This window comes from Lelliottia sp. AC1 (assembly GCF_023278595.1).
Lineage (GTDB): Bacteria > Pseudomonadota > Gammaproteobacteria > Enterobacterales > Enterobacteriaceae > Enterobacter > Enterobacter nimipressuralis.
In genome coordinates this window covers 3,882,741-3,940,411 of sequence record NZ_CP025699.1, presented here as the reverse complement: position 1 = coordinate 3,940,411, position 57,671 = coordinate 3,882,741, and the positions used below count along the sequence as shown (strand labels likewise).

General features: G+C 55.1%; 49 protein-coding genes (1 of these 49 only partly in view). 32 read left to right on the top strand and 17 right to left on the bottom strand.

Annotated features, from left to right (window positions below; all coding sequences use genetic code 11):
* Positions 1 to 38: 38 nt before the first annotated feature.
* The gene (locus C0560_RS18665) at positions 39 to 1,013 is read right to left on the bottom strand and encodes an MDR family oxidoreductase (RefSeq protein ID WP_123428210.1); all 975 of its coding nucleotides are present in this window, start codon (positions 1,011 to 1,013) and stop codon (positions 39 to 41) included.
* 194 nt (positions 1,014 to 1,207) lie between these two features.
* Here C0560_RS18665 and csrD point away from each other — a divergent pair, with 194 nt between their 5' ends.
* From csrD to tldD, 8 genes are all read left to right on the top strand, one after another.
* Positions 1,208 to 3,148, top strand: a complete 1,941-nt coding sequence (gene csrD, locus C0560_RS18660; RefSeq protein ID WP_102105519.1) for an RNase E specificity factor CsrD — start codon at positions 1,208 to 1,210, stop codon at positions 3,146 to 3,148.
* Between the two features lie 283 nt (positions 3,149 to 3,431).
* Complete coding sequence (mreB, locus tag C0560_RS18655) at positions 3,432 to 4,475, top strand: rod shape-determining protein MreB (protein ID WP_000913396.1); 1,044 nt, start codon at positions 3,432 to 3,434, stop codon at positions 4,473 to 4,475.
* 60 nt (positions 4,476 to 4,535) lie between these two features.
* Positions 4,536 to 5,552, top strand: a complete 1,017-nt coding sequence (mreC, locus tag C0560_RS18650; protein WP_100778686.1) for a rod shape-determining protein MreC — start codon at positions 4,536 to 4,538, stop codon at positions 5,550 to 5,552.
* Positions 5,552 to 6,040 carry a rod shape-determining protein MreD gene (gene mreD, locus C0560_RS18645; RefSeq protein WP_095283628.1) on the top strand — a complete coding sequence of 163 codons (489 nt, stop codon included), beginning with the start codon at positions 5,552 to 5,554 and terminating at the stop codon, positions 6,038 to 6,040. The genes mreC and mreD overlap by 1 nt, the downstream gene beginning before the upstream one ends.
* A gap of 9 nt (positions 6,041 to 6,049) precedes the next feature.
* Entirely contained in the window at positions 6,050 to 6,643 is a 594-nt protein-coding gene (locus C0560_RS18640; protein ID WP_102105518.1) for a nucleoside triphosphate pyrophosphatase, read from the top strand.
* Entirely contained in the window at positions 6,633 to 8,102 is a 1,470-nt protein-coding gene (gene rng, locus C0560_RS18635; protein WP_107702748.1) for a ribonuclease G, read from the top strand. The genes C0560_RS18640 and rng overlap by 11 nt, the downstream gene beginning before the upstream one ends.
* Positions 8,103 to 8,145: 43 nt before the next feature.
* Positions 8,146 to 11,943: an AsmA2 domain-containing protein YhdP gene (gene yhdP, locus C0560_RS18630; protein WP_248859237.1), complete on the top strand. Its 3,798-nt coding sequence runs from the start codon at positions 8,146 to 8,148 to the stop codon at positions 11,941 to 11,943.
* A gap of 86 nt (positions 11,944 to 12,029) precedes the next feature.
* On the top strand, positions 12,030 to 13,475 hold the full coding sequence (gene tldD, locus C0560_RS18625) for a metalloprotease TldD (RefSeq protein ID WP_100778690.1): 1,446 nt from the start codon (positions 12,030 to 12,032) through the stop codon (positions 13,473 to 13,475).
* 60 nt (positions 13,476 to 13,535) lie between these two features.
* Here tldD and C0560_RS18620 read toward each other — a convergent pair whose 3' ends face one another.
* Entirely contained in the window at positions 13,536 to 14,150 is a 615-nt protein-coding gene (locus C0560_RS18620; RefSeq protein WP_102105516.1) for a YagU family protein, read from the bottom strand.
* A gap of 273 nt (positions 14,151 to 14,423) precedes the next feature.
* A complete protein-coding gene (gene aaeR, locus C0560_RS18615; protein ID WP_095283622.1) occupies positions 14,424 to 15,350 on the bottom strand; it encodes an HTH-type transcriptional activator AaeR in 927 nt (308 codons plus the stop codon).
* A 180-nt stretch (positions 15,351 to 15,530) separates the two neighbouring features.
* Here aaeR and aaeX point away from each other — a divergent pair, with 180 nt between their 5' ends.
* The 5 genes from aaeX to C0560_RS18590 all read left to right on the top strand — a co-directional run bounded on the left by aaeX (position 15,531) and on the right by C0560_RS18590 (position 20,533).
* Complete coding sequence (gene aaeX / locus C0560_RS18610; protein WP_102105515.1) at positions 15,531 to 15,734, top strand: p-hydroxybenzoic acid efflux pump operon protein AaeX; 204 nt, start codon at positions 15,531 to 15,533, stop codon at positions 15,732 to 15,734.
* 7 nt (positions 15,735 to 15,741) lie between these two features.
* On the top strand, positions 15,742 to 16,674 hold the full coding sequence (gene aaeA / locus C0560_RS18605) for a p-hydroxybenzoic acid efflux pump subunit AaeA (RefSeq protein WP_102105514.1): 933 nt from the start codon (positions 15,742 to 15,744) through the stop codon (positions 16,672 to 16,674).
* 5 nt (positions 16,675 to 16,679) lie between these two features.
* Entirely contained in the window at positions 16,680 to 18,647 is a 1,968-nt protein-coding gene (gene aaeB, locus C0560_RS18600; protein ID WP_123428867.1) for a p-hydroxybenzoic acid efflux pump subunit AaeB, read from the top strand.
* A gap of 110 nt (positions 18,648 to 18,757) precedes the next feature.
* On the top strand, positions 18,758 to 20,212 hold the full coding sequence (locus C0560_RS18595) for an NAD-dependent succinate-semialdehyde dehydrogenase (RefSeq protein ID WP_100778695.1): 1,455 nt from the start codon (positions 18,758 to 18,760) through the stop codon (positions 20,210 to 20,212).
* Between the two features lie 48 nt (positions 20,213 to 20,260).
* Positions 20,261 to 20,533 (top strand): barstar family protein, encoded by a 273-nt coding sequence (locus C0560_RS18590; protein ID WP_100778696.1) that lies wholly within the window; start codon positions 20,261 to 20,263, stop codon positions 20,531 to 20,533.
* A 67-nt stretch (positions 20,534 to 20,600) separates the two neighbouring features.
* Here C0560_RS18590 and yhcN (C0560_RS18585) read toward each other — a convergent pair whose 3' ends face one another.
* The 3 genes from yhcN (C0560_RS18585) to argR all read right to left on the bottom strand — a co-directional run bounded on the left by yhcN (C0560_RS18585) (position 20,601) and on the right by argR (position 22,086).
* Complete coding sequence (yhcN, locus tag C0560_RS18585; RefSeq protein WP_100778697.1) at positions 20,601 to 20,867, bottom strand: peroxide/acid stress response protein YhcN; 267 nt, start codon at positions 20,865 to 20,867, stop codon at positions 20,601 to 20,603.
* 109 nt (positions 20,868 to 20,976) lie between these two features.
* The gene (gene yhcN, locus C0560_RS18580) at positions 20,977 to 21,240 is read right to left on the bottom strand and encodes a peroxide/acid stress response protein YhcN (RefSeq protein ID WP_047347671.1); all 264 of its coding nucleotides are present in this window, start codon (positions 21,238 to 21,240) and stop codon (positions 20,977 to 20,979) included.
* Positions 21,241 to 21,615: 375 nt separating this feature from the next.
* Complete coding sequence (argR, locus tag C0560_RS18575; protein ID WP_100778698.1) at positions 21,616 to 22,086, bottom strand: transcriptional regulator ArgR; 471 nt, start codon at positions 22,084 to 22,086, stop codon at positions 21,616 to 21,618.
* Positions 22,087 to 22,491: 405 nt separating this feature from the next.
* On the opposite strand from argR, the gene mdh reads away from it, so the two are divergent.
* Positions 22,492 to 23,430 carry a malate dehydrogenase gene (gene mdh / locus C0560_RS18570; protein WP_123428216.1) on the top strand — a complete coding sequence of 313 codons (939 nt, stop codon included), beginning with the start codon at positions 22,492 to 22,494 and terminating at the stop codon, positions 23,428 to 23,430.
* Between the two features lie 54 nt (positions 23,431 to 23,484).
* Here the strand turns inward: mdh and degS are convergent, their stop codons facing one another.
* From degS to zapG, 3 genes are all read right to left on the bottom strand, one after another.
* Positions 23,485 to 24,552, bottom strand: coding sequence for an outer membrane-stress sensor serine endopeptidase DegS (degS, locus tag C0560_RS18565; protein ID WP_100780807.1), 1,068 nt, complete (start codon positions 24,550 to 24,552; stop codon positions 23,485 to 23,487).
* Positions 24,553 to 24,640: 88 nt separating this feature from the next.
* Positions 24,641 to 26,008, bottom strand: a complete 1,368-nt coding sequence (gene degQ / locus C0560_RS18560) for a serine endoprotease DegQ (RefSeq protein ID WP_107702752.1) — start codon at positions 26,006 to 26,008, stop codon at positions 24,641 to 24,643.
* Between the two features lie 170 nt (positions 26,009 to 26,178).
* A complete protein-coding gene (gene zapG, locus C0560_RS18555; protein WP_100778701.1) occupies positions 26,179 to 26,577 on the bottom strand; it encodes a Z-ring associated protein ZapG in 399 nt (132 codons plus the stop codon).
* A gap of 189 nt (positions 26,578 to 26,766) precedes the next feature.
* On the opposite strand from zapG, the gene zapE reads away from it, so the two are divergent.
* The 10 genes from zapE to nanQ all read left to right on the top strand — a co-directional run bounded on the left by zapE (position 26,767) and on the right by nanQ (position 35,295).
* A complete protein-coding gene (gene zapE, locus C0560_RS18550; RefSeq protein ID WP_248859235.1) occupies positions 26,767 to 27,891 on the top strand; it encodes a cell division protein ZapE in 1,125 nt (374 codons plus the stop codon).
* Between the two features lie 280 nt (positions 27,892 to 28,171).
* Positions 28,172 to 28,600, top strand: coding sequence for a 50S ribosomal protein L13 (gene rplM / locus C0560_RS18545; RefSeq protein WP_004868222.1), 429 nt, complete (start codon positions 28,172 to 28,174; stop codon positions 28,598 to 28,600).
* 15 nt (positions 28,601 to 28,615) lie between these two features.
* Positions 28,616 to 29,008: a 30S ribosomal protein S9 gene (gene rpsI, locus C0560_RS18540; protein WP_064543072.1), complete on the top strand. Its 393-nt coding sequence runs from the start codon at positions 28,616 to 28,618 to the stop codon at positions 29,006 to 29,008.
* A 309-nt stretch (positions 29,009 to 29,317) separates the two neighbouring features.
* The gene (gene sspA / locus C0560_RS18535) at positions 29,318 to 29,956 is read left to right on the top strand and encodes a stringent starvation protein SspA (RefSeq protein ID WP_100778703.1); all 639 of its coding nucleotides are present in this window, start codon (positions 29,318 to 29,320) and stop codon (positions 29,954 to 29,956) included.
* A gap of 5 nt (positions 29,957 to 29,961) precedes the next feature.
* Positions 29,962 to 30,459, top strand: a complete 498-nt coding sequence (gene sspB / locus C0560_RS18530) for a ClpXP protease specificity-enhancing factor (protein WP_100778704.1) — start codon at positions 29,962 to 29,964, stop codon at positions 30,457 to 30,459.
* 112 nt (positions 30,460 to 30,571) lie between these two features.
* Positions 30,572 to 31,354 carry a transcriptional regulator NanR gene (nanR, locus tag C0560_RS18525; RefSeq protein ID WP_102105534.1) on the top strand — a complete coding sequence of 261 codons (783 nt, stop codon included), beginning with the start codon at positions 30,572 to 30,574 and terminating at the stop codon, positions 31,352 to 31,354.
* Positions 31,355 to 31,474: 120 nt separating this feature from the next.
* Positions 31,475 to 32,368, top strand: a complete 894-nt coding sequence (gene nanA, locus C0560_RS18520) for an N-acetylneuraminate lyase (RefSeq protein ID WP_248859234.1) — start codon at positions 31,475 to 31,477, stop codon at positions 32,366 to 32,368.
* Between the two features lie 109 nt (positions 32,369 to 32,477).
* Positions 32,478 to 33,965 carry an MFS transporter gene (locus C0560_RS18515; protein ID WP_100778706.1) on the top strand — a complete coding sequence of 496 codons (1,488 nt, stop codon included), beginning with the start codon at positions 32,478 to 32,480 and terminating at the stop codon, positions 33,963 to 33,965.
* On the top strand, positions 33,962 to 34,837 hold the full coding sequence (locus tag C0560_RS18510) for an N-acetylmannosamine kinase (RefSeq protein WP_248859233.1): 876 nt from the start codon (positions 33,962 to 33,964) through the stop codon (positions 34,835 to 34,837). The genes C0560_RS18515 and C0560_RS18510 overlap by 4 nt, the downstream gene beginning before the upstream one ends.
* Positions 34,834 to 35,295, top strand: a complete 462-nt coding sequence (gene nanQ / locus C0560_RS18505; RefSeq protein ID WP_181826921.1) for an N-acetylneuraminate anomerase — start codon at positions 34,834 to 34,836, stop codon at positions 35,293 to 35,295. Before C0560_RS18510 ends, nanQ begins: the two co-directional genes overlap by 4 nt.
* A 34-nt stretch (positions 35,296 to 35,329) precedes the next feature.
* On the opposite strand, the gene C0560_RS18500 is transcribed toward nanQ, so the two are convergent.
* Positions 35,330 to 36,748, bottom strand: coding sequence for a glutamate synthase small subunit (locus C0560_RS18500; RefSeq protein ID WP_102105504.1), 1,419 nt, complete (start codon positions 36,746 to 36,748; stop codon positions 35,330 to 35,332).
* A gap of 9 nt (positions 36,749 to 36,757) precedes the next feature.
* Complete coding sequence (gltB, locus tag C0560_RS18495; RefSeq protein WP_123428224.1) at positions 36,758 to 41,218, bottom strand: glutamate synthase large subunit; 4,461 nt, start codon at positions 41,216 to 41,218, stop codon at positions 36,758 to 36,760.
* A gap of 684 nt (positions 41,219 to 41,902) precedes the next feature.
* Between gltB and C0560_RS18490 the strand changes: the two genes are divergently transcribed.
* Positions 41,903 to 42,847 (top strand): TIGR01212 family radical SAM protein, encoded by a 945-nt coding sequence (locus tag C0560_RS18490; protein ID WP_123428869.1) that lies wholly within the window; start codon positions 41,903 to 41,905, stop codon positions 42,845 to 42,847.
* On the opposite strand, the gene C0560_RS18485 is transcribed toward C0560_RS18490, so the two are convergent.
* Entirely contained in the window at positions 42,824 to 44,326 is a 1,503-nt protein-coding gene (locus C0560_RS18485) for a helicase HerA-like C-terminal domain-containing protein (protein WP_248859232.1), read from the bottom strand. The two genes, C0560_RS18490 and C0560_RS18485, sit on opposite strands and share 24 nt — an antisense overlap.
* A 137-nt stretch (positions 44,327 to 44,463) precedes the next feature.
* On the opposite strand from C0560_RS18485, the gene C0560_RS18480 reads away from it, so the two are divergent.
* On the top strand, positions 44,464 to 46,101 hold the full coding sequence (locus tag C0560_RS18480) for a dihydroxyacetone kinase subunit DhaK (protein ID WP_248859231.1): 1,638 nt from the start codon (positions 44,464 to 44,466) through the stop codon (positions 46,099 to 46,101).
* Positions 46,102 to 46,190: 89 nt separating this feature from the next.
* On the opposite strand, the gene C0560_RS18475 is transcribed toward C0560_RS18480, so the two are convergent.
* A complete protein-coding gene (locus C0560_RS18475) occupies positions 46,191 to 47,210 on the bottom strand; it encodes an NAD(P)-dependent alcohol dehydrogenase (protein WP_102105500.1) in 1,020 nt (339 codons plus the stop codon).
* A gap of 83 nt (positions 47,211 to 47,293) precedes the next feature.
* The gene (locus C0560_RS18470) at positions 47,294 to 47,797 is read right to left on the bottom strand and encodes a GNAT family N-acetyltransferase (RefSeq protein ID WP_107702759.1); all 504 of its coding nucleotides are present in this window, start codon (positions 47,795 to 47,797) and stop codon (positions 47,294 to 47,296) included.
* A gap of 227 nt (positions 47,798 to 48,024) precedes the next feature.
* Between C0560_RS18470 and C0560_RS18465 the strand changes: the two genes are divergently transcribed.
* The 3 genes from C0560_RS18465 to C0560_RS18460 are packed head-to-tail and all read left to right on the top strand — an operon-like array spanning position 48,025 to position 49,408.
* Positions 48,025 to 48,732, top strand: a complete 708-nt coding sequence (locus C0560_RS18465) for a DUF3289 family protein (RefSeq protein WP_256469545.1) — start codon at positions 48,025 to 48,027, stop codon at positions 48,730 to 48,732.
* Positions 48,627 to 48,875 carry a DUF3289 family protein gene (locus C0560_RS20955; protein ID WP_256469544.1) on the top strand — a complete coding sequence of 83 codons (249 nt, stop codon included), beginning with the start codon at positions 48,627 to 48,629 and terminating at the stop codon, positions 48,873 to 48,875. Before C0560_RS18465 ends, C0560_RS20955 begins: the two co-directional genes overlap by 106 nt.
* Positions 48,876 to 48,877: 2 nt before the next feature.
* Positions 48,878 to 49,408 (top strand): DUF943 family protein, encoded by a 531-nt coding sequence (locus tag C0560_RS18460; protein WP_102105498.1) that lies wholly within the window; start codon positions 48,878 to 48,880, stop codon positions 49,406 to 49,408.
* Positions 49,409 to 49,566: 158 nt separating this feature from the next.
* Here C0560_RS18460 and C0560_RS18455 read toward each other — a convergent pair whose 3' ends face one another.
* The 3 genes from C0560_RS18455 to pepA form a co-directional block, all read right to left on the bottom strand.
* Positions 49,567 to 52,422 carry a valine--tRNA ligase gene (locus C0560_RS18455; protein ID WP_248859230.1) on the bottom strand — a complete coding sequence of 952 codons (2,856 nt, stop codon included), beginning with the start codon at positions 52,420 to 52,422 and terminating at the stop codon, positions 49,567 to 49,569.
* On the bottom strand, positions 52,422 to 52,865 hold the full coding sequence (holC, locus tag C0560_RS18450) for a DNA polymerase III subunit chi (RefSeq protein WP_100778716.1): 444 nt from the start codon (positions 52,863 to 52,865) through the stop codon (positions 52,422 to 52,424). The genes C0560_RS18455 and holC overlap by 1 nt, the downstream gene beginning before the upstream one ends.
* A gap of 107 nt (positions 52,866 to 52,972) precedes the next feature.
* Positions 52,973 to 54,484 (bottom strand): leucyl aminopeptidase, encoded by a 1,512-nt coding sequence (gene pepA, locus C0560_RS18445; RefSeq protein ID WP_100778717.1) that lies wholly within the window; start codon positions 54,482 to 54,484, stop codon positions 52,973 to 52,975.
* 266 nt (positions 54,485 to 54,750) lie between these two features.
* Between pepA and lptF the strand changes: the two genes are divergently transcribed.
* The 3 genes from lptF to arcB all read left to right on the top strand — a co-directional run.
* On the top strand, positions 54,751 to 55,851 hold the full coding sequence (gene lptF / locus C0560_RS18440) for an LPS export ABC transporter permease LptF (RefSeq protein WP_100778718.1): 1,101 nt from the start codon (positions 54,751 to 54,753) through the stop codon (positions 55,849 to 55,851).
* Positions 55,851 to 56,933 carry an LPS export ABC transporter permease LptG gene (gene lptG, locus C0560_RS18435; protein ID WP_129036293.1) on the top strand — a complete coding sequence of 361 codons (1,083 nt, stop codon included), beginning with the start codon at positions 55,851 to 55,853 and terminating at the stop codon, positions 56,931 to 56,933. Before lptF ends, lptG begins: the two co-directional genes overlap by 1 nt.
* Before the next feature lie 137 nt (positions 56,934 to 57,070).
* Positions 57,071 to 57,671, top strand: partial view of an aerobic respiration two-component sensor histidine kinase ArcB gene (arcB, locus tag C0560_RS18430; RefSeq protein WP_248859229.1) — the 5' portion only. 1,733 nt of this gene lie beyond the right edge of the window; the window shows 601 of its 2,334 coding nt (coding positions 1-601); its start codon is at positions 57,071 to 57,073; the stop codon falls past the right edge of the window.

Here is a 57,671-nt window from a genome sequence, read left to right as displayed (position 1 = left end):
AGTCGGGTTATCGCGAATATGTCACGAAAATTTGAAGATTAAGCTATTTTCACCAGCGCCCGGCCCTGGAAATGGTTGCTAATGATTTTTCCGGCATACTCCGGTGCCTGATCAAGCGTAATTTCGGTGGCGCTTTGGCTGAAGAAGGACTCCGGCAAATCACGCACCAGACGTTCCCATGCCTGCGTGCGACGCGCCGCCGGCGTCATCACGGAATCCACGCCCTGTAGACGCACATTACGTAGGATAAATGGCATCACGGTTGTTGGCAGCGAGAAACCACCCGCCAGACCGCAGGCCGCCACGCATCCACCGTAGTTAATCTGTGCCAGCAGTTTCGCCAGCACTTTATCGCCCACGGTATCCACCGCACCCGCCCAGACCTGTTTTTCCAGTGGACGGCTTTCGCTGAACTCTTCGCGTCCCAGAATACGGTTTGCGCCCAGTGAACGCAGGTAATCATGTGTGCTTTCGCGCCCGGTAACAGCAGCAACCTGATATCCGAGTTTGTGCAGCAGCGTCACTGCGGTACTGCCCACGCCACCGCTGGCACCGGTCACGACCACTTCACCGGAGTCCGGGCGAACGCCAGCCTCTTCCAGCGCCATCACGCACAGCATCGCAGTGAAACCGGCGGTGCCAATGATCATCGCTTTGCGACCATCGAGACCTTTTGGCATCGGCACCAGCCAGTCGCCGTTGACGCGCGCCTGCGTGGAGAGGCCGCCCCAGTGGTTTTCCCCCACGCCCCAGCCGGTCAACAGCACCTGCTGCCCTGGGTGAAAGCGCGGATCTTCGCTGGAATGCACGTGACCTGCGAAATCAATTCCCGGAATCATCGGAAAATTGCGGATGATTTTCCCGGTGCCCGTGATGGCGAGAGCATCCTTATAGTTCAGGCTGGACCAGTCGATATCCACAGTCACGTTCCCCTCCGGGAGACGGTTTTCCTCAACGGATTGAACCGACGCCAGAGTTTTGCCGTCTTGCTGTTCTAAGATCAAAGCCTGCATACAGATGTCCTCACTAAGCATGATGATTGGAAAATAATTTCTGAAGACTATACTCGCTCATTGAAACGCTATGCCGATTTAACGCAATAAATTGCCAGATAGACCAGGTTTGGTAGTATGCCCCTGCTAAACGCAAGTTAGCACTTACTTGCACTTTAACTGCCTCCCCATCAACCAACGGAGTGATCTCAAGGATGCGATTAACGACGAAATTTTCAGCTTTTATTACGCTGCTGACGGGGCTGACTATCTTCGTCACCCTGATGGGGTGCTCGCTAAGCTTTTATAATGCCATTCAGGACAAACTGACCAACCGCGTGCAGTCCGTGGCTTCGGTCATTGATTCGCGACTGGTCACGTCAACGTTGCCCGCACTGTCTCAGCAACTGGATGAGCTGATGGTGCCGGTGGATATTGTACACATCGACATTCTACAGGGTAGCAAAGTCCTTCTGAGCCATGCGCGTCAGAGCAGCTATCGCCCGGCCGGGACGCTGGCACAATACCGCGAGATGACGATTCACTCCCTGAAAAGCCCAGGGGTGACCATCAGGCTGGTCTATCAGGACCCGATGGCGAACTATTTCCGTTCACTGATGACCACTGCGCCGCTCACCGTTGCGGTGGGCTTTATTGTGGTGCTGATCTTTCTGGCGGTGCGCTGGCTTCGACGCCAGCTTTCCGGACAGGAACTCCTGGAATCGCGATCTGTACGTATTTTAAACGGTGAACGAGGTGCTAAGGTGCGCGGGTCTGTTTATGAATGGCCGTCGCGGACCAGCAGCGCGCTGGATGTGTTGCTTTCAGAAATCCAGTTCGCCAGCGATCAGCGCAGCCGTATGGATACGTTGATTCGGTCCTACGCCGCCCAGGACAATAAAACCGGGCTGAATAACCGCCTTTTCTTTGATAATCAACTGGCCACGCTGCTGGAAGATACCGAAAAGGTGGGTACTCACGGGGTGGTGATGGTTATCCGGCTGCCCGATTTCGATCTTTTACGCGATACCTGGGGCCGCTCGGTGGCGGAAGAGCATCTCTTTACGCTCATCAATTTGTTATCGACCTTTATTATGCGCTATCCCGGTGCGCTGCTGGCGCGCTACCACCGCAGTGATTTTGCCGTGTTGCTGCCGCATCGGACGCTGAAAGAATCGGAAAGCATCGCCAGTCAGCTGCTGAAAGCGGTCGATGCGCTGCCACCAACCAAAATGCTCGACCGGGATGATATGGTTCATATCGGCATTTGCGCCTGGCGCGGCGGCCAGCAAACTCAACAGGTGATGGAGCATGCCGAAGCGGCCACGCGTAACGCGGTGCTGCAGGGGGCGAATGGCTGGGCGGTTTACGATGATTCTCTTCCGGAAAAAGGGCGCGGCAACGTGCGCTGGCGAACGCTCATTGAACAGATGCTGAGCCGCGGCGGGCCACGAATTTATCAAAAACCGGCCGTACTGCGTAACGGCCAGGTGCATCACCGCGAGTTACTTTGCCGTATCTTCGACGGCTCGGAAGAGGTTGTCTCCGCCGAATATCTGCCGATGGTGCTGCAGTTTGGTCTGTCGGAAGAGTACGACCGGCAGCAAATTACGCGTCTTATTCCATTTTTATCTTTCTGGCCGGAGGAAAATCTGGCATTACAGGTAACGGTAGAATCGCTGATTCGCCCGCGTTTTCAGCGCTGGCTGCGTGATGTGCTGATGCAATGTGAAAAATCGCAGCGGAAACGTATTATTTTTGAACTTGCAGAGGCAGATGTTTGTCAACATATCAGCCGTTTACAGCCGGTCGTCCGTTTGATGAATGCACTCGGTGCTCGCGTGGCAGTGACTCAGGCGGGTTTAACGCTGGTGAGTACCAGTTGGATCAAGGAGCTGGATGTGGAGCTGTTAAAGCTGCATCCGGGGCTGGTCAGGAATATTGAAAAGCGCACGGAAAACCAGCTGCTGGTTCAGAGTCTGGTGGAAGCGTGCAAGGGAACGCAAACGCAAGTCTTCGCCACAGGCATACGTTCACGCAGCGAATGGCAGATGTTGACGGAGCGCGGTGTCGCGGGTGGTCAGGGGGATTTTATTGCTACCTCTCAGCCGCTTGACAGCAATGTGAAAAAATATTTGCAAAGATACTCTGTTTGACCTGCCGTTTAATTTGTTTTCACGTAGAATATCGCGCCTGTAGCTTTGAGTATGACGAGCAAAACGCCAGTCGTTTACCTGGACGGGTTACAAATGAAAGCGAGTGACGCAGCTGTTAACTCAGCCCTGATGGAGTCAGGAAATAAATTTGTAACATAAGGAAACGTGCTGCACTAATTTTCACCGTAGCAGATGATTTTTGCGCCTTGTCGCTGCTACGTGTGGTTGGTAAAGTAAGCGGATTTTAATTTTTCCGCCCCAGCTTTCAGGATTATCCCTTAGTATGTTGAAAAAATTTCGTGGCATGTTTTCCAATGACCTGTCCATTGACCTGGGTACCGCGAATACCCTGATTTATGTAAAAGGACAAGGCATCGTATTGAATGAGCCTTCCGTTGTGGCCATTCGTCAGGATCGTGCCGGCTCCCCGAAAAGCGTGGCAGCCGTAGGACACGATGCGAAGCAGATGCTGGGTCGTACCCCAGGCAACATCGCCGCGATCCGCCCAATGAAAGACGGCGTTATCGCTGACTTCTTCGTGACTGAAAAAATGCTTCAGCACTTCATCAAGCAGGTTCACAGCAACAGCTTCATGCGCCCAAGTCCGCGCGTGCTGGTCTGTGTGCCAGTCGGTGCAACTCAGGTTGAACGCCGTGCGATCCGTGAATCCGCTCAGGGCGCAGGTGCGCGCGAAGTCTTCCTGATCGAAGAGCCGATGGCTGCTGCAATTGGTGCGGGTCTGCCGGTTTCTGAAGCAACAGGTTCCATGGTGGTGGATATCGGTGGTGGTACCACTGAAGTGGCCGTCATCTCTCTGAACGGTGTGGTTTACTCCTCTTCCGTGCGTATCGGCGGTGACCGTTTTGATGAAGCCATCATTAATTATGTGCGCCGTAACTACGGCTCTCTGATCGGTGAAGCCACCGCAGAGCGTATTAAGCACGAGATCGGTTCTGCTTACCCTGGCGACGAAGTCCGCGAAATCGAAGTTCGTGGTCGTAACCTGGCTGAAGGCGTTCCGCGTGGCTTTACCCTGAACTCCAACGAAATCCTCGAAGCGCTGCAAGAGCCGCTGACCGGTATCGTGAGCGCGGTGATGGTTGCGCTGGAACAGTGCCCGCCAGAACTGGCTTCCGACATCTCAGAGCGCGGTATGGTTCTGACCGGTGGTGGCGCGCTGCTGCGTAACCTCGACCGCCTGTTAATGGAAGAGACAGGTATTCCTGTCGTAGTTGCAGAAGATCCACTGACTTGCGTAGCCCGTGGTGGCGGCAAGGCGCTGGAAATGATCGACATGCACGGCGGCGACTTGTTCAGCGAAGAGTAGTCGGTTTGAGAGGGTAGCGAAGGCTACCCTTTCTCTCTGACACGAGAATACGCATAGCCTATGAAGCCAATTTTTAGCCGTGGCCCGTCGCTGCAGTTTCGCCTGATCCTGGGGGTGCTGGTAGCGCTTGGAGTCATCATCGCCGATAGCCGCCTCGGTATGTTCAGCCAGATCCGAACATACATGGATACCGCCGTCAGTCCTTTCTACTTTGTATCAAATGGTCCCCGTGAATTACTCGACAGTGTTTCTCAAACCTTGTCATCACGCGACCAACTCGAGCTTGAAAACCGTGCATTGCGCCAGGAATTGCTGCTGAAAAACAGCGAGCTGCTGATGCTGGGCCAGTATCGCCAGGAAAACGCCCGTCTGCGTGAGCTGCTGGGATCGCCGCTGCGTCAGGACGAGCAGAAAATGGTGACTCAGGTGATCTCCACCGTTAACGATCCGTACAGTGATCAGGTGGTCATCGACAAAGGCAGCGTGAACGGTGTTTACGAAGGCCAGCCGGTCATCAGTGATAAAGGCGTTGTGGGCCAGGTGGTTGCTGTTGCTAAGCTGACCAGCCGCGTTTTATTGATCTGTGATGCCACCCATGCGCTGCCGATTCAGGTACTGCGCAATGATATCCGTATTATTGCGGCCGGTAACGGCTGTACGGACGATCTGCAGCTGGAGCATCTGCCAGCCAACACCGATATTCGTGTGGGTGATGTTCTGGTCACCTCCGGTCTCGGCGGGCGTTTCCCTGAAGGTTATCCGGTGGCGGTTGTCTCCTCGGTGAAACTGGATACGCAGCGTGCGTATACGGTGATTCAGGCTCGTCCAACTGCGGGCTTACAGCGTCTGCGCTATTTGCTGCTGCTGTGGGGCGCCGATCGTAACGGTATCAACCCGATGACGCCGGAAGAGGTGCATCGTGTGGCCAATGAACGCTTAATGCAGATGATGCCGCAGGTTCTGCCTGCGCCGGACTCCATGGGGCCGCCTGCGCCAGTGCCTGCACCTGCGACGGGATTAACACAGCCTCCTCCGGATGCACCGCTGCCGCCACAAATCTCCTCGGGAGGGCAGTAGTGGCGAGCTATCGTAGCCAGGGACGCTGGGTAATCTGGCTCTCGTTCTTCATCGCGTTATTACTGCAAGTCATGCCCTGGCCGGACGACATTCTCGTTTTCCGGCCAAACTGGGTGCTGCTCATTTTACTCTACTGGACCCTCGCCCTGCCGCACCGCGTAAATGTGGGCACGGGTTTTGTGATGGGTGCCATACTGGATCTCATCAGTGGCTCAACGCTCGGCGTGCGCGCCCTGTCGATGAGTATTATTGCGTACCTCGTCGCACTGAAATTCCAGCTTTTCCGTAACCTCGCGCTCTGGCAACAGGCGTTGGTGGTGATGTTGTTGTCCCTCGCCGCGGATATCATTGTTTTCTGGGCTGAGTTTTTAGTGATCAACGTCTCTTTCCGACCGGAAGTGTTCTGGAGTAGTGTAGTAAACGGTGTGCTCTGGCCGTGGCTGTTCCTGCTGATGCGTAAAGTTCGCCAGCAGTTTGCCGTGCAATAAAAGGTTTCTATGACGTCTTTATTTCTTGCCTCTGGTTCCCCGCGTCGTCAGGAGTTACTCACTCAACTGGGTGTCTCTTTTGAACGTATCGTCACCGGTATTGAAGAAAAACGGGGCGATGGCGAAAGCGCGCAGCAGTATGTATCTCGTCTGGCCCGGGAAAAAGCCCTGGCTGGCGTGGCGCAAACCCCGCGTGATTTGCCGGTGCTGGGGGCAGATACCATCGTGATTCTCAACGGTGAAGTGCTCGAGAAACCGCGTGACGGTGAACATGCGGCGCAAATGCTGCGCAAATTATCCGGACAAACGCATCAGGTGATGACGGCGGTTGCACTGGCAGACAGCCAGCAGGTGCTGGATTGTCTGGTGGTCACGGATGTCACGTTCAGAGTGCTTACCGATGAGGAGATCGCCGGTTATATCGCCAGCGGTGAACCTATGGATAAAGCAGGTGCATACGGTATTCAGGGGCTGGGTGGCTGTTTCGTCAGGAAGATTAATGGCAGCTATCACGCCGTAGTCGGCTTACCGCTGGTGGAAACGTATGAGTTGCTGAGCAATTTTAACTCACTGCGTGAGGGAAGGGATAATTATGACGGCTGAATTGTTGGTAAACGTAACGCCATCGGAAACCCGAGTGGCCTATATTGATGGCGGCATTCTTCAGGAAATTCATATTGAGCGCGAAGCGCGACGCGGAATAGTAGGCAATATCTACAAAGGTCGTGTCAGTCGTGTACTACCGGGTATGCAGGCGGCATTTGTAGATATTGGCCTTGATAAAGCAGCGTTCTTGCACGCCTCGGATATCATGCCGCACACCGAATGTGTCGCGGGTGAAGAGCAAAAGCAGTTTACCGTTCGCGATATCTCCGAGCTGGTCCGCCAGGGACAGGATTTGATGGTCCAGGTGGTGAAAGATCCCCTCGGTACCAAAGGCGCCCGTCTGACGACCGACATCACTTTACCTTCTCGCTACCTGGTCTTTATGCCGGGCGCTTCACACGTCGGCGTTTCTCAGCGTATTGAAAGTGAAAGCGAGCGCGAACGCCTGAAAAAGGTGGTCGGCGCTTACTGCGACGAGCAGGGCGGCTTTATTATCCGTACCGCGGCAGAAGGGATCAGTGAAGAAGACCTGGCCTCCGATGCTGCGTACCTGAAACGCGTCTGGACCAAAGTCATGGAGCGTAAAAAACGCAACCAGACCCGCTATCAACTGTACGGCGAGCTGGCGCTGGCCCAGCGCGTGTTGCGCGATTTCGCTGATGCGCAGCTCGATCGAATCCGCGTGGATTCGCGTCTGACCTACGACGCGCTGCTGGAATTCACCGCCGAATACATCCCAGAGATGCCTGGCCTGCTGGAGCATTACACCGGCCGCCAGCCGATCTTTGATCTCTTTGACGTCGAGAACGAAATCCAGCGCGCGCTGGAGCGTAAAGTGGAGCTGAAATCCGGCGGCTATCTGATCATCGATCAGACCGAAGCGATGACCACCGTGGATATCAATACGGGGGCATTTGTCGGCCACCGCAATCTCGACGACACCATCTTCAACACCAACATCGAAGCGACGCAGGCCATCGCGCGTCAGCTGCGTCTGCGCAATCTTGGCGGCATTATCATCATCGACTTTATCGATATGAATAATGAAGATCACCGCCGCCGCGTGCTTCACTCTCTGGAGCAGGCGCTAAGCAAAGATCGGGTGAAAACCAGTATCAACGGTTTCTCTCAGCTCGGCCTGGTGGAGATGACCCGCAAGCGCACGCGCGAAAGCGTTGAACATGTGCTGTGCAACGAATGCCCAACCTGCCACGGACGCGGCACGGTAAAGTCCGTGGAGACAGTGTGCTACGAAATCATGCGTGAAATTGTCCGCGTCCATCACGCCTACGACTCCGACCGTTTTCTGGTCTATGCTTCCCCTGCGGTGGCAGAAGCACTGAAAGGCGAAGAGTCGCACGCGCTGGCGGAAGTGGAAATCTTTGTCGGCAAACAGGTAAAAGTACAAATCGAACCACTCTATAACCAGCAGCAGTTTGACGTGGTGATGATGTAAGAGGCAGCAATGCTGCAAGAGAACGGCTGACAAGGAGAGATGCGTGAGGCGATTGCCAGGAATTTTACTGCTTACAGGGGCAACGCTTGTCGTCATTGTCGCGTTGCTCGTGAGCGGGCTGCGCCTCGTGTTACCGCATCTCGACAGCTGGCGCCCGCAGGTGCTGGCAAAGATCGAAAGCGCCACCGGCATTCCCGTTGACGTCAGCCAGCTGAGTGCCAGCTGGCAAAATTTCGGCCCAACGCTGGATGTACGCGATATCAACGCGAGCCTGAAAGACGGCGGTCATCTCAAAATCAAACGCGTGACGCTGGCGCTGGATGTCTGGCAAAGTTTGCTGCACATGCGCTGGCAGTTTCGCGATCTCACCTTCTGGCAGCTTCAGTTTCTGACCAACACGCCTCTAAACCAGGGCGATAACAGCAAAGGCATCGAGACCAACCGCTTCAGCGATCTTTTCCTGCGCCAGTTCGATCATTTCGATCTGCGCGACAGCGAAATCAGTTTTATTACCCTCTCCGGGCAACGGGCCGAACTGGCGATCCCGCAGCTCACCTGGCTTAACGGCAAAGATCGCCATCGCGCCGAAGGGCAGGTGAATCTCTCCAGCCTGAACGGGCAGCACGGCATCATGCAGGTGCGCATGGATCTGCGCGACGACAACGGCCTGCTGAACAAAGGCAAAGTCTGGCTGCAGGCCGACGATGTGGATGTCAAACCCTGGCTGGGCAAATGGATGCAGGATAATGTTGCGCTGCAAAGGGCGCGCTTCAGTCTTGAAGGCTGGCTGACCCTGGCCGACGGTGACATCTCCGCCGGGGATGTGTGGCTGAAGCAGGGCGGCGCGGCGTGGAAAGGGGATACGCAATCCCATGATATGTCAGTCGATAACCTGACGGCACACGTTACGCGTCAGGGCGACAGCTGGCAATTCTCCATTCCCGATACCCGCATCACTATGGACGGCAAAGCCTGGCCGCGCGGCGCATTAACGATGGCGTGGGTGCCTGAGCAGGAAGTGGGCGGCGTGAACAACAAGCGCAGCGATGAGCTGCGTATCCGCGCCAGCAACCTCGATCTGGCAAGTCTCGACGGTTTACGGCCTATCGCGAACCGCATATCAACTGCTCTCGGCGAAGTCTGGGAAGCCACACAGCCGAGCGGCCAGATCGACACCCTGGCGCTGGATATCCCTCTGCAGGCCACAGAAAAAACCCGTTTCCAGGCCTCGTGGAAAGCGCTCTCCTGGAAGCAGTGGAAGCTGCTGCCCGGTGCCGAACACTTTGGCGGAAAGCTTGAGGGCAGCGTCGAAAACGGCAGACTGACGGCGGAAATGAATGACGCCAAAATGCCGTACGAAACGGTTTTCCGTGCGCCGCTGGAGATTGAAAAAGGTACTGCGATCCTTAACTGGCTGAACAACGAGAAAGGTTTTCAGCTTGATGGCCGTGATATCGACGTAAAAGCCACCGGCGTTCACGCGCGCGGTAATTTCCGCTATCTGCAGCCGGAAGGTGATGAGCCATGGCTGGGGATTCTGGCCGGTATCAGCACTGACGATGGCGGCCAGGCCTGGCGCTATTTCCCGGAAAACCTGATGGGCAAAGCGCTGGTGGACTACCTGAGCGGCGCGATTCAGGGCGGTCAGGCCGATAATGCCACGCTGGTCTACGGCGGCAATCCGCACCTGTTCCCTTACAAACACAACGAAGGCCAGTTCCAGGTTCTGGTGCCGCTGCGTAATGCGACTTTCGCCTTCCAGCCCGACTGGCCAGCGCTGAAAAACCTCAATATCGAACTGAATTTCCTGAACGACGGGCTGTGGATGAAATCCGACAGCGTCGCGCTGGGCGGCGTAACCGCCAGTAATCTGAGAGCGGTGATTCCGGATTACTCGAAAGAGAAGCTGCTGATCGACGCGGACATTAACGGGCCGGGCAAAGCCGTCGGGCCTTATTTCGAAGAGACACCGCTGGATGACTCGCTGGGTGCTGCGCTGCAAGAGCTGCAAATCGATGGCGATGTGAATGCCCGTTTGCATCTCGACATCCCGCTGGATGGCGAGATGACCACCGCCGAAGGCGATGTGGTGCTGAACAACAACAGCCTGTTTATCAAGCCGCTAGATAGTACGCTCAAGAACCTGAGCGGCAAATTCAGCTTTGTGAATGGCAATCTGAAAAGCGGGCCGCTGAAAGCCAACTGGTTTAATCAACCGATTAACGTGGATTTCAGCACCACCGAAGGTGAAAAAGCCTATCAGGTTGCCGTCAATATGGATGCTAACTGGCAGCCCGCACGGATGGACGTGCTGCCAAAACCGGTGGCCGAATCTATCGACGGAACGGTTGCCTGGAACGGTAAAGTGGCCATCGACCTGCCTTATCGTGGAAGTGCGCACTATAAAGTCGACGTGACGGGCGATCTGAAGAATGTAAGCAGTCACTTACCTGCACCGCTGGATAAGAAAGCCGGGCAGCCACTGCCGATGAACATCAACGTGCAGGGCGATCTGAACAGCTTCGCTCTCACTGGTAATGCGAATGGTACAAATCACTTTAACAGCCGCTGGTTGCTCAGTCGCAAACTGACTCTCGACCGGGCCATCTGGACCACGGACAGCCGCACCATTCCGCCACTCCCTGAGCAGCCAGGCGTTGAGCTGAACCTGCCCGCGATGGATGGCGCCGAGTGGCTGGCGATGTTTAACAAGGGCGTTGGGCAAAATGTGGATGAAGCCGCTCAGTTCCCGCAGCGCGTGACCGTCCGTACGCCGTCGCTGACGCTGGGCGGACAGCAGTGGAATAACCTCAGCATTGTCTCTGAGCCAACCCTCAACGGTTCGACGGTGGAAGCGCAGGGCCGCGAGATTAACGCCACGCTGACGATGCGTGACAACGCGCCATGGCAGGCGGCAATTCGTTATCTTTACTACAACCCGACGACGGCCACGAAAGGGCAAACGGGAGCGGCTTCGCCATTAGCCGAGGTTTCAAAAGTGGATTTCAGCGGCTGGCCGGATTTACAACTGCGCTGCGCGGAGTGCTGGCTGTGGGGCCAGAAATATGGCCGCATCGACGGTGATTTTGCCGTGAAGGGCAACACCCTGAGCCTCGCGGGCGGCCTGATTGATACCGGCTTTGGGCGTCTGACGGCGGACGGAGAGTGGGTGAATGGCGCGGGCGAACAGCGCACCTCCCTGAAAGGTAGAATCAAGGGCAACAAGCTGGATGCGGCGGCGAATTTCTTTGGCGTCAGCACACCGCTGCGCGGCTCTTCCTTCGATGTTAATTACGATCTGCACTGGCGCGCCGAGCCGTGGAAACCGGACGAAGCTACGCTGAACGGCATCCTCAAAACCAATCTGGGCAAAGGCGAAATCGCCGACGTCAGCACTGGCCACGCCGGGCAGCTCTTACGTTTACTGAGCTTTGACGCGCTGCTGCGCAAACTGCGTTTTGACTTCAGCGATACCTTCAGCGAAGGGTTCTATTACGACTCTATTCGCAGTACGGCGTGGATCAAAGACGGCGTTCTGCATACGGATGACACGCTGGTGGATGGCCTGGAAGCCGATATCGCCATGAAAGGCTCGGTGAATCTGGTGCGTCGTGAACTGGATATGGAAGCGGTGGTAGCGCCAGAGATCTCTGCGACCGTCGGTGTCGCTGCCGCATTCGTGGTCAACCCGATTGTGGGCGCCGCAGTGTTTGCCGCCAGTAAGGTGCTGGGGCCGCTGTGGAGTAAGGTCTCAATCCTGCGCTATCGCATTACCGGGCCGGTCGATAAGCCGCAGATTAATGAGGTGCTCCGTCAGGCGCGCAAAGATGCACAGCAATGATTTGACGCGGGCGAGTAATTGCCCCACTCTCATAAATAATGAATTTTTTTACCGCCCTCGGGCGGCAACGAACGAGTAGCAAAACGATGAGTCTGAACCTGGTAAGTGAACATTTGCTCGCAGCGAACGGCCTGAGTCATCAGGACCTGTTTTCCATTCTTGCACAACTAACCGAGCGTCGCCTCGATTACGGCGATCTCTATTTCCAGTCGAGCTACCACGAATCCTGGGTTTTAGAAGACAGCATCATTAAAGATGGCTCTTATAACATCGACCAGGGTGTCGGTGTTCGCGCCGTAAGCGGTGAGAAAACCGGCTTTGCCTATGCCGATCAGATTAGCCTGACTGCGCTGGAGCAGAGCGCCCAGGCAGCGCGGACTATCGTGCGTGAAGCGGGCGATGGTCGAGTGAAAACCCTCGGCGAAGTGCAGCATTCTGCGCTCTATACCAGCATCGATCCGCTGCAAAGCATGACCCGCGAGGAGAAGCTGGATATCCTGCGCCGCGTGGACAAAGTGGCTCGCGCGACAGATAAACGCGTTCAAGAAGTGTCAGCCAGCCTGAGCGGTGTGTATGAACTCATTCTGGTGGCCGCAACCGACGGTACGCTGGCCGCTGATGTACGCCCGCTGGTACGTCTGTCTGTCAGCGTGCAGGTGGAAGATGACGGTAAACGCGAACGTGGCTCCAGCGGTGGCGGCGGTCGTTTTGGTTATGATTGGTTCCTGGCCGATGAAGACGGCGATGTTCGCGCAGATGCGTGGGCGAAAGAAGCCGTGCGCATGGCGCTGGTGAATCTCAATGCGGTAGCGGCCCCAGCCGGTACGCTGCCGGTGGTACTGGGCGCAGGCTGGCCTGGCGTGCTGCTTCACGAAGCGGTCGGTCACGGTCTGGAAGGCGATTTCAACCGTCGCGGCACCTCCGTATTCAGCGGTCAGATGGGCGAGCTGGTGGCCTCTGAACTGTGTACCGTTGTGGATGATGGCACCATGACCGATCGTCGTGGGTCTATCTCTATCGATGATGAAGGGACGCCGGGGCAGTACAATGTGCTGATCGAAAACGGCATTCTGAAAGGTTACATGCAGGACAAACTCAACGCGCGTCTGATGGGCGTTGCGCCAACCGGGAATGGTCGTCGCGAATCCTACGCACATCTGCCGATGCCGCGTATGACCAACACCTATATGCTCGCAGGCAAATCGACGCCGCAGGAGATCATCGAATCCGTTGATTACGGGATCTTCGCGCCAAACTTCGGCGGTGGCCAGGTGGATATCACCTCCGGCAAGTTTGTCTTCTCGACGTCCGAAGCCTATCTGATTGAAAAAGGCAAAGTCACCAAAGCGGTGAAAGGCGCTACGCTGATTGGCTCCGGCATCGAGGCGATGCAGCAGATTTCGATGGTGGGTAACGATCTGAAGCTGGATAAAGGCGTGGGCGTCTGCGGTAAAGAAGGCCAGAGCCTGCCGGTAGGCGTCGGTCAGCCGACGCTGAAAGTGGATAATCTAACCGTCGGCGGTACCGCCTGACCTGAAGTCTTATTGAAAAAATGGCGCGTCTGAAAAGGCGCGCCATTTTTTTTGCGACGCTTATCGAGCGCTGTTTAGCGGCACCTCAGGATCAGGCTCGCGAGTGATGCGGTTACGTAAATCGCGACGGATAATTTCAATCGACCAGAACCAGATCAGGTGACCCACTATCTCGGAAACGTGCTCGTACCACGGAAGATCAAACAGTGGCGGTGTCAGCCCCATCAGCGGGAACGAAATCATATGAACAAATAGCTGCGCTAATGCCCCAGCGAATAAACCCTGCCAGAGCTTTATTTTCGGAAAGACTTCCGCAACAACGCAATAGCCTACGGCGAACACGATTGAGAAAATGATATGTGTCACGCCAACCCAGTTGAATATATGTCCGGCAAATGTATAAACCGCAGCGTTAGGGTCGACGACGCCCAGCCAGTCGCGGAGAAATACATAGGGTGGATTCAGGAAATTACGTGAGCAATCAATTTGGCTGGCGGCTCTGATTAATTGCTCTGGCCCGCATGCGGCGCTGAATAAATCGGTTGGACTGCGCGGAGGAAGAGGAACTTCGGCGCCCCATTTGACAAAGGCGGAGACAATCCCGGCGATCAACCCAATGAACGCGGCGAGTCCGTAGCGCCTGCGTGAAGGCGGTGTTTGTTCGAATAGATTCATATTTATTCCTTGTTTAAACAAAATCCTGAGAAACGTTATTTTTATGAAGTATTTATTTAACAACTCTATAACCGTCTGATATTTGCGTAGAACAGGTTTCAGACAATGAGTACGATAAAGGTCACAAGGCAAATATGTCAATTCGCCATTATTAATAGAACTCAGTGAAATATCTTAATTGTGCCGGAACGGACTGGGGGGTATTTATCTCTGACAGGAGGGCAGAGGCCAAATTCCAATAATCATTTGACCTCTCTGCATTTACGGGGCGGCTTACTCTTTTCTTCTGCCCCGCATTCCCTGATAAAGCTCCGCCACTTCCACAAAATAGTCAGTCAGGTAGTTAATACAGACCTGGACCTTGAGCGGCAGTTTGTCCTTTTCCGTATAGAGGGCATACACCGGGCGGGGATCGGACTGGTAGCGCGGGAAGAGAATCTCCAACTCACCGCTGTTGATCTCATTGATCACCCACATCAACGGCACGTAGGCGATGCCTGCTCCGGCGACCAGCCAGCGGGAGATGGTCATGGGATCGTTCGTCACGAACCGCCCCTGCGGCAGCAGTTTTGTCGACAGTCCTTCCGGGGCAATCAGCTCAAACTCGTTGTCCGGACGCACGCTGTACTCCAGCCAGGAGTGATTGCTCAGATCGGCTGGTTTTTCCGGCACGCCAAACTGCGCCAGATAGTTTTTAGAGGCGCAGACGACCATCGGCATACTGCCCAGGCGACGAGAGAACAGGCTGGAATCCTGCAGCGCACCGACGCGGATCACGACGTCCAGACCGTCGGCGATCAGGTCTGGCGCCGGGATGCCGGTGACCAAATTTACTGCCAGACCTGGATACTCTTTAAGCATTTCTGCCGTCATACTGGCGAGGACATTTTGTGCCATAGTTGAAGAACACCCGATCCGCAGTGTGCCGATGGGGGTGTTATTGAAGGCATAGAGTTGCTCGTGCACGTCCTGGACTTCGTGCAACATCCGACGACAGCCCTGGTAATAGATTTTTCCCGCCTCCGTCAGCCCAATGCTGCGGGTGCTGCGGTTGAGCAGCTTGACCTGAAGCTCATCTTCCAGTTTCGACACCGTCTGGCTGATGGATGAAACACTCATCTGAAGCTGTCGGGCCGCGGCGGTAAAGGAGCCAAATTCGACGACTTTGGCAAACACAGACATGCGCTTTAAACGTTCCATTGTTCACTCTGGCTTAAAAGTGATTTAGATCACATATTATAGATAACAGCATAACAGTTACGTTAATATATTATTACTGACATAACAGCTTCACCATTCCCGCCCGGCTTTTCTTGCCCTACTGCGATGGTGTGAGCTAAACAAAAACTGTCGCCTGCACGCGTTCAAATCAAGGTCAACATGAGTCTGTTTCCCGTTATCGTGGTGTTCGGTCTATCGTTCCCACCGATTTTCTTCGAACTAATTTTATCACTGGCGATTTTCTGGCTGGTGCGCAAGGTGCTGGTTCCAACCGGCATCTACGATTTTGTCTGGCACCCTGCACTGTTTAATACCGCGCTGTATTGCTGCCTGTTCTGGCTTGTATCGCGCATGTTTGTCTGAGGTAGATGTGAAAACACTAACAAGAAATATCTCCCGTACCGCCATCACCGTGGCGCTGGTGGTCCTGGCGTTCATCGCAATTTTCCGCGCCTGGGTGTTTTACACCGAGTCACCCTGGACGCGTGACGCGCGTTTCAGCGCGGATGTGGTGGCCATTGCCCCTGACGTCGCCGGGCTTATCACGGCGGTTAACGTGCGTGATAACGAACTGGTGAAAAAAGATCAGGTGCTTTTCACCATCGATCAGCCTCGCTACCAGAAAGCCCTCGAAGAGGCTGAAGCAGACGTCGCCTACTATCGGGCGCTGGCCACGGAAAAACGCCGTGAAGCCGGACGACGTAACCAGCTGGGCGTACAGGCCATGTCTCGTGAAGAGATTGACCAGTCTAACAACGTATTGCAAACCGTTCTGCATCAGCAGGCAAAAGCCGAAGCAACGCGCGACCTGGCGAAACTGGATCTGGAACGTACGGTGATCCGTGCGCCGTCTGACGGCTGGGTGACCAACCTCAACGTCTATACCGGTGAATTTATCACTCGCGGCTCCACCGCTGTGGCGCTGGTGAAACAGCACTCTTTCTATATTCTCGCCTATATGGAAGAGACCAAACTGGAAGGGGTACGTCCAGGCTATCGCGCCGAAATCACGCCGCTGGGCAGCAACCGCGTGCTTAAAGGCACGGTGGACAGCGTGGCCGCAGGCGTTACCAACTCCAGCGCCACCCGCGATACCAAAGGGATGGCAACGGTTGATTCTAACCTTGAGTGGGTTCGTCTGGCGCAACGTGTGCCGGTGCGTATTCGTCTCGATGACGAGCAGGGCAACCTGTGGCCAGCCGGCACCACGGCGACGGTGGTGATCACCGGTGAGAAAGATCGTAACGGCAACAACGACTCCCTGTTCCGTAAAATCGCGCATCGTCTGCGTGAGATTGGTTAATTGTGATGGGTATTTTCACCATCGCCACCCAGCACGTTCGCTTCGCCATTAAGCTGGCGTGCGCCATCGTGCTGGCACTGTTTGTCGGTTTTCACTTCCAGCTGGAAACGCCGCGTTGGGCGGTGCTGACGGCGGCGATAGTTGCTGCGGGCCCGGCCTTCGCGGCGGGCGGCGAACCTTACTCGGGTGCCATCCGTTATCGCGGGATGTTGCGTATCGCCGGGACGTTTATCGGCTGTATCGCAGCGCTGACGATCATTATCACCATGATTCGCTCTCCGCTAATGATGCTGATGGTGTGCTGTATCTGGGCGGGCTTTTGTACCTGGGTTTCCTCGCTGGTGAAGGTGGAGAACTCCTACGCCTGGGGCTTATCCGGTTATACCGCGCTGATCATTGTGATCACCATTCAGAGTGAACCCCTGCTTGCGCCGCAGTTTGCTCTTGAGCGTTGCAGTGAGATTGTCATCGGGATTGTCTGTGCGATCGTTGCCGATCTGCTTTTCTCGCCGCGCTCCATCAAGCAGGAAGTCGATCGCGAGCTGGATGCGCTGATTGTTGCTCAATATCAACTGATGCAGCTGTGTATTAAACACGGCGACAGCGAAGAGGTGGACAACGCCTGGAGCGCGCTGGTGCGTCGCAGCACGGCGCTGGAAGGGATGCGCAGCAACCTGAATATGGAATCCTCCCGCTGGGCGCGCGCTAACCGACGCCTTAAAGCGATCAACACGGTCTCCCTGACGCTGATCACCCAGGCCTGCGAAACCTACCTGATTCAAAATACCCGTCCCGAGGCGGTCACGGATACTTTCCGTGAACTGTTCGCAGAACCCGTCGAAACGGTGCAGGATGTGCGCAAACAGCTGAAGAGAATGCGACGAGTCATTGTCTGGACCGGTGAGCGCGACACGCCTGTTACCATTTATAGCTGGGTAGGGGCGGCGACGCGCTATCTGCTCCTCAAACGCGGCGTGATCAGTAATACCAAAATCAGCGCTATTGAAGAGGAGATTCTACGCAGCGAAGTGGTCATCAAAGCCGAGTCGGCAGAGCGCCACCATGCGATGGTGAATTTCTGGCGTACGACTATCGCGTGTGTGCTCGGCACGCTCTTCTGGCTGTGGACGGGCTGGACGTCGGGTGCGAGCGCGATGGTAATGATTGCAGTGGTGACTTCGCTGGCGATGCGTCTGCCAAATCCACGCATGGTGGCAGTCGATTTTCTGTATGGCGCGCTCGCGGCGCTCCCCATCGGGGCGTTCTATTTCCTCGTGGTGCTGCCCTCCACCCAGCAAAGTATGCTGCTGCTGTGTATCAGTCTTGCGGTGCTGGCGTTCTTTATCGGGATTGAAGTGCAGAAGCGTCGTCTCGGGTCTTTGGGCGCACTCGCCAGTACGATCAACATTCTGGTGCTGGATAACCCGATGACCTTCCACTTCAGCCAGTTTCTCGACAGCGCGTTAGGCCAGCTGGTGGGCTGTTTCCTGGCGATGATGGTCATTCTGCTGGTGCGTGATAACTCCCATGCGCGTACCGGACGTGTGCTGCTGAACCAGTTTGTCTCGGCGGCGGTATCTGCGATGACCACTAACACCGCGCGTCGCAAAGAGAACCATCTGCCGGCCCTGTATCAGCAGCTGTTTTTACTGCTGACGAAATTCCCTGGCGATATTGCCAAGTTCCGCCTGGCGCTGACGATGATCATCGCGCACCAGCGTCTGCGCAATGCGCCGATTCCGATCAACGACGATCTGTCGGCATTTCACCGCCAGCTGCGTCGCACGGCGGATCATGTGATTTCGGCCTCGTCGGACGATAAGCGCCGCCGCTACTTTGGCCAGTTACTGGAAGAGTTAAACATCTACCAGGAGAAACTGCGGGTCTGGGAAGCGCCGCGGCAAGTGACGGAACCAGTACAGCGACTGACGGATGTGCTGCATCGGTATCAGAATACGCTTACCGACAGCTAGTTGGTTCTGCACAGCCGACAAACACACCGTAAAAACCGACGCCAAAAGCGTCGGTTTTTTTGTGGCTATACTTATCCTGGCAGGCTCTTAAACCCAGATCAGGAGGACACATGACCACCCAGGCACTCCAGGACAATGCGCTTTTTCAAACCGGATATCTGGTAGACGGCATATGGAAAACGCTGGATACCACTTTTGATGTGCTCAACCCGGCCACGGGCGATGTCGTCGCGAAAGTCGCAAAAGCAGGTAAAAAAGAGACCGAAGAAGCTATCGCGGCAGCCAGTCGCGCCTTCCCGGCGTGGCGAGCGAAAACGGCGAAAGAGCGTTCGGCGATCCTGTACCGCTGGTACGAACTGATCATTGAGAACAAAAGCTGGCTCGGACGGCTGATGACCACCGAACAAGGTAAACCGCTAAAAGAGGCGGAAGGCGAAGTCGAATACGCCGCCAGCTTTATCCAGTGGTTTGCCGAGCAGGCGAAACGCGCTAACGGCGAAATCATCCCCCCCATCAAACCCGGTTCACGCATTCTGGCGACCCGCGAACCCATCGGCGTAGTGGCGGCGATCACGCCGTGGAATTTCCCGATGGCGATGCTGACCCGCAAACTCGGCCCAGCGTTGGCCGCAGGCTGCACCGGCGTCATTAAACCCGCTAACAACACACCGCTCAGTGCCTTTGCGCTGCTGACGCTGGCGAAAAAAGCCGGTGTTCCTGATGGCGTGCTCAACGCCGTCGCCGGGAACACCCACGAGATCAGCGATGCCATCATGGCCAGCCACGAGGTGCGGAAAATCTCGTTTACCGGTTCGACTGCCGTGGGCAAAACGCTGGTGCGTAATGCCGCAGAAACCATGAAAAAAGTCTCCATGGAGCTGGGCGGCAATGCGCCGTATATCGTCTTTGACGATGCTGATATTGAAGCCGCCGTGAAAGGGGCGATTGCCAATAAATTCCGTAACGCCGGGCAGGTGTGTGTCAGCGTGAACCGGTTCTATATTCAGGAATCCGTCTACGACGCCTTTGTGACCAAACTCGCTGATGCGGTAAACGCTCTGAAAGTGGGGAACGGCCTGGAAGAGGGCGTGGTGGTGGGGCCACTGATTGAACCTAATGCGGTGAATAAAGTGCGCGAACACGTTGAGGATGCGGTGGCAAAAGGTGCAACGGTGCTGGCGGGCGGTAAAGCGCATTCGCTCGGCGGTAATTTCTGGCAGCCAACCGTGTTGGGCGAGTGTCATGAAGGGATGAAACTGGCTGAGGAAGAGACCTTTGGCCCGGTTGCCGCCTGTTTCCGCTTTACCTCAGAAGAAGAGGTGATCCAGCGTGCGAACAATACGCCGTTTGGCCTGGCGGCTTACTTCTATACGCAAAATCTTTCGCGCGTTTTCCGCGTATCGCAGGCGATTGAGAGCGGCATGATTGGCATTAACGAATGCGCGGTCTCGACCGAGCTCGGCCCATTCGGCGGTGTGAAAGAGTCGGGACTGGGTCGGGAAGGATCGGTTCTTGGGCTGGAAGAGTTTCTGGAAGTTAAAACCCTGCATATCGGGGGATTATAATTATCGTCAGGGCGGCGCAGGCCGCCTTTCTGGACGGGGTGGCGGGCAATGAATATCTATACGTTTGATTTTGATGAAATCGACAGTCAGGAAGACTTTTACCGCGAATTTTGTCGCACATTTGGGTTAGAACAGGCAAAGGTAACGGATCTGGATTCGCTGTGGGACGTGGTGATTGGCGATGTCTTACCCATGCCGCTGGAACTGGAGTTTATCCACCTGCCGGATAAGCTACGCCGACGCTTTGGCGCACTGGTTCTGCTGTTTGATGAGGCGGAAGAGGAGCTGGAAGGACAACTACGCTTTAACGTTCGTCACTGATTTCAGACATAAAAAAGCCCCTGACAAAGCGTCAGGGGCAAGTCGTATGATGAGATACGACGAGGGTTTATTTGTACAGCTCAGCCGTCGCATGCCAGTGGTCACCCTGATTTAGCTCGGTGACACGATAGCTGCTTGCGCCTGCTTTTTCAGCTTTAGCCGCCAGCTCCTGGCGGATATCCATCGGAGAACCCGCGACGGAAGATACGGATACACTACCCATTGATTGCAGGTTTTGCGCTTGCTCAGCATTCACCTGATGCACAGCTGCGCTGGCACCGAAAGAGAGAACGGAAGCTAAGCCTAGGGTTGCGATGATTAATTTGGTGTTCATAGTCGTACTCCTGAATGTGTTTCCTCGACGGCGAGAAGGGTTATACCGCTATTTTTATGCCTGGTGCCGTTGAGTTGATAATGTCGTTACTACTTACTATTGATAAAACTTATTTGTACAGCTCAGCCGTTGCGTGCCAGTGGTCACCAGAACGCGCTTCGATGATGCGATAAGAAGACGCACCCTGCTCTTCGGCTTTCTTGTTCAGCATTTCGTGCATGTCCATCGGAGACGTACCGATTGCACCTACGGAAACGGTGCCGATGGCCTGGCGAGATTGTGCCTGATCAGCGTTGATAGAGTCGGCAGCAAATGCACCGAATGACAGGACAGACAGGACGCTCAGAGCCGCTACAGTTGTTTTGATTTTCATGATTGTTTACCTCGTCGAATTTATTGGGGTCTTTCGTTTCGTGACCCTCATCACAAAATCAAGTATACACTAATCACGCTAAATATTAATACCACGCTAATTGTTTCATGGGTAATTACGTGTTAACTGGTCACGTTTTTATAACTAAAATGCATAGAATTGACCGTTTTTTGGTCACAAAGATAGTCGATATATAAGTAAATCATAGACATAACTAACTTTGATTTTTTGTGCGATCTGTTGATAGATCATTCGCTGGATGAATGAAAAGAGGCAGGTAAAAGCACTATTTGCAAAAGTAAGCACAACAGAATGGGGACGTAAACAAGGCGGGGGGCAGAACATTCCCCGCTGCCTGAGCAGCTGGGAAGGGGATTACAGCTCCTGTTCGAACAGCATCAGGATAGCTTCGTAGAGATCTTTAACGGAAAAACCGTTCGCCGGCGTAGTAAAGATGGTGTCATCCCCCGCGATGGTGCCGAGGATCCCTTCCGCTTTACCCAGTGAATCGAGCAGGCGGGCGATTAACTGCGCCGCACCCGGGCTTGTGTGGATCACGACCACCGCGTCGTTGTAATCAATATCCAGCACCAGGTTTTTCAGCGGGCTGGAGGTGGTCGGCACGCCCAGCTCGGCGGGCAGGCAGTAGACCATTTCCATTTTGGCGTTGCGAGTACGCACCGCGCCAAACTTGGTGAGCATGCGGGAGACTTTCGACTGATTAATGTTCTCGAAACCTTGTTCCTGTAAAGCCAGAACAATCTCTCCCTGAGAACTGAATTTCTCTTCTTTAAGCAGCGCTTTAAACGCCTTCACTAATTCTTCTTGTTTTGACGAGCTTCGCATAAGTCACCCGGAATATGACGATAGAAACAACATTATTATGCATGTGGATGAATTTTTATGCAAATATTCTGCCCTGAACCAGGCTGAAATAATGTTATGAAAGGGAGTGATTTTATCAAATTTCGTTATCAGAAAACATGCCTACATCACGGCGCGTAAATAACCTTAAAAGTAAACTAAATGTTATCAAAATGATGTTGTTTTGCTGGCGAGTGAGGGTGTATTGTAACCACCGTCTTGATTGGCTACTTCGTTGTCGCAGTTTGCTGGAAGCATTCTGGCAAAGGTGAAAGACGCGTGACCTCAAATTCTTTAGCTACGAAAATTGTAATTATTTACCTGCTGAATTAATGTCGCCGCAACGGAGTAACAGATATTAAAGTTAACCATAATAAGGAGTTTAGGATGAAAGTTGCAGTCCTCGGCGCTGCTGGTGGTATCGGCCAGGCGCTTGCCCTACTACTGAAAACCCAACTGCCTTCAGGCTCAGAACTCTCTCTGTATGATATTGCTCCGGTAACCCCAGGTGTGGCGGTTGACCTGAGCCACATCCCAACAGCTGTGAAAATCAAAGGCTTCTCCGGTGAAAACGCACGCCCGGCGCTCGAAGGCGCAGACGTCGTGCTGATCTCCGCGGGTGTTGCACGTAAGCCTGGTATGGACCGTTCCGATCTGTTCAACGTCAACGCCGGTATTGTGAAGAACCTGGTCCAGCAGATCGCAGAAACCTGCCCGAAAGCCTGTATCGGTATCATCACTAACCCGGTCAACACCACGGTTGCTATCGCAGCAGAAGTGCTGAAAAAAGCCGGCGTTTACGATAAGAACAAACTGTTTGGCGTGACCACGCTGGACATCATCCGTTCCAACACCTTCGTGGCTGAACTGAAAGGCAAACAGCCTTCCGACATCGACGTGCCGGTTATCGGTGGTCACTCTGGCGTGACAATTCTGCCACTGCTGTCCCAGATCCCAGGCGTGAGCTTCTCCGAGCAGGAAGTGGCTGACCTGACCAAACGCATCCAGAACGCGGGCACCGAAGTGGTGGAAGCGAAGGCGGGTGGCGGTTCTGCAACCCTGTCTATGGGCCAGGCGGCTGCACGTTTTGGTCTGTCTCTGGTTCGCGCGCTGCAAGGCGAGAAAGGCGTAGTGGAATGTGCGTATGTGGAAGGTGACGGCGAGCACGCCCGTTTCTTCTCACAGCCGCTGCTGCTGGGTAAAAACGGCGTTGAAGAACGTCAGTCAATCGGCAAGCTGAGCGCGTTTGAACAACAAGCGATGGAAGGCATGCTCGATACGCTGAAGAAAGATATCACCCTGGGCGAAGAGTTCGTTAACAAATAAACGAATGCCAGACGATAAAAAACCGGAGCCATGGCTCCGGTTTTTTTATGCCGCTTAGTTGGTGGACGGGTATTCCTGAATAGTGACCTGAATGGTCAGCTTCTTATCATTACGCATGACTTCCACCGGAATGATAGAACCCGGGCGAATCTCTGCCACCTGGTCCATTGTCTCCAGCGCGGATACTGCCGGGATACCGTTCACCGACACAATCACGTCATTAACCTGCAGTCCTGCCGCCGCAGCCGGGCCACCCGGGGTGACTTCGTTCACGACGATGCCCTGAATCTGATCGATACCGCCACCCTGGGTATGCAGCGGCGCGATTTCACGTCCACCAATTCCAATGTAGCCACGGATCACGCGACCGTCGCGGATCAGCTTGTCCATGATTTTGGTCGCCAGCTGGAACGGGATCGCAAAACCGATGCCTTCCGGCGTTTCACCATCGTTGCTCTTATCAAAGGAGAGGGTGTTGATGCCCATCAGCTCGCCGAGGGAGTTCACCAGCGCGCCGCCCGAGTTACCGTGGTTGATGGAGGCATCCGTCTGCAGGAAATTCTGTCGTCCTGACGGGTTCAGGCCAATACGACCGGTGGCGCTGATAATCCCCTGGGTAATGGTCTGGCCCAGGTTATAGGGGTTTCCGATTGCCATCACCACGTCGCCGATATGCGGCGTGCGCTTACGGTTAATCGGAATCACCGGCAAGCCACCGCTGGCGGTAATTTTCAGCACCGCCAGATCCGTCAGGCTATCCGAACCGACCAGTAGGGCTTCAAAAACGCGGCCATCCTGCAACGCTACAATAATCTGATCGGCGTCGTTGATAACGTGCTTGTTGGTAATGATGTAGCCGCGCTCGTCCATAATTACGCCGGAACCGAGGGTGCGGATCTCCAGCTGATTATTGGCGGAACTGTTGAGGCCGCGGTTATAGACGTTCACCACGGCGGGTGCTGCCCGGCGAACGGCCTGGTTGTAACTCACTGGCGTCTCATCCGTACTGTCGAACTGAGGCGCCGCCAGCTTATTGAACTGACGTAATGAGGGCATTGCAGCCAGTAATAAACCGCCAACGACCAATCCGATGGCGACGGAGCGAAATAGCTTAAGAACCATGATGCGGGCGTCGTTAATTGAGAAACGGTTGCAGCATAACATGACTTATCCGGACATCACACGCAGCGGTGATGTCCGGGGTCAGTGCTTAGCGTAATAAGATGTAAAGCGTGTCGTTGCCGCGAACAATTTGCAGCGCAATCACCGTCGGTTTGCTCTCCAGCACTTTGCGCATTTCTGCAATCGACTGCACGCGGTTGCGGTTGACGCCGATAATCACGTCATCCTGATGCAAGCCAGCCTGTGCGGCCGGGCTGCTCTTCTCGACGCTTTCAATGGTGATGCCTTTGGTGCCGTCTTTGAGCTGCCCGTCACTCAGCGCCGCGCCTTGCAGGGCAGGGGCGATCAGCTCGGCGCTGGCCGATGCAGAGGTGCTCTTATCCAGCGTCACTTCCACGTCGAGCGGTTTACCGTCGCGCAGCAGGCCGAGTTTCACTTTGGTGCCTGGCTCTGTGGTGGCGATGCGCGAGCGCAGCTCCGCAAAGCTGTTCAGCGGTTTACCGTTCAGGCTTACAATCACATCGCCCGATTTCACGCCCGCCTTCGCCGAGCCGGAATTGGCCAGCACTTCGCTGACGAACGCCCCGCGCTGGACGTTAAGATTGAACGCTTTCGCAATATCAGCGCTCATCTCCATGCCTTTAATACCTAACAGTCCGCGCTTGATTTCGCCGGACTCAATCAGCTGTTGCGCCAGGGTTTTCGCCATATTGCTGGGGATAGCGAAACCGATGCCGATGCTGCCGCCGCCCGGTGCGAGGATCGCGGTGTTAATCCCGATCAGCTCGCCGTTCAGGTTCAGCAGGGCACCGCCGGAGTTGCCGCGGTTAATGGAGGCGTCGGTCTGGATAAAGTTTTCCAGCCCTTCAAGGTTTAGCCCGCTGCGGCCAAGCGCCGAGACAATCCCGGAGGTCGCGGTCTGGCCTAAGCCAAACGGGTTACCGACGGCCACGGCAAAATCGCCGACGCGCAGTTTATCGGAGTCGGCGATTACAATTTGCGTCAGGTTGCTGGGGTTTTGTATTTGCAGCAGCGCGATGTCGCTCTGGTCATCGCCGCCAATCAGTTTGGCGTCAAACTCACGACCATCGTTCATCTGCACGCTGATTTTGTCGGCCTGGCTGATGACGTGGTTGTTGGTCAACACGTAGCCTTTCGCCGCGTCGATCACCACGCCGGAGCCAAGCCCTTCAAAAGGTTGCGCTGGCTGGTCCGGGCCTTCTTCGCCAAAGTATTTTTTTAGCTCTTCCGGCACGCGCTGGCTTTGCGCGGCGGTGCCTTCCACCTTCACGCTCACCACCGCAGGCAGCACTTTTTCAAGCATCGGCGCCAGGCTCGGAATGGCAGCCGCACCAGGCACTTGCGAAGGAAGCGCCGCGGCCGCAGGCCAGGACGCCGTCAAAGATAACCCGACACTTAACGCTATCGCGCTTAACAGCTGGTTTTTTTTCTTCATTGATGCTGGCTCTCGTTGCCTGGAGTAAAGGAAAATCGGCCCAAAAACAGTCTGATGTTATTGAATTTCAAACCACTGAACAATGAGGTAATTGACTAAATAATAGCTGGGAAGGGAAAGAAAGGACGGGCGCGAGGTGTGCGCCCGTGAAATAAATCGTAGATGTGCGATTAATCGCGTTTTACGCCACCGCGCAGCAGGCCGGATGCACCGTCAGAGTAATCACGCGGCATTTGAATCGGTGCCTGATCGTTACCGGCTTCAGACTCCGCCAGACGGTTGCGGAACGGGTTGGTGTCACCGCTCAGTTCCGGCAGCAGGCTGCTGGAGCTTTTTGCCATGTGCTGATACAGCTGACGGTAATCGGTCGCCATATTGTCCAGCAGTTCGGCGCTACGGGCAAAGTGGCTGACCAGCTCTTCACGATACTCTTCCAGCTCAGCTTTGTTCTTTTCCAGTTCATACTGCAGCGACTGTTGCTGACGCAATTTGCGATTACCAAAACGCATGGCCACGGCACCGATGGCGATACCGACGACTAAACCAATTAGCGCATATTCCCAGGTCATGAACTTCTCCCGTTGTCTTGTTGTTCCGTAGGGTAGTGGCTCGGCTCCTGCCTGTGCCTGATTATGCCACTATAACCGCTATTTCTTCAGAAGTGGAATCCTGACGCATCATCGCGTACTGTAGAACGGCCTTTTTTTCGCCAGTCGCGCCCACTGGTGAGGTTTAATTGAAGGAATAACAACAAGATTATGCAAAATCTGTCCCCCACATCGCGTTACCAACAGGCCCTTGATGAGGGCACTCATCAGCCCGACGACGTTCAGCGTGAAGCTGTTAATCGCCTGAATGTGATCTACCAGGAATTGACTCAGCAGATGCCCGCCCCCGCACAGAGCGGCGGACTGAAAGCGGCATTTGGCCGATTGTTGGGAAAAAAAGAGCCACAGACCGCAGCGCCCGTTCGCGGCTTATATATGTGGGGCGGCGTGGGTCGGGGGAAAACCTGGCTGATGGACATGTTTTATCAGAGCCTGCCGGGCACGCGTAAACAGCGTCTGCATTTCCACCGCTTTATGCTGCGCGTCCACGAAGAGCTTAACGCGCTGCAAGGTCATACCGATCCGCTGGATATCATCGCCGAGCGTTTTAAAGCCGAAACCGACGTTTTGTGTTTCGATGAGTTTTTCGTCTCGGATATCACCGACGCCATGCTGCTGGGCGGCCTGATGAAAGCGCTGTTTGCGCGGGGCATTACGCTGGTGGCGACGTCTAACATTCCGCCAGACGATCTCTATCGCAACGGTTTGCAGCGCGCGCGTTTCCTGCCGGCCATCGAGGCAATCAAAGAACACTGCGACATTATGAATGTCGATGCGGGCGTAGATTATCGTCTGCGCACGCTGACCCAGGCGCATCTGTGGCTATCACCCTTAGATGAAGAGACGCGCGGTAAGATGGACAATCTCTGGCTGGCTCTGGCGGGCGCCAGGCGCGTTACAGCCCCAGAGCTGGAAATTAATCATCGTCCTCTGCCAACCCTGGGGGTCGAAAACCAGACGCTGGCGGTTTCGTTTGCCACGCTGTGCGTCGATGCCCGCAGCCAGCACGACTACATCGCGCTCTCGCGCCTGTTTCATACGGTAATGCTGTTTAATGTGCCGGTGATGACGCCGCTGATGGAGAGTGAAGCCCGCCGCTTTATCGCGCTGGTAGATGAGTTTTACGAACGCCATGTGAAGCTGGTGGTGAGCGCCGCCGTGCCGCTCTATGAGATCTACCAGGGCGAGCGGCTGAAGTTTGAGTTCCAGCGTTGTTTGTCGCGTTTGCAGGAAATGCAGAGCGAAGAGTATTTGAAACGCGCGCACATGCCGTAAATGCCGCACCGTGCCGCAGGCCGGGGAAGGCGTAGTCGCCACCCGGCAATTCCCCAGCGAAAACCTTGCGACTAATCACATTTAAGGGTCGATCTTTGACCTCGACTTCTCTATAATCTTGCGACCCCACGTTACGAGAAGGTTTTTTTCCCAAAACTTTCTATGTGCTGGCACAGGCTATTCGAAGGGGTAGGTTTGCCGGACTTTGTCGTGTGAGCCTCAACTGACTAAACGTTTGGGTGTTCACCAACGTGTAACTTATTATTTGGGTAAGCTTTTAATGAAAACTTTTACAGCTAAACCAGAAACCGTAAAACGCGACTGGTATGTTGTTGACGCGACCGGTAAAACTCTGGGTCGTCTTGCTTCCGAACTGGCTCGTCGCCTGCGCGGTAAGCACAAAGCGGAATACACTCCGCACGTTGATACTGGTGATTACATCATCGTTCTGAACGCAGAAAAAGTTGCTGTAACCGGCAACAAGCGCGAAGACAAAATGTATTACCACCACACCGGCCACATCGGTGGTATCAAAGAAGCGACCTTTGAAGAGATGATTGCCCGCCGTCCTGAGCGTGTGATTGAAATCGCGGTTAAAGGCATGCTGCCAAAAGGCCCGCTGGGTCGTGCTATGTACCGTAAACTGAAAGTTTACGCAGGCAACGAGCACAACCACGCGGCACAGCAACCGCAAGTTCTTGACATCTAATCGGGATTATAGGCAATGGCTGAAAATCAATACTACGGCACTGGTCGCCGCAAAAGCTCCGCCGCTCGCGTGTTCATCAAACCGGGCAGTGGTAAAATCGTAATCAACCAACGTTCTCTGGAACAGTACTTCGGTCGTGAAACTGCCCGCATGGTAGTTCGTCAGCCGCTGGAACTGGTTGATATGGTTGAGAAATTCGATCTGTACATCACCGTTAAAGGTGGTGGTACTTCTGGTCAGGCTGGTGCGATCCGTCACGGTATCACCCGCGCTCTGATGGAGTACGACGAGTCCCTGCGTGGCGAACTGCGTAAAGCTGGCTTCGTTACTCGTGATGCTCGTGAAGTTGAACGTAAGAAAGTCGGCCTGCGTAAAGCACGTCGTCGTCCTCAGTTCTCCAAACGTTAATCTATTTTCTGCTTCGGCAGAAAGATTGGCGAAAAACCCGCTTCGGCGGGTTTTTTTTATGGATAATCCGACGGTTATCCACAGTATTTATTTGATTATCAGCTCTTTTTCAGCATTTCCAGAATCCCCTCACCACAAACCCTGCAAAATCTGGTAAACTATCATCCAATTTTCTGCCCAAATGTCAGTGAATACACCACTTTTGTTCGATTTTTGAGCGATTGAGTTTGTTCCTGGGATGGGTAACAAATCATCTGGCTGGCCCACGGGCCGGTAGCAGTAATATTCTGAATATACCTGGAGGTTTTCATGGCTGTCGCTGCCAACAAACGTTCGGTAATGACGCTGTTTTCTGGTCCTACTGACATTTATAGCCATCAGGTTCGTATCGTGCTGGCCGAGAAAGGTGTCAGTTTTGAGATCGAGCATGTGGAAAAGGATAACCCACCTCAGGATCTGATCGATCTCAACCCGAACCAGAGCGTACCAACGCTGGTGGATCGCGAGCTGACCCTGTGGGAATCCCGCATCATTATGGAATATCTGGATGAGCGATTCCCTCATCCGCCGCTGATGCCGGTTTATCCGGTTGCGCGTGGTGAAAGCCGCCTGTACATGCAGCGTATCGAGAAAGACTGGTACACCCTGATGAACGTCATTGTGAACGGTTCATCCTCAGAAGCAGACGCTGCCCGTAAGCAACTGCGTGAAGAACTGCTGGCCATTGCGCCGGTATTCGGTCAAAAGCCGTTCTTCCTGAGCGACGAGTTCAGTCTGGTAGATTGCTACCTGGCTCCGCTGCTGTGGCGTCTGCAGGCTCTGGGCGTAGAGTTCAGCGGTCCTGGCGCGAAAGAGCTGAAAGGCTACATGACTCGCGTATTTGAGCGCGACTCTTTCCTTGCTTCTCTGACAGAACCGGAACGCGAAATGCGTCTTGGTCGAGGTTAACGATTGTGGAAATGTCACAGCTATCTCCACGCCGTCCGTATCTGCTGCGTGCCTTCTATGAATGGCTGCTGGACAACCAGCTTACGCCGCACCTGGTAGTGGATGTGACGTTGCCGGGCGTGAGCGTTCCGATGGAATACGCGCGTGATGGTCAGATCGTTTTGAACATCGCGCCACGCGCGGTGGGTAATCTTGAGCTGGCAAACGACGAAGTGCGCTTCAACGCGCGTTTCGGCGGCGTACCGCGTCAGGTCTCTGTTCCGCTCGCTGCCGTGCTGGCAGTCTATGCGCGTGAAAACGGTGCAGGTACGATGTTTGAGCCGGAAGCGGCGTATGACGAAGATGTCGCCAGCCTCAACGATGAAGACGGTTCTACCGCCAGCGAAAGCGAAACGGTGATGTCCATTATCGACGGCGACAAGCCCGATCACGACAATGACAACGACCCTGATGACGATCCGCCGCCGCGCGGTGGCCGTCCAGCGTTACGCGTTGTGAAATAATTGAACAGGCCCGATGGGCCTGTTTTGCTATTCAGGGCTTTTCGCCCAGCCAAAAATCCTGTGTTATGATGAGTCGTTGTCACTGATTGTCACTCTTCTGACCCGAGTCTTTATGAAACCATTTGATCTTCAGGCGGAAAATTCAACCGAAACCCTTGGTCGCAGTTTGCGTCGTCGCCCGCTGGCGCGTAAAAAACTTTCCGATATGGTGGAAGAAGAGCTGGAGCAGATGATCCGTCGTCAGGAGTTTGCCCAGGGCGAACAACTCCCTTCCGAGCGTGAGCTGATGGAGTTCTTCAACGTGGGCCGCCCATCGGTACGTGAAGCACTGGCCGCCCTGAAGCGAAAAGGCCTGGTGCAAATCAACAACGGCGAACGCGCCCGCGTCTCGATGCCTTCGGCCGATACCATCATTAGCGAACTCTCCGGCATGGCGAAGGATTTCCTCACCCAGCCGGGTGGCATTACCCACTTTGAACAGCTGCGTCTGTTTTTCGAATCCAGCCTGGTGCGTTACGCGGCAGAATACGCCACGGACGAACAGGTTGAGCGCCTGTCGAAGGCGCTGGAAATTAACAGCCAGTCCCTCAGCGATAACGCGCTTTTCATCCGCTCGGATGTCGATTTCCACCGTGTGCTGGCGGAGATCCCCGGCAACCCAATCTTTATGGCGATACACGTCGCGCTGCTCGACTGGCTGATAGCCGCTCGTCCGAAAGTCTCCGACGCCGAGCTGTATCAGCACAACGATGTCAGCTATCAGCAGCATATTGCTATTGTTGACGCCATCCGCCGCCGCGATCCTGATGAAGCCGATCGGGCGCTGCAAACCCATCTCAACAGCGTTTCCGCCACCTGGCACGCCTTCGGCCAGGGATCCAAAAAGAAAAAATAACGATCCTTTAGTGAAGCAGATCGCAATATAAGCGTTCTGTATGGGGTGCTGCTTATTTGATCTGGTATAACAGGTATAAAGGTATATCAAAGAGCAGATCAATAACCACTTGAGGTATCTATGGCAAAGCAATTACGTGGCGTGATGGCCGCACTCCTGACTCCGTTTAATTCACAGCAGGCGCTGGATAAAGAAAGTCTGCGCCGCCTGGTGCACTTCAACATTCAACAGGGAATCGACGGTCTGTATGTCGGCGGCTCAACGGGTGAAGCCTTCGTACAAAGCCTCGCCGAGCGCGAGCAGGTGCTGGAGATCGTGGCGGAAGAGGCGAAGGGCAAAGTGACGCTGATCGCCCATGTCGGCTGCGTCAGCACAGCGGAAAGCCAGCAGCTCGCGGCGGCGGCAAGCCGTATCGGCTTCGACGCTGTGTCGGCGGTCACACCCTTCTACTATCCCTTCAGCTTCGAAGAACATTGTGACCACTACCGTGCAATCATTGATTCATCGGATGGTTTGCCGATGGTGGTGTACAACATCCCGGCGTTGAGCGGCGTGAAGTTATCCCTCGATCAAATCAATACACTGGTGACGCTGCCGGGTGTAGGTGCCCTGAAACAGACCTCCGGCGATCTCTTCCAGATGGAGCAGATCCGCCGGGCGCATCCGGATCTGGTGCTTTATAACGGCTACGACGAGATCTTCGCCTCCGGTTTGCTGGCAGGTGCGGACGGCGGGATCGGCAGCACTTACAACATCATGGGCGCGCGCTATCAGGCGATCGCCAAAGCGATCCGCGAAGGGGACAACGCAACCGCGCAGCATCTGCAAAGCGAGTGCAACAAGGTTATCGATCTGCTGATTAAAGTCGGCGTGTTCCGTGGCCTGAAAACCGTCCTGCACTATATGGACGTGGTCTCTGTTCCGCTATGCCGTAAGCCTTTTGCTCCTGTGGCAGAGCAGTATCTGCCGGAGCTGAAAGCCCTCGCAGAACAGCTGCTGGCTGAGAAACGCTAATGCATTGCCGGAGAAGCGAAGCGCATCCGGCGAAGACAAAACACGATATGTAAGCCGGATGGTGAACCCGCCATCCGGCAATACGACAAAAAATCGTCGGGAGAGTGTTATGAGTATTTCTACCCAAAGCATCCCGTGGTACCGCCATCTGACCCGCCCACAGTGGCGCGCATTCTCCGCCGCCTGGCTGGGATATTTGCTTGATGGCTTTGATTTTGTATTGATGGCGTTGGTATTAACAGAAGTCAAAAGTGAATTTGGTTTAACGACGGTCGAAGCAGCCAGCCTGATCTCGGCCGCCTTTATTTCGCGCTGGTTTGGCGGCTTGCTGCTGGGCGCGATGGGCGATCGCTACGGTCGAAAACTGGCCATGATCACCAGTATCGTCCTCTTCTCCTGCGGCACGCTGGCGTGCGGATTTGCGCCAGGCTACGTCACCATGTTTATTGCCCGTATGGTGATCGGCATGGGTATGGCGGGCGAATACGGCTCCAGCGCAACCTATGTGATTGAAAGCTGGCCGAAACATCTGCGTAATAAAGCCAGCGGCTTTTTAATCTCCGGTTTTTCTGTCGGTGCCGTGGTTGCGGCGCAGGTTTACAGCGTGGTTGTTCCCGCATGGGGCTGGCGAGCGCTGTTCCTTATCGGTATTTTGCCAATCATTTTTGCCCTGTGGCTGCGTAAAAACATCCCGGAAGCGGAAGACTGGAAAGCGAAGCACGAAGGCAAAGCGCCGGTGCGCACGATGGTCGACATTCTCTATCGCGGCAAGCACCGCCTGATCAATATCGTCATGACGCTGTTTGCTGGCATCGCGCTGTGGTTCTGCTTTGCCGGTGAGCTAAACAACGCCGGGCTGGTGGTGATTCTCGGGCTGTTGTGCGCCTGCGTCTTTATCAGCTTTATGGTGCAAAGCAGCGGTAAGCGCTGGCCGACGGGTGTCACCCTGATGGTCGTGGTGCTCTTTGCATTCCTCTACTCGTGGCCTATTCAGGCGCTGCTGCCCACTTATCTGAAAACGGATCTGGCGTACGATCCGATGACGGTCGCCCATGTGCTGTTCTTTAGCGGCTTTGGTGCGGCGGTGGGCTGCTGCGTCGGCGGCTTCCTCGGCGACTGGCTGGGCACCCGCAGAGCGTACGTTTGCAGCCTGCTGGCCTCGCAGCTGCTGATTATTCCGGTGTTCGCCATCGGCGGGTCAAATATTTGGGTGCTGGGCCTGCTGCTCTTCTTCCAGCAGATGCTGGGGCAGGGGATTTCCGGGATTTTACCGAAGCTGATTGGGGGCTATTTCGACACGGATCAGCGTGCCGCCGGGCTGGGCTTTACCTACAACGTCGGCGCCCTGGGCGGCGCGATCGCCCCGATTATCGGCGCTCTGCTGGCACAGCGACTTGAGCTGGGTACCGCGCTGGGAACCCTGTCATTTGGCCTGACGTTTGTGGTGATCCTGTTGATTGGTCTTGATATGCCATCCCGCGTGCAGCGCTGGATCCGTCCGGAAGCCCTGCGTACTCACGATGCTATCGACGGTAAACCTTTCAGCGGCGCCGTTCCATTTGGCAGTATTAAAAACGAGCGTGAGGCGGTGAAATGACGACGCTGGCGATCGATATTGGCGGCACCAAACTGGCCGCTGCGCTGATCGACGATGACTTACAGATCCGCGAGCGGCGCGAACAGCCGACACCTGCCAGCAAAACGCCGGACGCCCTGCGCGCAGCGTTAAAATCGCTGGTGGAACCGATAATGTCAGCGGCGCAGCGGGTGGCAATCGCCTCGACGGGGATTATCCGCGAAGGCACGTTGCTGTCGATTAATCCTCACAATCTTGGCGGCCTGCTGCATTTCCCGCTGGTACAGACGCTGGAGTCGATAACCGGACTGCCCGCAATGGCGGTGAATGATGCGCAGGCTGCGGCGTGGGCGGAGTACCATGCGCCTGGCATCGATGCGCCGGATATGGTTTTCATCACCGTCTCTACGGGGGTCGGCGGTGGCGTGGTGCTCAATGGTGAGTTGCAGACGGGGGCGGGCGGGCTTGCCGGGCATCTGGGGCATACGCTGGCCGATCCGCAGGGGCCAATCTGCGGCTGCGGTCGTAGAGGGTGTGTGGAAGTGATTGCCTCCGGACGTGCGATTGCTGCCCGGGCGCAGGGCGAGCTGGCGGGCCTCGATGCGAAGGCGATCTTCGACCATGCGCAGCGCGGGCATCAGCCCGCCTGCGAACTGGTCGCTCATTCTGCCCAAACGATGGCGCGACTCATCGCCGATGTCAAAGCAGTAACGGATTGTCAGACCGTCGTTGTCGGCGGCAGCGTCGGGCTGGCTGAGGGATATTTATCGCAGGTCGCTGAGTTTCTTGCGCAGGAGCCCGCGGTCTATCACGTCGAACTTCGCCCGGCGTATTACCGCCACGATGCCGGTTTACTGGGCGCGGCAAGACTGGCTACAGGAGCAACATCATGATGATGGGCAAAGCGAGCGCGCTGCCGGGATTACATCCCGTGCTGGCGGAGGCGCTGACACAGGCCATCGCGGCCTGGCCGCAGGACAAAGCGCCGGGGCGTTATGAACTGCAGGGCGACGATATCTTTATGAACGTGATGACGTTCGCCACGCAGGAACCAGAGCAGAAAAAAGCGGAGCTGCACGAGCAGTATATCGATATCCAGCTGTTGCTGGCGGGCGACGAACGCATCCTGTACGGCGTAGCTGGCTCTGCGCGACAGTGCGAGGAAAGGCATATTGAGGAGGATTATCAGCTGTGTAGCGCCATTGAAGGCGTGCAGCAGCTTGATTTGAAACCCGGTATGTACGCCATCTTTATGCCCGGCGAACCGCATAAACCAGGGTGTAGGGTGAAGGAAATTGAAGAGATTAAGAAAGTGGTGGTGAAAGTGCGCGCCAGTCTGGTCGGCGCATAAAAAAAACCGGATGGCATCGCCATCCGGTTCGCTTTTACACTTCCAGGTAGTTCATGATTCCATCTGCCGCTTTCCGGCCTTCGGCAATCGCTGTTACCACCAGATCGGAACCGCGAACGATATCGCCGCCGGCGAAGATTTTCGGGTTGCTGGTCTGGAAGGCGTTTTCGCTACCTTCTGGCGCAATCACGCGGCCCTGGGAATCCAGCTCAACGCTGTGTTTCGCCAGCCACTCCATGCTGTGAGGGCGGAAACCAAATGCCATCACGACCGCATCTGCTGGAACCACATGCTCGGAACCTGCCACGATTTCTGCGCGACGACGGCCTTTGGCATCCGGTGCACCCATTTCGGTACGCGCCATCTTCACGCCGCTGACTTTGCCGTTTGCATTCACTTCGATGCCTAATGGCTGAACGTTGAACTGGAACTCCACGCCCTCTTCACGCGCGTTTTTCACTTCGCGTTTGGAGCCAGGCATGTTCTCTTCGTCACGACGGTAGGCACAGATAACGTGCGTCGCATTCTGACGGATCGAGGTACGCACGCAGTCCATCGCCGTATCACCGCCACCCAGCACCACCACACGTTTGCCTTCCATCGTGACGTACGGCTCAGCAGGGGTTTCACCGAAGCCCATCATCTGCTTGGTGTTGGCAATCAGGAACGGCAGAGCGTCAAACACGCCCGGAGCGTCTTCGTTTTCCAGCCCACCGCGCATCGACTGATAGGTGCCGACGCCGAGGAACACGGCATCGTAATCTTTCAGCAGATCGTCGATCTGGATATCACGGCCGACTTCGATGTTCAGTTTGAACTCAATGCCCATGTCGGTGAAGATTTCGCGACGGCGGGTCATGACCTCTTTTTCCAGCTTAAAGGCCGGAATACCGAAGGTCAGCAGCCCGCCGATCTCCGGATGACGATCGAACACCACGGCTTTGACGCCGTTGCGGGTCAGCACGTCGGCACATGCCAGACCTGCCGGACCTGCGCCGATGATCGCCACGCGTTTGTCCGTCTGACGCACGCCGGTCATGTCCGGACGCCAGCCCATCTCAAACGCTTTATCGTTGATATAGCGCTCGATGTTACCGATGGTCACCGCGCCAAACTCGTCGTTCAGTGTACAGGAACCTTCGCACAGACGGTCCTGCGGACACACGCGGCCACATACTTCCGGCAGGGTGTTGGTCTGGTGCGACAGCTCTGCGGCTTCGAAAATACGCCCTTCGTTGGCCAGCTTCAGCCAGTTCGGGATGTAGTTGTGGACCGGGCACTTCCATTCGCAGTACGGGTTGCCGCAGGACAGGCAGCGATCTGCCTGCGCCTTGGCCTGGCCTTCTGAAAACGGCTCGTAAATTTCAACAAATTCAATTTTACGGATCTTCAGCGGTTTCTTTGGCGGATCAACGCGCTGCAGGTCGATAAACTGGTATACGTTCTGGCTCATTGCTACCCCTTACTGCGCCTGCACACGCAGCTCTGCTGCGCTACGACTACGGTGACCCAACAGTGCTTTAACATCGCTGGACTTCGGTTTAACCAACGCGAATTTCGCCGAGAATGCTGGCCAGTTCGCCAGGATCTCTTCGCCGCGCGAAGAACCGGTATGCTGCACATGCTCGGTAATCAGACCGCGCAGATGTTCCTCGTGGATCGCCAGTGTTTCAACGTCCAGCACTTCTACCAGTTCCGGGTTAACGCGTTTACGGAACTCACCGTCTTCGTCCAGGACATAGGCGAAACCGCCCGTCATGCCTGCGCCGAAGTTCACGCCGGTTTTGCCCATTACGCAGACAATCCCGCCGGTCATGTATTCACAGCCGTTATCGCCGATACCTTCAACCACCGTGATGGCACCGGAGTTACGTACCGCAAAACGCTCGCCCGCACGGCCTGCGGCAAACAGACGTCCGCCCGTCGCGCCGTACAGACAGGTGTTACCGATGATGCTCGCTTCGTGGCTGCGGAACGCAGAACCGACCGGAGGACGCACCGCCAGCAGACCGCCCGCCATGCCTTTGCCGACGTAGTCATTGGCATCGCCGGTCAGGTACAGCTCAACGCCGCCGGCGTTCCAGACGCCGAAGCTCTGACCCGCCGTACCGCTGAAGTGCGCGGTAATGGGATCGGCTGCCAGCCCCTGATCGCCATGAGTTTGCGCGATATAGCCAGAGAGCGTAGCGCCTACGGAGCGGTCGGTGTTGCGGATATCAAACCAGAACGTTTTGCTCTGTTTGTCATCAACATACGATTTCGCCTGCTGCAGCAGCTGCGCGTTCAGCACGCCATTGTCGAATGGCGGGTTGTTCTCGGTGCAGTAAACGGCTTTACCTGCGTGCGGCTCGGCGGTTTCCAGCAGACGGGACAGCTCCAGTTTCTGCTGCTTGGCGGTAAACCCTTCCAGCTCTTTCAGCAGGTCGGTACGGCCAATCAGATCGACCAGACGCTTCACACCCAGCTGTGCCATCAGCTCGCGAGTTTCGCGGGCGATGAATTCAAAGTAGTTAGTCACTTTGAACGGCAGGCCGTGGTAGTGGTTCTTACGCAGTTTTTCGTCCTGAGTTGCCACACCGGTAGCGCAGTTGTTCAGGTGACAAATACGCAGGTATTTACAGCCCAGCGCTACCATTGGCCCAGTGCCAAAGCCGAAGCTTTCTGCGCCGAGAATCGCGGCTTTGATGATGTCGAGACCGGTTTTCAGGCCGCCATCCACCTGCAGACGGATCTTGTGACGCAGGCCGTTAGCCACCAGTGCCTGTTGTGTTTCCACAAGGCCCAGCTCCCACGGACAGCCCGCGTATTTCACGGAGGAGAGTGGGCTTGCGCCTGTCCCGCCGTCATAACCTGCGATGGTGATCAGGTCCGCGTAGGCTTTTGCCACACCGGTGGCGATCGTGCCCACGCCCGGTTCGGAAACCAGCTTCACGGAGATCATCGCTTTCGGGTTGACCTGTTTCAGGTCAAAAATCAACTGCGCCAAATCCTCGATAGAGTAAATATCGTGGTGCGGCGGAGGGGAGATCAGCGTTACGCCCGGCACGGAGTAGCGCAGTTTGGCGATGTACGGCGTGACTTTATCACCCGGTAACTGACCGCCTTCGCCCGGCTTCGCACCTTGCGCGACTTTAATCTGAATCACGTCGGCGTTGACCAGGTACGCAGGCGTCACGCCAAAGCGACCAGAAGCCACCTGCTTAATGCGCGACACTTTGTTGGTGCCGTAACGCGCAGGATCTTCGCCGCCTTCGCCGGAGTTCGAGTTACCGCCGATGCTGTTCATCGCTTCGGCAAGCGCTTCGTGGGCTTCCGGGCTGAGTGCGCCGATGGACATCGCCGCAGTATCAAAGCGTTTATACAGTTCGCTGGCCGGTTCAACGTCATCAATGCTGACGGTTTCGCCGTTCGGATTCACCGCCAGCAGATCGCGCAGCGTAGCCGCCGGGCGCTCGTTAACCAGTCTGGAATACTGCTGATAATCGCTGTATTCGCCGCTCTGAACCGCCTGTTGCAGGGTGCGCACCACGTCCGGATTGTAGGCGTGGTATTCACCGCCGTGAACGTATTTCAGCAGACCGCCTTGATCCAGCGGTTTGCGCGCCAGCCATGCGCGTTTGGACAGGTTCAGCAGGTCCTGCTGGAAGTCAGAGAATCCGGCACCGCCGATACGGCTGATCACGCCCTGGAAGCAGAGATCTGCGACATCATCGTGCAGACCGACCGCTTCGAACAGTTTCGAGCAGCGGTAAGAGGCGATAGTCGAGATGCCCATTTTGGACATGATCTTGTACAGACCTTTGTTGATGCCGTTACGGTAGTTCAGCATCACGGTACGGTAATCTTTCTCGATGGCATGGCCGTCGACCAGTTTCGCCAGCGTTTCGTATGCCAGGTACGGATAGATAGCCGTCGCACCGAAGCCCAGCAGCACGGCGAAGTGGTGCGGGTCGCGGGCGCTTGCTGTTTCAACAATGATGTTGGCGTCACAGCGCAGGCTCTTATCCACCAGGCGGGTCTGAATGGCACCCACCGCCATCGGAGCCGGAACCGGCAGGCGGTTTTTAGCGATGTTACGGTCAGACAGCACCAGCAGAACGGTGCCGTTACGGACCATCTGCTCGGCCTTATCACACAGGGCTTTCACCGTCTCTTCGAGGCTCGTTTCGGTCACGTCGAAGGTAATATCGAGCGTGTCGGCGCGGTAGTGCTCCTCAGTCATGGTGGTGAGCTGTTTGAAATCGGAGTACAGCAGAATCGGCGACTTAAAGCTCAGGCGATGCGCCTGGCCTTCGGCTTCGCAGAAGACGTTCATCTCGCGACCGATACTGGTGGCCAGCGACATCACGTGCGCTTCGCGCAGCGGATCGATTGGCGGGTTGGTCACCTGCGCAAACTGCTGGCGGAAATAATCGTAAATGATGCGTGGCTGGCTGGAGAGCACGGCAAACGGGGTATCATCACCCATTGAGCCGACCGCTTCCTGGCCATTTTCGCCGAGGACGCGGATAACAGAATCCAGCTCTTCGGCGCTGTAGTTAAACTGTTTCTGGTAGCTGGCGAGGGTGTCGTCGTCCAGCTCGCGGCTGCCGACTTCTTCGTTCGACAGATCTTCAAACGGCACCAGACGGCGGACGTTTGTCTCCATCCACTCTTTGTACGGATGGCGGCTTTTCAGATCGTCATCGGTTTCCGCCGAGTGCAGAATGCGCCCGCTGCGGGTGTCGATAACCATCAGTTCGCCAGGGCCGACGCGGCCTTTTTCGACCACTTCGTCAGGCTGGTAATCCCAGATCCCCACTTCGGACGCGCAGGTGATCAGCTTGTCCTTGGTGATGACGTAGCGCGCCGGGCGCAGACCGTTACGGTCGAGGTTACAGGCGGCGTAGCGACCATCGGACATAACGATGCCTGCCGGGCCGTCCCACGGCTCCATGTGCATGGAGTTAAAGTCGAAGAACGCGCGCAGGTCCGGGTCCATATCCGGGTTGTTCTGCCAGGCTGGCGGAACAAGCAGACGCATTGCACGTACGATATCCATCCCGCCTGCCAGCAGCAGTTCGAGCATGTTATCCATCGAGCTGGAGTCAGAGCCGGTTTCGTTGACGAACGGGGCGGCGTCATGCAGATCAGGGATCAGCGGAGTCTGGAATTTATAGGTACGCGCGCGCGCCCACTGGCGGTTACCGGTGATGGTGTTGATCTCACCGTTGTGCGCCAGGTAGCGGAAAGGCTGAGCCAGCGGCCAGCGTGGTACGGTGTTGGTGGAGAAGCGCTGGTGGAAGAGGCAAATGGCCGATTCCAGACGCAGGTCCGCGAGGTCCAGGTAGAAGCGCGGCAGGTCAGCCGGCATACACAGACCTTTATAGATGTTCACCAGGTTCGAGAGGCTACAGACGTAGAACTCTTTATCGTCCTGCAAACGTTTTTCGATGCGGCGACGGGCAATAAACAGGCGGCGTTCCATATCGCGCGGACGCCAGCCCGCAGGCGCATTCACAAAAATCTGTTCGATACGTGGCAGCGAGGAGAGGGCGATTTCACCGAGCACCCCTTCGTTGGTTGGCACATTGCGCCAGCCGACAATCGACAGGGTTTCGCGTTGAAGTTCTTCTTCGACGATGCGGCGTGAGGCGGCAGCTTTTTCAGGATCCTGATTCAGGAACAGCATGCCGACAGCGTAGTTTTTGGCTAAACGCCAGCCGCGCTCTTGCGCAACGATGCGGAAGAAACGATCCGGTTTTTGTAGCAGCAAGCCACAACCATCGCCGGTTTTACCATCAGCGAGGATTGCACCACGGTGCTGCATACGGGCCAGTGCGTGTATAGCGGTACGCACTACCTTGTGGCTAGGTTCGCCTTCTATGTGGGCGATCAGGCCGAAACCACAGTTATCCTTCTCAAGGGATTTATCGTACAACATATCAGTGAACCTCCCCAGGCTCTTCGGGACTCCCCACTGAACCGTGGCGCACAGGCACAGAAAGAGCGCGGCGACGGGGTTTGCGTTTCATACGCGCACCTCGCATTCGCCCTCTTCATTTCCTTTTCGCACAGGTCAAACAAGTTTGAGGACTTGCTTCAGAGGGAATCTCAATTACTGCATAAATATGATAAGCAGGCTGCTTATCCAGAAAGCTTCCAGCGGATTTCCAACTTATCGGGAATTGATACACAGGTCAAATGGCAATCTTATTTATACAAAAATGTGCTAAAGGTGAGTTATTGCTTTGAATATAAAAGAGATTTAATCGGTTTTGCAGCCGCAAAAGAGAGGGGGAAGGCGCGAGGGAGTGTGATCTGACTCACTATCTGAAAGCGGTATTATCCCTTTAGCGTGCTGAATGGCGGGTTTTTTGCAGGATAATAATCTGGTACGGGCGATCAAGTTGCATAATCGCACTGTTTTACTACCAGGGGGCGATAAGTGAAAAAATCCCCGCGAACATAAGGAAAAGTAATTGCCAGGGTGATGAATGAAATTGCAGTAATAGTGATTTTTTATTCAAATGAATAATAGCCGTCCAGGGCGATTGATCCAGGTCATCGCCGACAGAGGCTAAAAATGGCAGGCTTGTCCCCTTTCTCCGGGACGGTCTATCAGATTATGCAGTTACAGAAATTAGTCAACATGTTTGGTGGGGATCTTTCACGCCGCTACGGGCAAAAGGTTCACAAGCTCACGCTGCACGGCGGTTTTAGCTGCCCTAATCGCGATGGCACCATCGGGCGTGGCGGTTGTACTTTCTGTAATGTGGCCTCTTTTGCCGATGAGGCGCAGCAACATAACTCTATCGCCGAGCAGCTTTCCCATCAGGCGAGTCTGGTTAACCGCGCAAAACAGTATCTGGCCTATTTCCAGGCCTACACCAGCACCTTTGCAGAAGTGCAGGTGCTGCGATCCATGTATCAGCAGGCCGTAAGCCAGGCGAATATCGTCGGGCTATGTGTCGGTACGCGCCCGGACTGCGTACCTGAAGCCGTACTGGATTTACTGAGCGAATATAAAGATCTGGGCTACGAAATCTGGCTGGAGCTGGGATTGCAGACCGCGCATGACAAAACACTGCATCGGATCAATCGTGGTCATGATTTTGCCTGTTATCAGAAAACAACCCGACTGGCGCGGGAGCGCGGTTTAAAGGTCTGTTCGCATCTGATTGTCGGTCTGCCGGGAGAAGGGCAGCAGCACGGTCTGGAAACCCTGGAAAGAGTTGTAGAGACGGGCGTGGATGGCATTAAGCTCCACCCGCTGCATATTGTAACCGGAAGCACCATGGCGAAAGCCTGGGAGGCCGGGCGGTTAAATGGCATTGCGCTGGACGAGTACACCGTGACGGCAGGGGAGATGATCCGCCACACGCCGCCGGAGGTGATTTACCACCGCATCTCTGCCAGCGCACGCCGCCCAACGCTTCTCGCGCCGCTGTGGTGCGAGAACCGCTGGACGGGGATGGTCGAACTGGATCGTTATCTGAACCAGCACGGTGTGCAAGGCTCGGCGTTAGGTACGCCGTGGGTCTCCCCGCTACCGACGTCGTCCACCCAGTAAGCTCCCCAGCATGCCGCGCACAATCTGATTCGTCACCTGCCGGGCGGCGCTTTTAGCCATCGTCTGCACCACGCCATCGCGTTTGCCGCCGCGTGGGCCGGTGCTGCCAAAGAGAATATCTTTCAGCCCGCCGAGAATGCCGTCGTCAACGGCAACGTCACTCCCTTTAGCCGCTGGAGCTTGCTGCTTCTCGGTACTCGTCTGAACCCCTTTTTGCAGCATCTCAAACGCGGACTCACGATCCACTTCATCCTCGTATTTGCCGTAAACTGGCGAGTGGTTGATCAGCGCGTTACGCTCGTCATCCGTCACCGGCCCCATGCGAGAGAATGGCGCGATAACCATTGCGCGTTCGACGACGGACGGGCTGCCTTTGGCATCAAGGAATGAGATGAGCGCTTCCCCGGTGCCGAGCGCCTGAATCGCCTCTTCCGTATCAAACGCAGGATTTGCGCGCATGGTTTGCGCCGCCGCTTTAACCGCTTTTTGATCTTTCGGAGTAAAAGCACGCAGCGCGTGCTGCACGCGATTCCCGAGCTGGCCCAGCACGTTATCGGGAATGTCGGATGGGTTCTGCGAGACAAAATAGACGCCCACACCTTTAGAACGGATCAGACGAATCACCTGTTCGATTTTATCCAGCAGGACCTGTGGGACGTCGCTGAACAGCAGATGCGCTTCGTCAAAGAAGAACACAATCTTCGGTTTCTCCAGATCGCCCGCTTCCGGTAGCTGTTCATAGAGTTCTGAAAGCATCCACAGCAGGCTGGCGGCGTAGAGTTTCGGCATCTGGTAGAGCTTTTCGGCGCTCAGGATGTTGATGATCCCTCTGCCGTTACTGTCGGCACGCATCCAGTCTTTGATATCCAGCATGGGTTCGCCGAAGAAATGCTCTGCGCCCTGCTGCTCAAGGGTGAGTAATCCGCGCTGAATAGCGCCCACCGATGCGGGGCTGATATTTCCGTACTGGTTCTGGAAGGATTTAGCGTTATCGCCAATGTACTGGGTAATCGCGCGCAGATCTTTAAAATCAAGCAGCAGCAAGCCCTGATCGTCGGCAATGCGGAAAATGATATTCAACACGCCGGACTGGACGTCGTTAAGATTAAGAAGCCGCGCCAGCAGCAGCGGGCCGAGATCCGAGACGGTCGCGCGCACGGGATGGCCTTTCTCACCGAAAATATCCCACACCACCACAGGATTCGCCTGCGGCTGCCAGTCGGTCACGCCGATGTTTTTCAGCCGCTCAAGCAGTTTTTCTGACGCTGTCCCCTCCTGGGCGATGCCGGTTAAATCGCCTTTCACGTCAGCCATAAAGACCGGCACGCCAATACTGGAAAATGACTCCGCCAGTTTTTGCAGAGTCACGGTTTTCCCCGTCCCGGTGGCGCCGGTAATCAGCCCGTGGCGGTTCGCCATTCCGGGCAACAGGAACAACTCTCTATCCAGCGTCCGGGCAATCAGCAGTGGTGTACTCATGGTGCGCTTCCTCTCTTTGTCCTGCGTCGAGTATAGGCAACCTGACGGCAATTTGACTCAGTAAATTCCTGACTTTGCGGCGTATTACCCAGCGCGGACTATGCTTTTGCATACGATTCACAAAAAGTTGGAAAGCTATGTCCAGATTCTTTTTTAATGACCGCAAACAGCTGGTCAATGACGCCATTGAAGGCATACTGATCTCCGCGCCACACGGCAATTTGGTCAAACTCGATATCGATCCGGCCATCCGCGTGGTCGCGCGCAGTGACTGGGATAAGAGCCGGGTGGCGGTGATTTCCGGTGGGGGTTCCGGCCACGAACCGGCGCACGCCGGATTTGTCGGCAAAGGGATGTTAACCGCTGCGGTGTGCGGGGATCTGTTTGCGTCCCCGAGCGTCGACGCGGTGCTGAATGCCATCGTGGCAGTGACGGGCGATCGTGGTTGCCTGCTGATCGTTAAAAATTACACCGGCGATCGTCTGAACTTCGGCCTCGCAGCGGAAAAGGCCAAACGCTACGGACTGAAAGTCGAGATGGTGATTGTGGCTGATGACATCGCGCTTCCGGACAACAAACAGCCGCGCGGCATTGCGGGTACCGCGCTGGTCCACAAAATTGCAGGTTTTGCGGCCGAAAAAGGGAAATCGCTGAGTGAGGTCCGGGATATTGCGCAACAGGCCTGCGAAAACCTGTGGAGCCTGGGTGTGGCGATGCAGACCTGCAACCTGCCGGGAAGCGATGACGAAGAGGGGCGTATTAAGCAAGGGCATGTCGAGCTGGGTCTGGGCATTCACGGCGAGCCGGGGGCGTCGGTGCTGGATACGCAAAACAGCAAAGCCATTATCGACAAGCTGATCGCGCCGCTCAAAGAAAAGGCGGGTGACGGGCGTTTTGCGGTGCTGATTAACAATCTCGGCGGCGTGTCTGCGCTGGAAATGGCGCTGCTGACGAAAGAGCTGGCGCATTCGGCGCTACAGGATCAGATTGCGTATCTCATCGGCCCCGCACCGCTGGTGAGCTCGCTGGACATGAAGGGCTTTTCTCTGTCGCTGCTTAGGCTAAACGAGACCTTTGAACGGGCGATTAATGAGCCTGTCGAGACCATCGGCTGGCAAAAACCAGTGGCGTTTGCGCCGCTGCGCACGTTGCCGCATACGGCTATTCAGGATCGCGTGGACTATGCACCCTCTGACAACGCGCAGGTGGCGGCTTTGGTTGGGGCGGCGACGCAAACGCTGGTCGATCTGGAGAATCGCCTGAATGCGCTGGATGCAAAAGTGGGTGACGGCGATACGGGGTCGACCTTTGCGCAAGGCGCGCGGGACATTGCGCAGTTATTGCAAGAGAAGCAACTGCCGCTGAACGACGTCCCGAAACTGCTGCTGTTGACGGGCGAGCGACTGGCAACGGTGATGGGCGGATCGAGCGGGGTGTTGATGTCGATCTTCTTTACTGCTGCCGGGCAAGCGCTTCACGACGGCAAAACGCTGGCGGATGCTCTCCTCAGTGGGCTTGCGCAAATGAAGCAGTACGGCGGGGCGGATCTCGGCGATCGCACGTTGATCGATGCGCTGCAACCGGCGCTGGGAGCGTTGCAGAAGAGCGACATCCAGGCTGCTGCACAGGCGGCGAAGAAAGGGGCCGACGCGACGGCCAGTATGCAAAAAGCCGGCGCGGGGCGTTCGTCGTATGTGAATAAAGATAATCTGGACGGGGTGACGGATCCAGGGGCGGTGGCTGTTGCGGAAGTTTTTGCGGCGCTCTCGCGGTAGTGTGAAATGTGCCGGGTGGCGACTGCCTCACCCGGCCAACGATGGAGTGTTGTCGGCCCGGTAAGCAAAACGCTACCGGGCGATTAATGTCAGAAGTCCGCTTTCAACACCACGCGATAACGGGCTTTACCGTCACGCACATGCTGGATGGCTTCGTTGATTTTCGACATCGGGTAGAGTTCGGTAGTTGGCGCTACTTTGGTGCGTCCCGCGAACTTCATCAGTTTGCGTAATTCAAACGGGGTACCAGTCGCAGAGCCGGAAATGCTGCGATCGCCGCCAATCAGGGTGAACGCCGGAACCGGAAGCGGCTTCAGCACCGCACCGACGGTGTGGAAATTCCCGCCGTATGCCAGCGCTTCAAAGTACGGCTGCCAGTCGAGATCGACATTGACGGTGTTGATGATCAGATCGAACTGACCGGCCAGCGCTTTCAGCAGTTCCGGATCGCGGCTGTTGACCACTTTATCCGCCCCCATCGCCAGCACTTCTTTCTCTTTCGCCGGATTGGAGCTAAAGGCAGTCACTTCGCAGCCCATCGCGTGCAGTAATTTGATGGCGATATGGCCTAAACCGCCGATCCCAATCACGCCGACGCGGCTGGTGGCAGTGACGTGATGCATCAGAAGTGGTTTGAAAACGGTGATACCGCCGCACAGTAGCGGGCCGGCGGATTCGATATCAATGCTGTCGGGCAACGGGATAACCCACTGCCAGTCGGCGCGAAGTTTGTCGGCGAAACCGCCTTTATTGAGGATGGTAGGAACTGCGCCTTCCAGACAGTTGATCTGGTTGCCGCTAATGCAGGCATCGCAATGGCCGCAGCTACGAGCGGTCCAGCCAATGCCGACGCGCTGGCCGACTTTCAGCCCTTTGTCCTGCGCTGCTGTACCCAGTGCCACCACGCGGCCAATCACTTCGTGTCCGGCTACCAGCGGATAGCTTGAGATGCCCCATTCATTGTCGATCATCGACAGGTCTGAGTGGCAGATCCCGCAATAATCGACCTGGACTTCGACGTCTTCTGCTTTCAGCTCGCCCGCATCGTATTCGTACAGTTCAAGGTCTGCACCTGCCTGCGGCGCGGCATAGCTTTTTATCTTCGACATCGTCTTTCCCCCGTTTTGGTGTGAACTGAGAGTGTAGAGCATTCAGTTTACAGCTGCTTAACAGAAGAGGGCGGGAAGGAGATTTACAGAATTTTCAGCATCCTGACTTCGCAATCGACATGCCCGGTACAGCCCAGCGGCGCATCGATATGTTCAAAACCCAGGTGCTCGTATAAGCCGATGGCTTCTTTGAGGAAGGCGGTCGTTTCGAGGTAGCAACGTTTAAAACCTTGCGCGCGCGCGTGATCGAGAGCAAGCAGCGCCAGCTTTTTCGCCAGGCCTTGTCCGCGCACGTTCGACAGGAAATACATCTTTTGCAGCTCGCAGATATCTGGCTCGCTGCAGCTCAGTGGCGCAACACCGCCTCCACCGACGACTTTGCCGTTCTGTTCAATCACCCAGTAGGCATGGCCCGGCTGGCTGTAAAGCTGAAACAGCTCGTCCAGGTTGGGGTCGGCGACGGTATAGCCTTTATCGGCCGTCAGGCCGTACTCCGCCGACACTTCACGGATAACCGCAGCGATCCCGGCGTTGTCTTGCTCAGTGATCCGGCGCATAGCCGCTGCGACGGGGGTAATCACGCTCATAGCATTACTCATGACAAAAATTGACACACAGTTGCAGTTAATAGCACCACAGAAAGGGGAGTGCAAGCGAGGATAATTCATTTATGAGAGTTTTTTCTACAAAGATATCAGAGTTATTTATCTAATTATTATTATTTGCCAAATTTCCTCTTGTTTAATTTATTGTGTGAAACGAAATAAATAGTGTCAATGTACAACTATGTTTTTATTCATTAGGATGATGAATTATGCATTTAGATATGTATTTGTCAACGGAATTTCCGAAAGTCATCTTCTCAACTTTTCATCGGTTTGAAAATTATTATGTTAGTGATATGCAGTGTGGAGATCTAGATGATCATGATTTCTTTCGGTTGGGGTTACGTGATATTTCTGAGAAGGTTGATCCTTTCCGGTTACTTGAGTTTAATGGATTAACCTCTTTTAGACCTCTTTCTGCAGATTTCTCAACAACGGTACAATCAGGCAGGCCGATTAGCCAACAAAGATGTGCGGATATTCTTTTTTCTGAAATGAAAACACTATCAACTCAGTTTGCCTTTGGGAAATATTCGCATCTCATTAGTGCACTTATAGACCATTTCCATTATGGAAATGGAACGCCATGGCATAGTGAACAACTGGATTACGCATACAAGGAAATTATTGAGGGTATCGGTACGAATGATTTTTTGATAACAATAATAGAAGCAATAGATAAACAGCTGGTTTATAAAAGACAGGCATCTTTGAATTTCGATTTTTTTGATGATGTTGAAAAAAACTGTTTGAAAAGGTATTGCAGAAATTTAATCGATTTGAAGATAGATATAATGGATTGGGTATTAGTGTGCACGATATTTATGCACAAGAAATATCATTGCTTTACTTTCGTAGATATGCAATGTCGTGGGATGGGTTACTTTATTTTAAAGGACAGGACCATTTTGGATTAGGTTCAGAAGATATTTCTAGTTCTTTTTACGATAAATTTCGATTTTTTCGTATTTGGTTTTTCTTACAGCACCATAAGAACTTTGCATTTAGACCATTTCTTACTAATTTTAGTGCCCATATTAATATCAGCGGTGGAGTTTAGCAATGAGATACTCAAAACGTAAAATATTCTTTATTGGGTTAATGGTTATGATATGTGTCTGCATGTTATGGACTATGCGGCCTGTAAAAATTATTCGTGCCGGAATCCGGTTTGAGTATGATTCTCAATTTAAGCAGGGGCTTTTAATAGGGAGTCTGCGTGGTTTTACGGATAATGAAAGTTACGATGTCATTGTTGATCATATGCCGCTAACAGAGTGGGGACGGATCCACTGGTATCTTGACCATAAAGATGAACTCAAGGGAAAATATAATATACCTACGTCATCATCATACCATATTGCTTTTTGGGATGTAGGCGATGGTTTTATTGACGGTGAAAAGTCCGGTGATGGCGATTTAGTCTGTTTCAATAAAGTGGATGGTTCAAATCAAAATTGTCTTGAGAAGGATCTTCTACTCAGCGTGGATTTAGATAAAGGGGAACAAGAGGAATACACCTTTAAACACTGCTGCAATTACTGGTCCTATATGCCGAATGGACGCCTCGCTTGGTTTAATGGGTATAGATAAAAATGCAGACTCAATCACAGGCAATTTTTGTATTTCCATTTTGTAGTGATAGTACCGTTGCGTCACGCTGACTTTCTTCGGCATCGTCTCGAAAGTCGGCTTTATCCAATCATAAAAAAAGCCGGATGGTTATCCGGCTTTTCAATGACACATCTGAATTACAGCGCGGCGATAACGGCCTGCTGCTCGATCAGTTTCGCTTTTGCATCGGCGAAGGCGACCAGACGTTCACGCTCTTTCGCGATAACCGCTTCAGGAGCGCGTGCGACAAAGCCTTCGTTAGCCAGCTTGCTCTCGATTTTTCCGATTTCCAGTTCGACTTTGGCCACTTCTTTTGCCAGACGAGCCAGTTCGGTCTCTTTATCGATCAGACCCGCCATCGGGATCAGCAGCTCGGCGCCTTCGATGATTTTAGTCACGGAGACCGGACCTTTGTCATCGGCTGGCAGCACGGTGATGCTTTCCAGACGCGCCATGTTTTGCAGGAAGCTACTGTTCTCGGTCACACGACGAATCGCCGTCTCGCTGCAACCGCGCAGCAGCAGTTCCAGTGGTTTGCCTGGAGAGATGTTCATCTCTGCGCGAATGTTACGGATTGCCACAATCGCCAGTTTCAGCCATTCGGTATCGGAAGCGGCTGCTTCATCTACCTGTGCGGCGTCGAATTCCGGGAACGGCTGCAGCATGATGGTGTCGGCTGTGATGCCTTTGATGACCTTCACACGCTGCCAGATGGTCTCGGTGATGAACGGGATGATTGGGTGCGCGAGACGCAGCAAACCTTCCAGAACGGTAATCAGCGTGTTGCGCGTGCCGCGCAGCTCCGCTTCATTGCCGCCATTCATTACCGGTTTGGTCAGCTCCAGATACCAGTCGCAGAACTGGTTCCAGGTGAACTCATACAGAATGCCTGCTGCGATATCAAAGCGATAGGTATCCAGCGCTTCACGGTACGCTTTGATGGTCTGGTTGAATTCCGCCAGAATCCAGCGATCCGCCAGAGACAGGGTCATTTCGCCGCCGTTAAAGCCGCAATCCTGATCTTCGGTGTTCATCAGCACGAAGCGGCTGGCGTTCCACAGCTTGTTACAGAAGTTGCGGTAACCTTCCAGACGTTTCATGTCCCAGTTGATATCGCGACCGGTAGAGGCCAGCGCTGCCAGGGTGAAACGCAGGGCGTCGGTGCCGTGCGGCTCGATACCATCCGGGAATTGCTTCTCGGTGCGCTTGCGAATTTTCTCTGCCAGCTGCGGTTGCATCATGTTGCCGGTACGTTTCTCCAGCAGATCTGCCAGCGAAATCCCGTCAACCATATCCAGTGGGTCAATAACGTTACCCTTGGATTTAGACATCTTCTGGCCTTCGTCGTCACGAATCAGACCGGTCATGTAGACGGTATGGAACGGAACCTGCGGCTTGCCATTCTCATCTTTGATGAAGTGCATGGTCATCATGATCATGCGGGCAATCCAGAAGAAGATGATGTCGAAGCCGGAGACCATCACGCTGGTCGGGTGGAACTGACGCAGGGCGTCGGTGTTTTCCGGCCAGCCGAGAGTGGAGAAGGTCCACAGAGCGGAGGAGAACCACGTGTCCAGAACGTCTTCGTCCTGGCGCAGGGCCACGTCAGCGCCCAGATTATTTTCCTGACGCACTTCTTCTTCGGTGCGGCCAACGAACACGTTGCCGTCGTTATCATACCAGGCCGGGATACGGTGACCCCACCACAGCTGACGAGAGATACACCAGTCCTGAATATCGCGCATCCAGGAGAAGTACATGTTTTCATACTGTTTTGGTACGAACTGGATATCACCGTTCTCAACCGCTTCGACAGCCGGTTTCGCCAGGATATCGGCACGCACGTACCACTGGTCTGTCAGCATCGGCTCGATGACCACGCCACCACGGTCGCCGTAAGGAACGGTCAGATCGTGAGGTTTGATCTCTTCCAGCAGGCCGAGCGCGTCAATGGCCGCAACCACCGCTTTACGCGCAGCAAAACGTTCCAGTTTCTGGAATTCAGCCGGGATTTCAGAGGAGTAAACGTCTGATTCTTCGCCTTTGGTGTCATACACTTCCGCGCTTTCACGGATATCGCCGTCAAAGGTCAGAATGTTAATCATCGGCAGGGCGTGACGACGGCCAACTTCATAGTCATTGAAATCGTGTGCCGGGGTGATTTTCACACAGCCGGTGCCTTTTTCCATATCGGCGTGCTCGTCGCCAAGAATTGGAATACGGCGGTTCAGCAGCGGCAGAACCACAAATTTACCGATCAGATCTTTGTAGCGCGGATCTTCCGGGTTTACGGCCACGCCGGTATCGCCCAGCAGGGTTTCTGGACGCGTCGTCGCAACCACCAGGTAATCTTTACCGTCTGCGGTTTTTGCGCCATCGGCCAGCGGATAGCGGATGTGCCACATGGAGCCTTTAGACTCGCGGTTTTCCACTTCCAGATCGGAGATCGCAGTGCGCAGTTTCGGGTCCCAGTTCACCAGACGTTTGCCACGGTAAATCAGGTCCTCTTTGTACAGACGGACGAAAACTTCTTTCACGGCGTTGGAAAGGCCTTCATCCATGGTGAAGCGCTCGCGCTCCCAGTCCACGGAGTTGCCGAGACGACGCATCTGACGGGTGATGGTGCCGCCAGATTCGGCTTTCCACTGCCAGATTTTGTCGATGAACGCGTCGCGACCGTAGTCGTGGCGGGTTTTACCTTCTTCAGCGGCAATCTTACGCTCAACCACCATTTGGGTCGCAATGCCCGCGTGGTCAGTCCCGGCCTGCCACAGGGTGTTTTTGCCCTGCATGCGCTGGTAACGGATCATGGTATCCATGATGGTTTGCTGGAAGGCATGACCCATATGCAAACTGCCGGTGACGTTCGGCGGCGGGATCATGATGCAGAAGGACTCTTTGCTTTCATCGCCGTTAGGCTTGAAATAGCCCTGCTCTTCCCAGTGCTCGTAAAGCGGCTGTTCGATATCTCGTGGGTTGTATGTCTTTTCCATTATTTCCAGGTTGCCGTATTCAGGTTAAAACCGGCCAGGCGGTACGCTTTGTAGCGTTCGCGCGCCAGTTGTTTCAGAGAATCTTCGTGAGGGACAAAGTCTACCACTTCTGTGAAAGCGGTGGCAAAATCTGCAAAGCCGATACGCAGGCTGATCAGAATATCGCGCGCGCTGCTGTTACGCTTTTGTGGCCAGGCAATCTCCACCGGTGCGCCACCGCGCGGCCCTTCTCCCGACAAATTATGCGGAACAAAACCTTCGGGTGGCCTTGCCCACAGCGCTTCGTCAAGACGAATCGCCTGCGCTTCATCTTCACAGGCAATCAGGACGCGTTTACCGCTGCGCCAACGTTCTGCGGCAATTTCACACACCAGCTGCTCAACGGCGCTTAAGCCATCGACGGTGTTATCGTTGTCCAGAAGGTAGAACGTCGCATTCTTCATAATATGGGGCTTCTTTGGGTGGATTTAAACGCAAAGCCGGGGGTTACCCGGCCAGCGTACACCTTGTAGGTCCGGCAAGCCTGACGCCGCCGGACAACGGCGTGCAACTACTCTTCGCCGTTAAAACCGGCGCGGTTAAGCAGGAACTGCGACAGCAGGGCAACGGGACGACCGGTAGCGCCTTTGGCTTTACCGGAGCGCCATGCGGTACCCGCGATATCCAGGTGAGCCCAGTTGTACTTGCGGGTAAAGCGTGCCAGGAAGCAGCCAGCGGTAATCGCCCCGCCAGGACGGCCGCCAATGTTGGCCATATCCGCGAAGTTAGATTCTAACTGCTCCTGATACTCATCGCCCAACGGCAGACGCCATGCGCGGTCGCCCGCTTGCTCGGATGCGCCGATCAGCTCGTGGGCCAGCGGATTGTGGTTCGACATCAGGCCGGTGATGTGATGGCCGAGAGCAATCACACAGGCGCCGGTCAGCGTCGCCACGTCGATGACTGCTTCAGGCTCAAAGCGCTCCACGTAGGTCAGCACGTCGCACAGCACCAGACGGCCTTCGGCATCGGTGTTCAGCACTTCAACGGTCTGGCCGGACATGGTGGTCAGAACATCGCCAGGGCGATACGCGCGACCACCAGGCATGTTTTCACAGCCCGCCAGTACGCCGATGACGTTAATCGGCAACTGCAGTTCGGCAACCATACGCATCACGCCGTACACTGCCGCTGCCCCGCACATATCGTACTTCATCTCATCCATGCCTTCGGCAGGCTTGATGGAGATACCGCCGGAGTCGAAGGTGAGGCCTTTGCCAACCAGCACGATAGGGCGCGCATCTTCGGACGGATTGCCTTTGTACTCGATGACCGACATCAGCGATTCGTTTTGCGAACCGTTTCCGACCGCAAGGTACGAGTGCATTCCCAGCTCTTTCATCTGCTGTTCGCCGATGACGCGGGTGACGACATTTTTGCTGTAGGAATCAGCCAGCTGACGCGCCTGAGAGGCCAGGTAACCGGCGTTGCAGATGTTTGGCGGCATATTGCCGAGATCTTTCGCCGCTTTGATACCGGCGGCAATCGCCAGACCGTGCTGAATGGCGCGCTCGCCGCTGGTCAGCTCGCGACGGGTTGGGACGTTAAAGACCATTTTACGCAGCGGACGACGCGGTTCGCTTTTGTTGGTCTTCAACTGATCAAAACTGTAGAGGCTCTCTTTCGCGGTCTCAACGGCCTGACGCACTTTCCAGTAGGTGTTGCGACCTTTCACGTGCAGTTCGGTCAGGAAGCAGACGGCTTCCATTGAGCCGGTATCATTCAGGGTATTGATAGTTTTCTGAATGACCTGCTTGTACTGGCGTTCATCAAGCTCGCGCTCTTTACCGCAACCAATCAGCAGAATGCGCTCGGACAGCACGTTGGGAACATGGTGCAGTAACAGCGTCTGCCCAGGTTTGCCTTCGAGTTCGCCACGGCGCAGCAGGGCGCTGATATAGCCGTCACTGATTTTATCGAGTTGTTCGGCGATCGGGGAGAGTCGGCGTGGTTCAAAGACGCCCACAACGATGCAGGCACTCCGCTGTTTCTCCGGGCTACCGCTTTTTACACTGAACTCCATGCACTACGCTCCTGAATCTTAAAGACAACGACGGCTGCTACGGATAGAATTGAAACCTTTCGTAACTCATGTCCGCTGTTGTGGTGACTTCGTGTTAATCTTACGTTACTACGGTTTCGACACGTCAAAAAATATCCTGAAGCGCGACACCGCCGGGTTTTTTAATCTTAGCGATGTTTTCGACGACTCAAGAGAATAAATGACGTTTAAGCCATGAAACAAGCAATTTTCCAGCAAAGAGACGGGTTTTTACGGGCGTATTTAAAGTGATAATCATAAGATATCTGGTGCGGGAGACGCTCAAAAGCCAGCTGGCGATCCTTTTCATCTTACTTCTGATCTTTTTCTGTCAGAAGTTAGTCAGGATCCTCGGCGCGGCGGTAGACGGCGAAATCCCAACAAATCTGGTGCTTTCTCTGCTCGGATTAGGCGTGCCCGAAATGGCGCAGCTTATTCTGCCGCTAAGCCTTTTCCTCGGCCTGCTCATGACGCTGGGAAAACTCTATACCGAAAGTGAAATCACCGTCATGCACGCCTGCGGCCTAAGCAAAGCCGTTCTGGTGAAAGCCGCGATGGTGCTGGCACTGTTCACCGGTATCGTGGCGGCGGTAAACGTGATGTGGGCTGGCCCCTGGTCTTCCCGACATCAGGATGAAGTGCTGGCCGAAGCCAAAGCCAACCCTGGCATGGCGGCGCTCGCGCAGGGCCAGTTCCAGCAGGCCACAGACGGCAGTTCCGTCCTCTTTATTGAAAGCGTTGACGGCAGTCGATTCAACGATGTGTTCCTCGCGCAAATCCGTACCAAAGGCAACGCCCGCCCTTCCGTGGTGGTCGCGGATTCCGGTCAGCTCTCGCAGCGTAAAGACGGCTCTCAGGTGGTGACGCTGAACAAAGGCACCCGCTTTGAAGGCACCGCGCTGCTGCGCGACTTCCGTATTACCGATTTCCAGAACTATCAGGCGATTGTCGGCCATCAGAACGTGGCGCTCGATCCAACGGATACCGAGCAGATGGACATGCGTACCCTGATAAACACCGATACCAATCGCGCGAGAGCGGAACTGCACTGGCGTCTGACGCTGGTATTCACCGTGTTTATGATGGCGTTGATGGTTGTACCGCTGAGCGTGGTTAACCCGCGTCAGGGTCGTGTGCTCTCCATGCTGCCAGCGATGCTGCTCTATCTGGTGTTCTTCCTGCTGCAAACGTCTATTAAGTCGAATGGCGGCAAGGGCAAGATCGACCCGATGATCTGGATGTGGGTGGTCAATGGCCTGTACCTGCTGCTGGCAGTGGTATTAAACCTGTGGGATAGCGTGCCGATGCGCCGCATACGTGCCCGCTTTGTACGTAAAGGAGCGGTGTGATGCAGGCTTTCCGCGTTCTTGACCGCTATATCGGTAAAACCATTTTCACCACCATCATGATGACGTTGTTCATGCTGGTGTCGCTCTCGGGCATCATCAAGTTTGTCGATCAGCTGAAAAAAGCCGGGCAGGGGAGTTACGACGCACTGGGCGCCGGGATGTACACCATTCTCAGCGTGCCAAAAGATGTGCAAATCTTCTTCCCGATGGCCGCGCTGTTAGGCGCATTGCTGGGGCTGGGGATGCTGGCCCAGCGCAGTGAGCTGGTGGTGATGCAGGCTTCGGGCTTCACCCGTATGCAGGTGGCGCTGTCGGTAATGAAAACCGCTATTCCACTGGTCCTCCTGACGATGGCGATCGGTGAATGGGTCGCTCCGCAGGGCGAGCAGATGGCGCGTAACTATCGTGCGCAGGCCATGTACGGCGGCTCTTTGCTCTCGACTCAACAAGGCCTGTGGGCGAAAGACGGTAACAACTTCGTCTATATCGAACGCGTAAAGGGTGATGATGAGCTGGGCGGTGTGAGTATTTACGCCTTCAACGATCATCGCCGTTTACAGTCTGTGCGTTACGCGACCACGGCGAAATTCGATCCGGCGCAGAAGCTCTGGCGCCTGTCGCAGGTGGATGAATCGAACCTGCAAGATCCGAAACAAATCACCGGTGCTCAGACCGTTTCGGGCACCTGGAAGACGAACCTGACGCCTGACAAACTGGGCGTGGTGGCGCTGGACCCGGATGCGCTCTCTATCAGTGGCCTGCACAATTATGTGAAGTACCTGAAGTCGAGCGGCCAGGATGCCGGACGTTATCAGCTCAACATGTGGAGCAAAATCTTCCAGCCAATGTCCGTAGCGGTAATGATGCTGATGGCGCTGTCGTTCATCTTCGGGCCGCTGCGTAGCGTGCCGATGGGCGTGCGTGTGGTCACCGGTATCAGCTTTGGCTTTGTTTTCTACGTGCTGGACCAGATCTTTGGCCCGCTGACGCTGGTCTACGGTATTCCACCGCTGATCGGTGCGCTGCTGCCGAGCGCGTCATTCTTCCTGATCAGCCTCTGGCTGCTTCTCAGACGCTCCTAATCGCACCTCTTCCTCACTCCCGAATCGCCGGGAGTGAGGCTAATCTCCTGATTCACGCCGCACTTTTTCACACAACCTTCAACGCCTTGCCCGGAATTTGAGTATTATTGAGCGATGAAGTCGTGAAGGGATCCCCTATGAAGCAAATTCGTATGCTTGCGCAGTACTACGTCGACCTGATGATGAAGCTCGGCCTGGTGCGTTTCTCATTGCTGTTGGCCCTGGCGCTGGTGGTGCTGGCGATTGTCGTGCAGATGGCGGTGACCATGGTGCTGCACGGCCAGGTCGAAAGTATCGACGTTATCCGCTCGATCTTCTTCGGCCTGCTGATCACCCCGTGGGCGGTCTATTTTCTCTCGGTGGTGGTGGAACAGCTGGAAGAGTCGCGCCAGCGGCTCTCCCGTCTGGTGCAGAAACTGGAGGAGATGCGCGAGCGTGACCTCAAGCTTAACGTCCAGCTAAAAGACAACATTGCACAGCTGAATCAGGAGATTTCGGATCGTGAGAAAGCGGAAGCCGAGCGTCAGGCGACCCTTGAGCAGCTGAAGGTTGAGATGAAGGAGCGTGAAGTCACGCAGATTCAGCTGGAGCAGCAATCCTCCTTCCTGCGCTCGTTCCTCGACGCTTCACCGGATCTGGTCTTCTATCGCAACGAAGATAAAGAGTTCTCCGGCTGCAACCGGGCGATGGAGCTGCTGACGGGAAAAAGTGAGAAACAGCTGATTCACCTTAAACCGC

Bases quoted from the DNA above. Each gene is read 5' to 3' on its own strand.
- C0560_RS18590 (WP_100778696.1), top strand. From the start codon at position 20,261: ATGAATATCTATACGTTTGATTTTGATGAAATCGACAGTCAGGAAGAC.
- C0560_RS18475 (WP_102105500.1), bottom strand. From the start codon at position 47,210: ATGTCGAAGATAAAAAGCTATGCCGCGCCGCAGGCAGGTGCAGACCTT.
- C0560_RS18470 (WP_107702759.1), bottom strand. From the start codon at position 47,797: ATGAGCGTGATTACCCCCGTCGCAGCGGCTATGCGCCGGATCACTGAG.
- C0560_RS18640 (WP_102105518.1), top strand. From the start codon at position 6,050: ATGACGTCTTTATTTCTTGCCTCTGGTTCCCCGCGTCGTCAGGAGTTA.
- tldD (WP_100778690.1), top strand. From the start codon at position 12,030: ATGAGTCTGAACCTGGTAAGTGAACATTTGCTCGCAGCGAACGGCCTG.
- C0560_RS18465 (WP_256469545.1), top strand. From the start codon at position 48,025: ATGCATTTAGATATGTATTTGTCAACGGAATTTCCGAAAGTCATCTTC.
- C0560_RS18665 (WP_123428210.1), bottom strand. From the start codon at position 1,013: ATGCAGGCTTTGATCTTAGAACAGCAAGACGGCAAAACTCTGGCGTCG.
- C0560_RS18490 (WP_123428869.1), top strand. From the start codon at position 41,903: ATGCAGTTACAGAAATTAGTCAACATGTTTGGTGGGGATCTTTCACGC.
- sspA (WP_100778703.1), top strand. From the start codon at position 29,318: ATGGCTGTCGCTGCCAACAAACGTTCGGTAATGACGCTGTTTTCTGGT.
- zapG (WP_100778701.1), bottom strand. From the start codon at position 26,577: ATGACCTGGGAATATGCGCTAATTGGTTTAGTCGTCGGTATCGCCATC.
- yhcN (WP_100778697.1), bottom strand. From the start codon at position 20,867: ATGAACACCAAATTAATCATCGCAACCCTAGGCTTAGCTTCCGTTCTC.
- rpsI (WP_064543072.1), top strand. From the start codon at position 28,616: ATGGCTGAAAATCAATACTACGGCACTGGTCGCCGCAAAAGCTCCGCC.
- nanA (WP_248859234.1), top strand. From the start codon at position 31,475: ATGGCAAAGCAATTACGTGGCGTGATGGCCGCACTCCTGACTCCGTTT.
- C0560_RS18515 (WP_100778706.1), top strand. From the start codon at position 32,478: ATGAGTATTTCTACCCAAAGCATCCCGTGGTACCGCCATCTGACCCGC.
- C0560_RS18595 (WP_100778695.1), top strand. From the start codon at position 18,758: ATGACCACCCAGGCACTCCAGGACAATGCGCTTTTTCAAACCGGATAT.
- degQ (WP_107702752.1), bottom strand. From the start codon at position 26,008: ATGAAGAAAAAAAACCAGCTGTTAAGCGCGATAGCGTTAAGTGTCGGG.
- mdh (WP_123428216.1), top strand. From the start codon at position 22,492: ATGAAAGTTGCAGTCCTCGGCGCTGCTGGTGGTATCGGCCAGGCGCTT.
- aaeR (WP_095283622.1), bottom strand. From the start codon at position 15,350: ATGGAACGTTTAAAGCGCATGTCTGTGTTTGCCAAAGTCGTCGAATTT.
- aaeB (WP_123428867.1), top strand. From the start codon at position 16,680: ATGGGTATTTTCACCATCGCCACCCAGCACGTTCGCTTCGCCATTAAG.
- nanQ (WP_181826921.1), top strand. From the start codon at position 34,834: ATGATGATGGGCAAAGCGAGCGCGCTGCCGGGATTACATCCCGTGCTG.
- nanR (WP_102105534.1), top strand. From the start codon at position 30,572: ATGAAACCATTTGATCTTCAGGCGGAAAATTCAACCGAAACCCTTGGT.
- gltB (WP_123428224.1), bottom strand. From the start codon at position 41,218: ATGTTGTACGATAAATCCCTTGAGAAGGATAACTGTGGTTTCGGCCTG.
- C0560_RS18485 (WP_248859232.1), bottom strand. From the start codon at position 44,326: ATGAGTACACCACTGCTGATTGCCCGGACGCTGGATAGAGAGTTGTTC.
- argR (WP_100778698.1), bottom strand. From the start codon at position 22,086: ATGCGAAGCTCGTCAAAACAAGAAGAATTAGTGAAGGCGTTTAAAGCG.
- C0560_RS18500 (WP_102105504.1), bottom strand. From the start codon at position 36,748: ATGAGCCAGAACGTATACCAGTTTATCGACCTGCAGCGCGTTGATCCG.
- zapE (WP_248859235.1), top strand. From the start codon at position 26,767: ATGCAAAATCTGTCCCCCACATCGCGTTACCAACAGGCCCTTGATGAG.
- yhcN (WP_047347671.1), bottom strand. From the start codon at position 21,240: ATGAAAATCAAAACAACTGTAGCGGCTCTGAGCGTCCTGTCTGTCCTG.
- degS (WP_100780807.1), bottom strand. From the start codon at position 24,552: ATGGTTCTTAAGCTATTTCGCTCCGTCGCCATCGGATTGGTCGTTGGC.
- lptG (WP_129036293.1), top strand. From the start codon at position 55,851: ATGCAGGCTTTCCGCGTTCTTGACCGCTATATCGGTAAAACCATTTTC.
- C0560_RS18460 (WP_102105498.1), top strand. From the start codon at position 48,878: ATGAGATACTCAAAACGTAAAATATTCTTTATTGGGTTAATGGTTATG.
- mreC (WP_100778686.1), top strand. From the start codon at position 4,536: ATGAAGCCAATTTTTAGCCGTGGCCCGTCGCTGCAGTTTCGCCTGATC.
- C0560_RS18510 (WP_248859233.1), top strand. From the start codon at position 33,962: ATGACGACGCTGGCGATCGATATTGGCGGCACCAAACTGGCCGCTGCG.
- rplM (WP_004868222.1), top strand. From the start codon at position 28,172: ATGAAAACTTTTACAGCTAAACCAGAAACCGTAAAACGCGACTGGTAT.
- mreB (WP_000913396.1), top strand. From the start codon at position 3,432: ATGTTGAAAAAATTTCGTGGCATGTTTTCCAATGACCTGTCCATTGAC.
- C0560_RS18480 (WP_248859231.1), top strand. From the start codon at position 44,464: ATGTCCAGATTCTTTTTTAATGACCGCAAACAGCTGGTCAATGACGCC.
- csrD (WP_102105519.1), top strand. From the start codon at position 1,208: ATGCGATTAACGACGAAATTTTCAGCTTTTATTACGCTGCTGACGGGG.
- pepA (WP_100778717.1), bottom strand. From the start codon at position 54,484: ATGGAGTTCAGTGTAAAAAGCGGTAGCCCGGAGAAACAGCGGAGTGCC.
- rng (WP_107702748.1), top strand. From the start codon at position 6,633: ATGACGGCTGAATTGTTGGTAAACGTAACGCCATCGGAAACCCGAGTG.
- C0560_RS18455 (WP_248859230.1), bottom strand. From the start codon at position 52,422: ATGGAAAAGACATACAACCCACGAGATATCGAACAGCCGCTTTACGAG.
- C0560_RS18620 (WP_102105516.1), bottom strand. From the start codon at position 14,150: ATGAATCTATTCGAACAAACACCGCCTTCACGCAGGCGCTACGGACTC.
- aaeX (WP_102105515.1), top strand. From the start codon at position 15,531: ATGAGTCTGTTTCCCGTTATCGTGGTGTTCGGTCTATCGTTCCCACCG.
- holC (WP_100778716.1), bottom strand. From the start codon at position 52,865: ATGAAGAATGCGACGTTCTACCTTCTGGACAACGATAACACCGTCGAT.